The following is a 57,671-nucleotide window of genomic DNA, read 5'->3' as shown; positions in this document are numbered from 1 at the left end:
TGCAATCTACGTGATTACGGGCAGGGGGCGCCGCCTCGTTTCGAGGGGCGGACGTGCGGCGGGTACACAGCGGGCAGGAGCCGGGCGCGTGACGTACGCCCCAGGAGTTCACCGTGGTTTCATCCGATATCCAGCGATAGCTCCTGCGGAAGATTGCTTGGCGGGCCGCACAAGTCATACGGTCAGGGATCGGCCTCGCAGTGTTCGGCCGACCGAACCCGTTGCCCCCTCATCCGCCGTAACCCTCCGCAGGAGCCCAGCCCGTGCCTTCCGCAGGCCTGTCCCCCCGCCGCTTCACGCAGCTTGCCGCGCTGCTGTCGATATTCGCGCTCTTCACGGCCCAGATCGTCTCCGCGCTGCTGCCGAACGTCCCGGTGTTCATCGCCGCGAGCGCGGCGGGCCTCGCCCTCGACGTATACCTGCAGTACCGCAATCCCGGGCTGCTCGCGCTGCTGGGCAAGGTCCGCTTCGATGTCACGGTCCGTCAGTTGCTGCGCGACATGCTGGTCCTGGTGGGGCTCCTGCGGATCGACGGCATCGACGCGGGGAGCGAGCAGGCGCCGCTGCTGGTCGCCGTATGCGCCTTCTACGCCCTGAACTTCGCCTGCCAGGCCGCCGCGGTCCTGGTCCGCCGCACCCGTACGCTGCCGATCGTCACCCGCAACATCGACGCGTCGGCCCTGCACCTGACCGCGGCACCGCCGCGCATTCTGGCCCGCCGTCAGGGCCACCGGCTGCTGACCTTCTCCATTCCGACGACGGCCGGCCTGTTGCTCACGGCGGCCACCGCGGACGGGTACTGGGGCGGTATCGGCGTCGGCGTCGCCCTGGCGCTGATCGGCGGCGGCACGGCGTACCTCGCCACCTGGCTGCTCCCCAAGAAGCGCGCCAAGAGCGAGCAGAAGGTCACGGAGTGGGTGGACAAGTGGCTGGCCGACTACCGGCCGACGGTCGGCATGTACTTCTCGGGCGGTACGACCTCCGCGTACCAGGCGAACATGTGGCTGTCGACGCTCTCGTCGATCTCCTCGACCGACACGAGGCCGCTGATCGTGCTGCGTGAGCGGTTCATGGTGCAGAAGATCGACGCGACGGACGTACCGGTCATCTGCTTCCCGAAGGTGTCGACGATGTTCTCGCTGGAGAACTCGACGCTCAAGATGATGCTGCACCCGGCCAACGCCGCGAAGACCTCGCAGGTGCTGCGCATCCCCACCATCAAGCACGCGTTCATCAACCACGGCGAGAGCGACAAGCTGTCCTCCTGCAACCCGTACGCGAAGGCGTACGACGAGGTGTGGGTGGCAGGTCCCGCGGCCCGCGAGCGGTACGCGCTGGCAGAGGTCGGCGTCGAGGACAAGGACATCGTGGAGGTGGGCCGCCCGCAGCTCGCGCCGATCCGGCCGTACGCGGGCCCGCCGACCGGCCCGTACACGACGGTGCTGTACGCGCCCACGTGGGAGGGCTGGGACGGGAACCCCGGCAACACCTCGGTGGTGCTGGCCGGCGAGAACATCGTGCGGCAGCTGCTCGCAGACGACGGTGTACGGCTCCTCTACAAGCCGCACCCGATGACGGGTTCCGTCGATCCGCGTGCAGGGGCTGCGAACGAGCGCATCATGGCGATGATCCGCGAGGCCAACGCCAAGCGGTCGGGTGCCCGGCCGGATGCGGAGGCCGCGGCCGAACTGGTGCGCCGCTCGGCCGAGTTGGACCATCTGACGAAGACGGCCTTCCGTCCTGATGCGGACGAAATGGAGCGCATGCTGCTCCAGGGGCCCCCGCGCGGTGACCGTGAGGCGGCGATCGCCGAGGCCACGGTGGCCTGGGACAAGGCCTACTGGGCGTCCTTCCCGGAGTGGGAGCACCAGATCATCACGGACGCGCGTCCCGCGATCTTCGCCTGCTTCAACCAGGCTGACCTGTTGATCAGCGATGTGTCGTCGGTGGTGTCCGACTGGCTGTCGAGCGAGAAGCCGTACGCGGTCGCCAACACCTCCGGGATGCCGGAGGAGGCCTTCCGGGCCGGCTTCCCCACGGTGTCCGCGGGCGCCATCCTCGCGCCCTCGGCGGACGGCGTCCCGGCGTTGCTGGAATCGGTACGCCACCCGGAGAAGGACCTCTTCACGGCGGCCCGCGCCGAACTCAAGGAGCACCTGCTGGGGCCCTCGGAACCGCCGTCGTTGGCCCGGTTCAGCGCCGCGGTCGCCGCGCTGTGCAGGGCGGCCGACGAGCGCCGCGTGCGTATGGAGTCGCGCCTGTCCTCGGAGCTGCCCTCGCCGCGCGAGGAGGCGGCCGAGGAGACGGCCCAGGATCCGCACGAGTCGGAGGAGACCGCCGTCGGCTAAGAGGTGGGCGGGGGGTCTTTCCCCAGCCCCGCCCCTTCCCGAAACTGGGGCTGCGCCCCCAGGCCCCCCGCCAGGGGGTGAGGGTGACACTGCGTGTCGCGGCTGCGGGTGCGCTGTGGCTGGTCGCGCAGTTCCCCGCGCCCCTGGAAAAGCAAAGCCTGCGACTCCCGGCGCCCGGAGAGAGCACGCGCCCCGGGAAAGCCCGCACCCCCAACTACCCGCAGCTTTCCACCGGCGGGAGGGGCGTGGGCCGGTGCGTCGTATGCCCGTCGCTCAGGTTCTGCTCAGGTCACCCGCACCGTGTACCGACACCGGGCGTACGCCCCGCCTGCGACGGGCTGACGCACCGGCCCAAGGGGCGCGGGGCTGTGACATCAGCGGCTCCGCCGCGGGGCGCGACCAGCCACAACGAACCCCGCACCCGACAACGAACCCACCCGCTCAACCTCCGGAGGGGAACGGCTCGAAGTCGTCGTAGTCCCGCTCCGCCTCGTCCCGCTCCGCCTGCTTCTCGCGGCGCCGCGTAACGGCCGGCCGAGGAGCCTCGAAACGATGGTCCTCGCCCCGGCGGCCGAGCATCTCCGCCCCGGCCATGACCGTCGGCTCCCAGTCGAAGACGACAGCGTTCTCCTCGGGCCCGATGGCGACGCCATCACCCGTGCGGGCGCCCGCCTTCATCAACTCGTCCTCGACACCGAGCCGGTTGAGACGGTCGGCGAGATAGCCGACGGCCTCGTCGTTGTTGAAGTCGGTCTGGCGGACCCACCGTTCGGGCTTCTCGCCGCGTACGCGGAAGAGGCCGTCCTCCTCGCGCACGACCGTGAAGCCCGCATCGTCCACCGCCTTCGGGCGGATGACGATGCGGGTCGCCTCCTCCTGCGGCTTCGCCGCGCGAGCCTTCGCCACCAGGTCGGCAAGGGCGTACGACAGCTCCTTGAGACCGGTGTGCGCGACCGCCGACGCCTCGAAGACCCGGTAGCCCCGCGCCTCCAGATCCGGGCGGACCATCTCCGCCAGATCCTTGCCGTCGGGGACGTCGATCTTGTTGAGGAGGACGATGCGCGGGCGGTCGTCGAGGCCGCCGTACTGCCCCAGCTCCGCCTCGATCAGGTCGAGGTCGGACACCGGGTCACGGTCCGATTCGAGCGTGGCGGTGTCGAGCACGTGGACCAGGACCGAGCACCGCTCGACATGGCGCAGGAACTCGAGACCCAGCCCCTTGCCCTGGCTCGCCCCGGGAATCAGGCCCGGCACGTCCGCGATCGTGTAGACCGTGGCGCCCGCCGTCACCACCCCGAGGTTCGGGACGAGCGTCGTGAACGGGTAGTCCGCGATCTTCGGCCGGGCGGCGGACAGGGCCGAGATGAGGGACGACTTGCCCGCACTCGGGTAGCCGACGAGCGCCACGTCCGCGACCGTCTTGAGCTCCAGGACGATGTCCTGCACATCACCGGGCACGCCCAGCAGCGCGAACCCGGGCGCCTTGCGCCGGGCCGAGGCCAGCGCCGCGTTCCCGAGGCCGCCCCGCCCGCCCTGTGCGGCCACGTACGCCGTGCCGTGCCCGACCAGGTCCGCGAGCACATTGCCCGCCTTGTCCTGCACGACCGTGCCGTTCGGCACCGGCAGGATCAGGTCCTGACCGTCCTTGCCGGAACGGTTGCCGCCCTCACCGGGCTTGCCGTTGGTGGCCTTGCGGTGCGGCGAGTGGTGGTAGTCGAGGAGCGTGGTGACGGACTGGTCGACGACCAGGATCACATCGCCGCCACGGCCGCCGTTGCCGCCGTCCGGGCCGCCCAGCGGCTTGAACTTCTCGCGATGCACGGAGGCACAGCCGTGGCCTCCGCTACCCGCGGCGACATGCAGCTCGACGCGGTCCACGAAGGTGGTCATGGGATGTGCCTCCAGTACGTACGGGAATTTCTGCGTTCTCTGGCACAGAAATCTCCGCTGAGAAATCTCTGCTCAGGTGAAACACGCGAAAGGCGGACCCGCTTCCCGTACGGGAAGTGAGGTCCGCCTCGCGAAAGATCCGGTCAGGCGACCGGAACGATGTTCACGACCTTGCGGCCACGGTGCGTACCGAACTCGACCGCACCGGCGGCCAGCGCGAACAGCGTGTCGTCCTTGCCACGGCCGACGCTCGCGCCGGGGTGGAAGTGGGTGCCACGCTGGCGGACCAGGATCTCACCGGCGTTGACGACCTGACCGCCGAAGCGCTTCACGCCGAGCCGCTGAGCGTTGGAGTCGCGACCGTTCCGGGTGGACGATGCGCCCTTCTTGTGTGCCATCTCTCCTCAGTCCCTTACTTCGCAGCCGCGGGGATCTCAGTGACCTTGATCGCCGTGTACTGCTGGCGGTGGCCCTGACGACGGCGGTAGCCGGTCTTGTTCTTGTAGCGAAGGATGTCGATCTTCGCGCCCTTGTGGTGGTCCACGACCTCGGCCTGGACCTTGATGCCGGCGAGCACCCACGGGTCGCTGGTGACGGCGTCACCGTCGACAACGAGCAGAGTCGAGAGCTCGACCGTGTCGCCGACCTCGGCAGTGGAAATCTTGTCAACCTCAACGATGTCGCCGACAGCAACCTTGTGCTGGCGACCACCGCTGCGCACGATGGCGTACACGCGGATCTCTCTCTCGCTCGATTCGGAATCCCCGCAGTCCAGCCGCCGACAGAAGCAGGCGGCCTCTCCCGGGGCGCGAGCCACCGGGAGGAAGAGGTTTACGGGAATGCGGCGGGTCTGTGGACACGCCGAGGGTCAAGGTTACGGGGCCCTGACCAGCGGGGTCAAACCGGGTCCCGGGCCGTCCGCGCACCACCCTGCCAGTTGACCGGCTTCGGGTACGCCGACGCCCTCTGACCGGCGGGTTCTCCGACGGTCAGAGGGCACCGAGGCGGTTCAGACGGTTCGGTCCTCGGTTCAGTCCTCGGTCCGGTCCTCGTCGGTGGCGGCCGTGACGGTGGACGACGACGGCGTCTGCTCCGCCGCCGCGGTCTTCTTCGCCGCGGCCTTCTTGGTGGTCGCCTTCTTCGTGGTCGCCTTCTTGGCCGTGGCCTTCTTGACGGCCGTCTTCTTGACTGCCGTCTTCTTCGCGGCGGCCTTCTTCGCGGTCACCTTCTTGGCCGTCTTACGGGCCGCCTTCTTGACCGGCGCCTCGTCGGCGTCCGCAGCGGCCTCTGGGTACACGGCCGCCTCGGCTTCCGCGACCGGCGCCGGCGCCGGCGCCTCGGCAGGCTCCTCCGCCGGGGCCGACGGGACGACCACGACGGCCGTGTCCTCCGGCGCGGTGGGCGCGGCGGCCATCCGGACCGCACGGCGGCGCGGGCGGGCCGGGGCCGCGCTCTCGGCGGCCGGCTCGGGCTGCTGCTCGGCGACCGGCTCGGGCTCAGCGGCTGGGGCCGCGACCGGCTCGGTGACCGTCACCACGACCTCCTCGGCCGCGTTCGGCGAACCGGCCGGCGCCGAGACCTTGCGGGTCGCCCGACGACGCGTACGCCCCTTGGGCGCGGCCTCCTCGGCGGCCGGGGCCTCGACGACCGGGTCCTCGGCGGCCATGGGCTCCGCCTGAGCGACGGCAGCCGGCTCCGGGTGCACGGGACGCTCGGCCTCGTCCTCGGCGGTCACGGTCTGCGCCGTCGGAGCCTCGGCTTCTGCCCTGCGCTCGGGCCTACGGGACTCGGGGCGCGGCGCGCCCGCCGGTGCCGACGCACGTCGGCTGGCCCGCCGTCGCGAACGGCCACCCCGGGTGGCAGCGGCCTCCGCCTCGGCGGCGCTGCTGTACAGCTCCTCGTCCGGTACGAAGGCGGGCTCGGCCAGCGCGACGGGCGCGGCGGCCTCGGCGGCGATCTCCGCCTCGGTCTCGGCCTCCTCCTCGGCGGTCTCGACGGCCTGGACAGCCTCTATGGCCGGAGCGGGAACCTGCTCGGGCAGGGGCTCGGCACCGGCCCGCGCACGCTTCTTGCGCTTGCCGCCGCCGCCAACGGCGGTCGGCTGCTCCATGTGCACGATGACGCCGCGGCCGTTGCAGTGGACGCAGGTCTCGGAGAACGACTCGAGCAGACCCTGGCCCACGCGCTTCCGCGTCATCTGGACAAGGCCCAGCGAGGTCACCTCGGCGACCTGGTGCTTCGTACGGTCGCGTCCCAGGCACTCCAGGAGCCGCCGCAGCACCAGGTCCCGGTTGGACTCCAGGACCATGTCGATGAAGTCGATGACGACGATGCCGCCCAGGTCACGCAGCCGCAGCTGGCGCACGATCTCCTCGGCCGCCTCCAGGTTGTTCCTGGTCACGGTCTCTTCGAGGTTGCCGCCCTGACCGGTGAACTTGCCGGTGTTGACGTCGATCACGATCATCGCTTCGGTCTTGTCGATCACCAGCGAACCGCCGCTCGGCAGCCAGACCTTGCGGTCCAGCGCCTTGGCGAGCTGCTCGTCGATCCGGTACGACGCGAAGACGTCGACCTCGCTCGTCCACTTCTGCAGACGCTCGGCCAGGTCGGGGGCGACATGGGAGACGTATCCGTGGATGGTCTCCCAGGCCTCGCCGCCGCTGACGATGACCTTGGTGAAGTCCTCGTTGAAGATGTCGCGCACGACGCGGACGGTCATGTCCGGCTCGCCGTACAGCAGGCTCGGGGCGTTGCCGCCGCCCTTCGCCTTCTTCTGGATGTCCTCCCACTGCGCCTGCAGCCGCTCGACATCACGGCGCAGCTCGTCCTCGCTCGCGCCCTCGGCGGCGGTGCGCACGATGACGCCCGCGTCCTCGGGGACGATCTTCTTGAGGATGGTCTTCAGGCGGGCGCGCTCGGTGTCCGGGAGTTTGCGGCTGATCCCCGTCATCGAGCCCTCGGGGACGTACACGAGGTAGCGGCCCGGCAGCGAGACCTGACTGGTCAGGCGCGCGCCCTTGTGCCCGATCGGGTCCTTCGTGACCTGTACGAGGACCGACTGGCCGGACTTGAGGGCGGTCTCGATACGCCGCGGGCCATTCGCCATGCCCAGCGCCTCGAAGTTGACCTCACCGGCGTACAGGACGGCGTTGCGTCCCTTGCCGATGTCGATGAAGGCGGCCTCCATCGACGGCAGTACGTTCTGGACCTTGCCCAGGTAGACATTGCCGACGTACGAGGTCGACTGCTCCTTGTTGACGTAGTGCTCCACGAGCACGTTGTCCTCGAGTACGCCGATCTGCGTACGGTCGCCGTTCTGCCGGACCACCATCACGCGCTCGACGGCCTCGCGGCGGGCCAGGAACTCGGCCTCGGTGATGATCGGCACCCGGCGGCGGCCCTGCTCGCGGCCTTCACGGCGGCGCTGCTTCTTGGCCTCCAGACGGGTCGAGCCCTTGATGGACTGCACCTCGTCGGACGGCTCGGCACTCTTTTCCCGCAGGGGACGGGGCTCGCGGACCTTGACGACCGTGCGCTCAGGGTCGCCGTCGGTCGGCTCGGCCTCGACGGGCGCGTCCCCGGCACGACGCCGACGGCGCCGACGGCGACGGCTGCTGCTGGAACCGCCGGACTCCTCGCGCTCCTCGCGCTGCTCCTGAGCGTCGTCCTCGGCCCGCTCGTCGGTGTCCTCGGTGTCCTCGGTGTCCTGGGAGGCCTGCTCGGAGGCGGTCTCCTCGCTCTCCGAAGCCTCGCCGTCCTGCTCGGCGTTCTCGCCCCGGCGACGCCTGCGGCCACCGCGACGGCGCCGACGACGCGAGCCGGTCTCCTCGGTCTCGTCGCCCTCTTCCTCAGCGGACTCCTCGGCCTCGGGAGTCTCAGCGGGCTCCTCGGCCGCACCCTTGCGGCGACGGCGCCGACGCGGACCGGTCTCCTCCTCGACCGGCTCCGGGGACGCCGTCTCGGCAACGTCCTCGTCCTCGTCCTCCTCGGCCTCGGCAGCGGCGGCGGCTGCCGCGCGCTCCGGCGTCTGGAACATCGGCTCGGTGAACACGGGCGCCTGGAAGACGGCGACAGCGGGCCGCGCGGGCGGCTGCGCGGGCTCTTCTTCCTCGGCCTGCTTCTTCTCCGGGGCCGGCGCGGCAAAGCCTCCGGCCGCCTTACGGGTGGCACGACGCCGCGTACGACGCGGGGCGGCGTCCTCCGCCGGCTCGGGGGTGGCCTCCGGCTCGGGGACGGTGGTCTGGTCGGTCTCGGCAGCGGCCACAGGGGCCTCCCTGCGCTCGTCATGGACAGCGGCCTCGACGGTGGGCTCCGCCGCGGCGGCCTCGGGCGCACCGGCAGGCGCAACGGCACGCCGCGTGGCGCGACGGCGCGCACGGCGCGGGGCGATGTCCTCGGTCTCGGTGGTCTGATCCGGCTCGACTACGGCGGCGGGCTCGGGGGTGGTCTGTGAGGTGTCGGCGGCGGAGGCCGCACTGTCGCCGGCCTCGGCGACCTCGGACGCACCGGCGGGAGCCGAGACGCGACGCGTGGCGCGACGGCGCGTACGCCCGGCGGGCGCGGCCTCACCGACGGTGGGCTCCGCTGCGGCGTCTTCGGTGCCTTCGGCGGCGGTCGCGGCGGGGGCCGCTACCTCGGCAGCCGGGGCCTCGGCGGCAGGCGACTCAGGCGCACCGGCCGACGCGGAAGCGGCGGTCGCGGCGGCGGACTCGGCCGCGGGCTCCGCAGCAGCCGGGGACGAGGCCGGGGCCTCGGCATCGGCCGGCTCAGGCGCAGCGGCCGGTGCGGTGACACGACGCGTCGCGCGTCGGCGCGTACGCCCGGCAGGCGCGGCCTCACCGACGGCAGGCTCGGCGTCGGCAGCCGCGGAGGCGGCCGTCTCGGCAGCGGGCTCCTCGACAGCTGGCGCAGCGGCAGCGACGGCGCTTGCCTCGGGCGCCGCAAGGTCGTCACCCGACACGGAGACGGACGTGGTCACCACGGCCTCCGACGCCTCGGCGGCCTCGGATGCACCGGCGGGGGCGGAAGCACGACGTGTCGCACGACGGCGCGTACGCCCGGCGGGCTTCTCCACGGCAGGGACGGTCTCAGCGGGCACAGTGGTCTCGGTCGGCGCGGACTCCTCCGCGGCCGGAGCGACAGCAGACGCCGCAGCCGCGGCTGCTGTCTCGTCAGCGGTGCTCGCCTCGGGCGCCACCGCCGTCTCCTGAGCAGCCACCGTCTCAGAGGTCGCCGCGATCTCCTCCGGCTCCTCTGCCGCGAGATCGGCAGAACTCACCGGCGGTATGGCCGGTGCCGTGGTCTCGGCCACGGTCGCGGACTCGGACGTCGCCGCGGGCGGCCCCGCGGGGCGGGACGCGGCGCGACGGCGCCGACGCGGCGGCAAAGTGTCGCTGGGGGTGTTGTTCTCGGGACCCTCAGCGGGTTCGTTCGGCTCGAGCATGCGGGTGGATCTCCCGTCAGGCTCCCGGGCGCCGCACCTGGTCCGGCTGTACCGGTGACGTCCGCGGCTCGCGCGATGCGCGGTGCCGCCGTCCGGGGCGCGGGCGCCGCTCGGGAGCTCTCTGTGTTCTGTCTCGCCGGTTCCGTACGCCGTGTTGCGTACGGCCTGGCGAAAGTCTTGTGGTGGGTGCGCTGCCCGACCCAGGTGGCTCCCGAGTACGAGGGCGGCGCTACGACGTCCGTCCTTACGCGGGCCCTTCCTTACGCCGACGCCGTCGCGGCGGCGGTGGCTGCGGCCATGAGTGGGGCGGCTGCCACTGCCTCGCGGTCGGGCGCGAGCGGGTCGGTCACCGTGCCGGTCTCTTCATCGAAAAGCCCCTGCGCCAGCCTGGTCACCGCTGCGGGGACCGGCGGCGCCAGGTCGGCCACAGCTCGGAGACCGGACAGGACGTCGTCGGGTCGTACGGCAGGCGTCACGTGCCGAACAACCAGCCGCAGTATCGCACAAGGCTGGTCGGTCGGCCTATCAGGCTGTGGACTCTGCGTCTCAGGTCCGGCACCCTGCGCCTCCAGGCCCGCGACCGCGGCGCGGGCGTCGAAGGTGCGCATGCCGTTCTTCATCTTGCGCTGGACCTCGACGGTCTCGGCCTTCATGAAGGCGTCGACCGCGTGCTCGGCGTCCGCGAGTGCCACGCCGTCGAGGCGCAGCTCCCAGACGGAGGCCGTGAGCCGGTCGGCGAGACCCGACGTACGGGCCTCGACCGCGTCGACGATGTCGAGCCCGGCAGGCAACGACTCGTCGAGGAGGGCACGCAGCCGCTCGGGATCGCGCGCTTCGGTGAGCGCGATCTCCAGGTACTCGGCCTCGCTGCCCGTGCCGGTGGGTGCGGCATTGGCGTACGACACCTTCGGGTGCGGAGTGAACCCCGCCGAGTACGCCATCGGCACCTCGGCACGGCGCAGCGCACGCTCGAAGGCGCGCTGGAAGTCACGGTGGCTGGTGAACCGGAGGCGGCCGCGCTTGGTGTAGCGCAGGCGTACGCGCTGCACCGCGGGTGCGGGCGGCGGGCCTTCGGGCTGTCGCTTGCCCAGTGGTTCTTCTCCTCGCTGTGAGGCGGTACGTGCTGCATCGCCTCGTGGACGTGCGGTGGACCTCGTCGCCCCCGCGTGAGCGGGAACGGTGGCGGATGACGCCTTCCGGCGTCGCCCCGTCCGGATCATCCCCGCGTCGGCGGGGACAGGTCGTCGCGTCCGGACCTACCCTCCAGAGTACGCGCAGGGAGCACCGTGGGTTCCCGGAGTCCCTTGGACAAGGGCACCGGCTCGGGTTGCGGGGGCGCTCCGAAGAGCATTCGCCGGATGTCGGCCCGGGTCTGCCGCGCGGTCTCGCGAGCGCTGGTCAGGGCCTGTCGGACACTGCGCCCAACGCTGCGCGCGGCCTCGGCGGCGGGCCGCCAGATCGCGTCCCGTACGACGTGTCCGACGGGCGTGAGCACGCTCTTGTACACCCACCGCACCGGCTCCACGAAGATCCACCGGCAGAGCCGCCCCAGGAACCGCCCGACGGCTAGCGACACATACCCGGCGACCCGCCACGCGTGCCCGATCGCCGTGCCGATCTCGCGCGCGACGACGGCGATCGCCCGCCCGACCGGCACGAACACCCAACGCCACAGGGCAACGGCCGGGACGACGAACACCCACCGCAGCAAGGTCCCGACGACCATCGCAACCCAGATCACCCCCGCCCAGACCCCACGCCCAACCCACGTCACACCGGCCCACAGCCCGCCCCCGACCCACGCCAGACCGGTCCACACACCACGAGCGACCCACGTGACACCGGCCCAGACGCCGCGGCACACCCATGTCACGCCCGCCCACACCCCGCGGCACACCCACGTCACACCGGCCCACACCCCCAGGCCGACCCAGGCGATCCCCGCCCACAACCTCAGGGCCACCCACGCCACCCCGGCCGCGACAGCCCGCACCACCCAGGCGATCCCCCGCCCGCTCGGCGCCAGCACCCGCGCGTACAGCCAGCCCGCCGGAACGACCACCAGCACCCGCCACAGCCAGACGCACCCGGCCCCGACCCCCTGCAGCGCCGCCACGATCCCGTGCCCGAGGGGCGTCAGCACCCGTGCGTACAACCACACGCCCGGCACGACGAGCAGCACGTGCCCGAGCCACCCCAGCCCCCGCCCGACGGGCACGACGACGTACCGCCACAGCCCCACCCAAGGCCACACGAACACCAGCTTGGCCAGCCACCCGAGAACGATCACAACCGCCCGCCCGACAGGCGCGAGCACCCACATGACCGCCCGCCCCAGCGGCCGGAACACCGTGTCCCTCAAGAACCGCCCGCTCACCACAAGCGCGTCCCACACCATCCGCACCGGCACAACCAGCACGAGCACCACGATCCGCACGGGTATCCGGATCGCGACCGCGAGACACCCCTCCGGCGCCGCGTCCTGCTGCTGCCCGGTCGCGGGCTTCATCTCGTACTGCCGCGGTGCGGGCGTCACGGCCGGCGGCTTTTCCAGGTCCATGCCGACGAAGACGCATCAGCGCCCCGTACGGATCCAGAACCTCAACTTCCCGCCCCGCTCGTCCTCGAACTCTCCACCATTGGCCTCGATGACCTTCCGGGAACCGACGTTGGTGGTGTCGCAGGTGACGAGGACTCGCTCGAGCCCCAGGGCGCGCGCGTACGGCAGGAGATCGCGCAGCATGGCGGTGGCGTATCCCTTCCGCCGCGCGGTCGGCCGTACCCCGTAGCCGATGTGGCCGCCGTGGTCGCGAAGGTGGGGCGTCAGCCGGTGACGCAGCTGGATACGCCCGAGATAGGTCTCACCGTCCACGTACCAGTACCAGCTGCCGGGCACGAACCCGTCGGGCCGGCGCCCCTCCTCCAGTTCCTCCTCGCGGACGGCGGCGACATAGCGCGCGAACCCGTCCGGCTCGTGCCAGCTGTCGCCGTACACGGCGAGTTCCCGCTTGAGCGTGTCACCGAAGTACTCGTCCTCGGCGAGGTTCTCCTGGACCGCTGCCAGGAAGGAGACACGGAAACGCGGATCAGGGCTGATGAGATGCGGCATTACCGCAGTGTGCCGCGACGCACGAGGACCCGGCCACGGCGTTTCCGCCGGCGGCCGGGCCCTCGCCCCGTCCTACTTGACCACCGTCAGCGGCAGCAGCTTCTTGCCCGTCGGGCCGACCTGGATTGTCGTGTCCATGGCTGGGCGAGCAACTACGTACAACCACCTCGCCAAGGCATGGCGCCAGACGTTGCCTCGATCAGCGAAGCCGCCGGACCCAGACCCCTTCCTCGCGAGCTATCAGCCGGGCCATTGAGGGCCGTAGGGCTGTGCACTCGGTCACTGAGTGTGGTTGACGGTTGGCGGTGGGCGCGCGGTTGCTGTGCTCCGCGGTCTCCAAGACTCGTCCAGGTCGGTCGGGGCAAGGCCCGATTCGTACGGGTCAGGGCGCCCATCTCGGCGCCCGAGACGAGGCGGTGGGCGCTCCACCATGGCCCACCTGTGCCGCGCGTTCAGCGACCGGCATGGTCCTGGCGGAGGAACGCATTCGCATGCCCCGGCCGACGCGGTCTGCCGGGTGGGGTGTCTAGCGCAAGATCCGGAAAGTCAACTAGCATGCGCACGATCCGGCCACAGTCGGGTCGGTCAGGCGATCTTCCCTGGAAGAGCGGGGGCACACTCCGCTGCGAGAACCCCGTTCACCTCTGGGAGGGAATGGTGTCGCAGTCCCGTAGGCTCTCAAGTCGTCCCACTGGCTGGTTTCCATCGGCCACCCACCACAGTGCGTGGCCCATCCGGTTGAGAACCGTTAGCCCCTCGGAGGGCAGTAGTTCACGCCGCGGCAGGGAGATCTAGTGAAAGACGTCGGGTCGGTGCGTACTGCCGTATTCCGGGAAGACGAGTCCAATCCCGGCGACTTCCAGGCCAGCGCGAGCATCGTGCAGGCGGGATTCTTCTCCTGGGAGATCGCCACAGGCGAGGTGAGCTGCGATCCGATCACCCTCGCGCTGCACGGCATGCCCGAGAACGGCCCCTCGGACATCTCGCGCTTCCTGGCCGCGGTACACGAGTCCGATCTGGCCGATGTGCGCGATGCCTTGGGACAGATAGCGCAATCCTGCGGCAACTACCAGATCGAGTACCGCGTCACCTCCGACGGCGGCCAGCTCCGGTCCCTGGAAGCCCGGGGCCGCGTCCTGCCCGGCGCCGACGGGCTGCCGGCCCGTATGGTCGGAGTGGTCATGGACACCACGGCCGTCCATGAACGCCACGAGGCGGAGAAGCGGCGGTTGTACGAGCGCGCCACCCGTGACCGCTGGATGCGGGAGCTGACCGCGGCCCTGGCCGCCGCGGTGACGGTCAAGGACATCATGGCCGCTGCACAGGCAGGATTGCGTACCTTCGGAGCGGAGGCGCTGGCGGTGATCGCCCCGGAGGGGAACCGGTTGACCGTCGTCGCCTCGTGCGCCGAGGACGAGCAGGGTGAGGACTCCCTGCGAGTCCTCGACGCCACGGCCCGCACACTCGTGGAGGAGTCACTCGACCGCAGGGGGCCCGTTCTCATCGGCTCCGCGGACGCACTGATCACCGCTTATCCGCATCTGGCACCGCTCGCGCAGTCGACTGCACAGGCGTGGGCGGCACTGCCGCTCACGGACTCACATGGCCGTGTCAGTTCCTGCCTCGCCAGTTTCCCCGAGCCTCAGGAATTCCTGCCCGAGGAGCGGGCCCTCCTGGTCGCCACCATGGGACTGCTCGCCCAGTCACTGGAGCGGGCCGGCATGTACGAGTCGGAACACGCACTCGCCACCGAGCTCCAGCGTGGCATGCTGCCGCGCGGGCCGCTCACGGCGCCGGGTGTCACCATCGCCGCCCGCTACCAGGCCGCCACCTCCGGCATGTGGATCGGTGGCGACTGGTACGACGCCATCAGCCTGCCCGACGGCGGCGTGGCTCTGGTCATAGGAGATGTGCAGGGACACAGCGTGCACGCCGCGTCTCTCATGGGGCGGCTGCGTACCGCCGTGCATGCCTACGCGAACGAAGGGCACCCGCCCGCGGCCGTCCTGGAACGCACCAACCGCCTGCTGGCCGAGCTGAACACCGACCCGGACAGGGCCCTGTTCGCCACATGCTGTTACCTGGCACTCAACCCCTCCGACGGAACGCTCCAGGTCTGCCGGGCGGGTCATCCGGCCCCAGCGCTGATCACGCCCCGCAAGCCGCCGCGCCTCCTGGAGGTCCCCGGCGGTCTCCCCCTGGGGATCGACCGAGAGCAGCGGTACCCGACCACCCGCCTGCGCATCGCTCCCGGCAGCGTGCTCGCGCTGACCACCGACGGCCTGCTCGAGGCCGTGAACAAGGACATCGACCAGGGCTACGAGAGGTTTCTCCGGGGTCTGCGAGGCGCTCCCACGGCGGACCTGGAGACCGTTGTCGACGACCTCCTCGCCGGTACGCAGAAGGCTCACGGCCTGGGCGACGACGTCGCTCTGCTCCTGGCTCGTCTGAACCGGCCCGTCCGCCGCCGCTGACCCGGTCCTGACCCGGCCTGTTCACAACAGGCTTGGATCGCTGGGTACTTGCATCAGCGGCCGACCGAATTCGCCCGGTCTGTGATGCTGCCCCGCGCAGGGCAATGAGCACCGAAGAAACGAGACCTCTGTCGAACGCCGTCTGCAGGCAGGGTAATTTACGTCGGTGGCTGGAACTGTCCGGTCATACTCCATGCGTGCCTTGGGCATGCCGCATCGGCAATGTCGCTGGATGTCGCGAATGGCAGAGATTTACCGAGAAGCGAGCTGACGTATGGACAATTTCCGGATTCCGGACCTCTACATACCCGTACCGGCAGCGCTCAATCCGGAACTCCAGGAGGCCACGGCGGCCGCTGACGCGTGGCTGGACGAGTTCGGTCTGGTGCCCACCGAGGAGGCACGTCAGCATGTGCAACGCACTCGTGTGGACCGGCTCACCGCGTGGTTGTGCCCGAACGCCTCACGGGAAGCGCTGACGCTGATCACCCAGTGGAACGCATGGCTGTTCCAGTTGGACGACCAGTTCGACGACGACCCGGTGCGCGGTTACCAGCCAGCGCGGTGGCGGGAGGCGTTCGGGCCGCTGTTCGCCGTCTTCGACGGAACCGTTACGGCTGGGCGACTGGCGCGTTCCCTGGCCGATCTGTGGCGCCGTACGACGGCTGTCCGTTCTTCCATATGGCAGCGAAGATTTGTCCCGCACCTGTTGTGGTATTTCGACAGCTATCGGGCCGAGATGATTCATCGAGAGGAAGGGCGCGTACCTGGCCTGCAGCAATATCTCACCCACCGCCGCGCATCGTTCGCGTTCGACGCCGTCCTGGACCTGATGGAAATCGGTACCGGTGTGGACCTGTCCGACCAACTGCACGCGAACCCGGCCTTCGCGGACATGCGGGAGGCGGTGATCTACGCGAATGCCTGCATCAACGACCTCTACTCGCTGCCCAAGGAACTCGCGCATGACTATGCGTTCAATGCCGTCACGGTGATCGGCCATCATCACCGGTGCAGCCTCCAGGAGGCGGCGGAGCGAGTGGCCGTAATGCAGGCCGGATACGTCCAGCGCATCCTCGATCTCGAGCAGGTCCTGCCCGGGCGGCTGACGCGTTCCGGCCTCGCCGACGTCGTCGTCGACGACGCGCTGCGCTGTGTCAGAGACTTCCACGCGCTCACCGCTGGGAACATCGCTTGGTCGAAGGAGACCGGGCGCTATGCGGAGATCGAGGCCAAACCGACCTATCTGGCGGATCTGTTCACTCCGTAGGCCCCGGCCATCGCCCAAGTGCGCCGCAGCCCGCGGCCGTGGCCGGGAAACGCCCCAGCGCTGCCCTGTGTCAGAACGCGCCGACGAACGCCATCCCGACTCCCGCACGGGAGGCTGCCGCCGCCTGGTCGGTGCGTCCACCCGCTCCAGCGCGGCGACAACCTCGTCCTCGGTCACCCCGCCGGCGCACCGACGACGCGCCGCAACGCCTCACTCACGTCAGTGAGCGTGTCCGCTGGTCGCAGCCGCACCGTTCTTGACCGTCAGCGGCAGCAGCTTCCTGCCCGTCGGGCCGATCTGAATGGTCGTGTCCATGGCCGGTCGGACCAGCACCGCGAAAGCCGTCGAGCGTGGGCCGCCGCATGCACATGCCAACGGTGCTCCCGTCATGGGGCGGGTCAGACGTGCTACGGGCGACGCTTGGACCAATCGGGAGACACGTTCACCGTGCCGCCATCCCCCGGACTTCGGGCGCCGCCGCCCTGAACAGCACCGCAAGGAGCAGCCAGGTCAGCAGTCCGAATACGAGCGCTCCGCTCGCCCCGAAGTTCGGGAATCGCTCATCGACGTTTGTCGTGATCACGTACGACGTCACGAGCCAGCCAAGCGCCCAGGCAGGCGGGTTCGCAATCCCCCACCACAACGCGCCAGGGATTCGGCGTCGTGCGAGCACCAGCGCCTGCAACGCCCCTACACCGACGCCGGTCACGGCACCGATGAGGACGACGTCTCCTCGATCGATTCCATAGTCGGCCAGAGCCGCTCCTGCGGCCAGGCCCACGGCCATTCCCACACTCGTCGCCGGGATCCAGAGCCAGGAGACCCACTGCCGCAAAGCGAACCACTCCGCCGCTCCGATGATTGCGCCCGCGATGAGACCAGCAGCGAGCGCAGCTCCCACGGAATCGACTCCGCCAACGACGAGGTCTGCGACAAGTCCCCCGATTGGGAAGCCGACCAGGATCGCCACCGGCCAAAGCCACATACCGCGCGCGGTACTCGTCCAGTCGCCCTGAGCATCCATGATCCTGCCTCCTCTCTCTGTAATCAGTCTCCGCCTTCGGGGCGGAACGCACTCCCGGTTCGTATGGCCAGCCCAAGTGGACAGCGCGGATCGCGCGCACGACCCTGATATTGGGCGATCTCGATGCGGCCGTGCTGGCGCAGGGACTTCTCGCCAGGGAGGCGGCTCGCATCGCGGCATCAGCGGGGCGCCCGCTTGCCGCTCGATCGCGGCTAGCTGGCAGGTCAGCGCAGCTGCCTCCCCTGCCGCCACCGCGGGGAAAAAACCGCCTTCTCGCTGACGGCGTGCGGACTGCGCCAGAGTTCTTTCGGGACTCAGGCGACAACCACCGAGTACAGCTCTCTCCCAGGCCGCCAAGCCTCAGACCCACTTCCACCTCGGAATGGACAGTCGTCGAGCCCCCAGGAGGCGGCAGAGGCGTTCTCGGCGCCTCCTGCACGATCCGCTCCCGCCCGCGCTGGGCCCCGAGCGCCTTGAGGACGGCAGCCGCCTCTTCCTCGCTGCCGTCCCCCAGGACCTCCACCATGCGCAGCAACGCCTCACTCACGTCAGTGAGTGTGTCCGCTGGTCGTGGCGTCCTTCTTGACCGTCAGCGGCAGCAGCTTCTTCCCGCTGTTACTTACTTGTGGCCAAGTGTCCATCTGCGGGCACACCCCGCAGTCAAAGCACGGCGTCCAGCGGCAGTCCTCGACCTCCGTCTCGTCGAGGGCGTCCTGCCAGTCCTCCCAGAGCCAGTCCTTGTCGAGGCCGGAGTCGAGGTGGTCCCAGGGGAGGACCTCCTCGTACGTACGCTCGCGGGTGGTGTACCAGTCGACGTCCACGCCGTACGCGGGCAGCGTTTTGTCTGCGCACTGCATCCAGCGGTCGTACGAGAAGTGCTCACGCCAGCCGTCGAAGCGGCCGCCGTCCTCGTAGACGGCGCGGATGACGGCGCCGATGCGGCGGTCGCCGCGCGAGAGCAGGCCTTCGACGATGCCCGGCTTGCCGTCGTGGTAGCGGAAGCCGATGGAACGGCCGTACTTCTTGTCGCCGCGGATCTTGTCGCGGAGCTTTTCCAGACGGGCGTCCGTCTCCTCGGCCGACAGTTGCGGGGCCCACTGGAAGGGGGTGTGGGGCTTGGGGACGAAGCCGCCGATCGACACCGTACAGCGGATGTCGTTCTGGCCCGAGACCTCGCGGCCCTTCTGGATCACGCGGGTCGCCATGTCGGCGATCTGGAGGACGTCGTCGTCGGTCTCCGTCGGCAGGCCGCACATGAAGTAGAGCTTCACCTGGCGCCAGCCGTTGCCATAGGCGGTGGCGACCGTGCGGATCAGGTCCTCCTCCGAGACCATCTTGTTGATGACCTTGCGGATGCGTTCCGAACCGCCTTCGGGCGCGAAGGTCAGGCCCGACCTGCGGCCGTTGCGCGTCAACTCGTTCGCCAGGTCGATGTTGAAGGCGTCGACCCGGGTGGACGGCAGCGACAGGCCGACCTTGTCCTCCTCGTACCGGTCGGCCAGGCCCTTGGCGATGTCGCCGATCTCGCTGTGGTCCGCCGACGACAACGACAGGAGACCGACCTCCTCGAAGCCGGTCGCCTTCAGGCCCTTGTCGACCATCTCGCCGATACCCGTGATCGAGCGCTCGCGCACCGGGCGCGTGATCATGCCCGCCTGGCAGAAGCGGCAGCCGCGCGTACAGCCGCGGAAGATCTCCACCGACATACGCTCATGGACCGTCTCCGCGAGCGGGACAAGCGGCTGCTTCGGGTACGGCCACTCGTCCAGGTCCATGACCGTGTGCTTGGACACCCGCCACGGGACACCGGACTTGTTCGGTACGACCCGTCCGATACGGCCGTCCGGCAGGTACTCCACGTCGTAGAACGCCGGGATGTAGACGTTGCCGGTCTTAGCGAGGCGGAACAGGACCTCCTCGCGGCCGCCCGGCCGCCCCTCCGCCTTCCACGCGCGAATGATCTCCGTCATGTCGAGCACGGCCTGCTCGCCGTCGCCGATGATCGCCGCGTCGAGGAAGTCGGCGATCGGCTCGGGGTTGAAGGCGGCGTGACCTCCGGCGAGCACGATCGGGTCGTCGAGGCCCCGGTCCTTCGATTCCAGCGGGATGCCCGCGAGGTCCAGGGCAGTCAGCATGTTCGTGTAGCCGAGCTCCGTGGAGAAGCTGAGCCCGAGCACGTCGAAGGCGCGAACCGGGCGGTGGCTGTCCACCGTGAACTGCGGGACGCCGTGCTCCCGCATCAGCTCCTCGAGGTCCGGCCACACGCTGTACGTGCGCTCGGCGAGTACGCCCTCGCGCTCGTTGAGCACCTCGTAGAGGATCTGCACGCCCTGGTTGGGGAGTCCGACCTCGTACGCGTCGGGGTACATGAGCGCCCAGCGGACGTCGGAGCTGTCCCAGTCCTTGACGGTGGAGTTGAGCTCACCGCCTACGTACTGGATCGGCTTCTGCACGTGCGGCAGCAGGGCCTCGAGCTGTGGGAAGACCGACTCGACAGACATCGTGGTGGGGACCTTCGTGAGCTGACAGGGGGGACCCTCAAGACTAACGCGTCCCCACGAGCCCCCGGGCCGCCGCGAAGATCGCCTCCCAGGCCTCCGGCAGCGCCCGCTCGACGTCCGCCGCGCGCTGCTCCTCCCTGCCGTAGAGCACCCCGTACGTGAAGGAACTCTCGCCCGCCGCGTGCGCCTGGGTGGCGAGGTCGCGCAGGCAGAGGCGGGTCATCACGCTGTCCTGGTGGTCGCCGAGGAGGCCCTGGAGGGACTTCATCGATCTGACCAGGTCGACGGCGGTCTCGCCGAGCGCCTTGGTGGCTGCCTCCGCCGCGTACCGCGTGCGCTTGGCCTTCTTGCGGGCCTCGTGGATCGCCAGGTCGCGGTCCGTGCCGGGGGGTGCGTCGACGGCATCGACGACCAGGGCGGACAGCTTCGCGAAGTCGCTGCGGACGGCCTTGCCGATCACCCTGTCGGGCGGGCCCGCGGCGGCCTTGAGGAGCGGCGGTCCGGCGACCAGGGAGTCGAGGGTGGCAAGCAGGTCCAGGTACCGCTTTCCGTCCAGTACCGCGATCAGCCGGCGGCGCGAACCGCCGCGCCGGGCGTGCGACCAGGTGCGCAGGCGAGTGCGGACGGGGCCCGCGAACAGGGGGCGCGGCAGCTCGTCGAGAGCCGCCGTCAGCCGCTCGGTCAGCACCTCCTGGTCGCGGTCGACGCCCAACTCCCCGGCCAGCCACTTGAGTTCATCACCGATCGGGTCGGTGACGGCCCGGTCCAGGACCTTCCCGTACGAGCGGAAGCTGCTGCGCAGCCGGCGGGTGGCGACGCGCATCCGGTGCACGGAGTCGAATACGTCGCGCCGTACGGCCGGGTCGAGTTCGACGATCGCGTCCCGCTGGGCGCGTATGTACGCGAGGACGTGATCGCCCGCGGTGGGCGGCTCGGGTTCCTGGATGACGACGGGCTCGGTGACGGCGGCCTTGGACTTCTTGCGACCGGCCTGCTTGGCCTGCTTGGTCTGCTTGGTCTGCTTGGCAGACCCGGCCTTCCCAGCCGTCCCGGCCTTCCCGGCCTCGACCGGTTCCCCGGTCTCCACCAGCGCTCTGGCCAGTTTGGAGGCGGACTTGGAGCGGCTGATCCCGGCCTTGCGGAGCTTCTTCTCGACCTTGTCGAGGAAGGCGGGGTCGCCGTCGTCGGCCAGCTCCACCTCGATCTCGGTCCAGTCGGTGCTCCCGTCGCCGCCGCTGAGCCGCTCGGCGTGTACGCGGTCGACGCTGACCTCGGCGAGCAGACCGCCGGAGGCGTCGACGAGGTGGCTGACGTCGCGCGCGGACTGGAGCCGTACGAGGGGGAGCAGTTCGGCGTCGCGTACTCGGGAGCGGACGAGTCCGGCGAGGCTGCGGGGCAGGGCGTCGGACAGCGGGGCGCGGATCTCGTCGCGTACGCCGTCGGAGACCGGCAGCTTCAGATGCCAGCCCGCGTCATCGCCTCCCGTACGGCGGCGCAGTGTGATGGACGCCGCGGCGAGCCGCTGGTCGGCCGTGTCGTAGTACGTCGCGTCGAGTTCGGCGAGGCCCTTGTCCATGACGCTCGCGACACCGCTCACGCCGCTCAGATCGGGAAGCCCCGCACGGTCACCGGCTTCGTACTTGCGCTCGATCTCCCGCTTTGTGTCCGCCATGGACTGAATCTAGTCACGATTCCGCATCGCGGGCAGCCCTCAAAGGGCATGTACTCGCCATCTGAGAAACATTTAACGTTCTCATGGACGTTACCTGCCTAGTCGGGTGCGCTACCGCGCCCCTGAGGAGGCCGCAGGCCTCTTAGGGGCGCGGGGCTGTGACAATTGCGGCTCCGCCGCGATGGGGGTACCCCCGCTCATGGGGTCCCCCGCTCGAGCGAAGCCGAGAGTGGGGAGAAGCCGGGAGTGGGGGGAGCGACCAGCCACAACGAACCCGCAGCTTCGAACCGCCCCTCCCAGCGGAGCGCCTACGCCGACATGGGCCGCTGCACCCGGATCGACTGCAGCAACCCCACAGCCACCCACACCGCGAACATCGACGACCCCCCGTACGACACGAAGGGCAGCGGCAGTCCGGCCACCGGCATGATCCCCAGCGTCATGCCCACGTTCTCGAAGGACTGGAACCCGAACCAGGCGATGATCCCGGCGGCGACGATCGTGCCGTACAGCTCGGTCGTCTCGCGGGCGATACGGCAGGCGCGCCACAGGACGATGCCCAGCAACAGGATGATCAAGCCGGCGCCGATGAAGCCCAACTCCTCGCCCGCGACCGTGAAGACGAAGTCGGTCTGCTGTTCGGGGACGAACTGGCCGGTGGTCTGCGAGCCGTTGCCCAGCCCGGTGCCGAACAGTCCGCCCGAACCGATCGCGATGCGGGCCTGGTTGGTGTTGTAGCCGACGCCGGCCGGGTCGAGTTCGGGGTTGGCGAAGGCGGCGAAGCGGTTGATCTGGTACTCGTCGAGGATCCCGAGCTGCCAGACCGCGATCGCGCCCGCGGCACCCGTGCCCATGAGGCCGAACACCCAGCGGTTGGAGGCGCCGGAGGCGAGCAGTACGCCGAGCACGACCATGACCATGACCATGACCGAGCCGAGGTCGGGCATGAGCAGGACGATCAGTATCGGTACGGTGGCCAGGCCCAGGGACTGCAGGACCGTGCGATGGTCGGGGTAGGGCTTGTCACCTGCGTCGACCCGCGCGGCCAGCAGCATCGCCATACCGAGGATGATCGTGATCTTCACGAACTCGGAGGGCTGCAGCGAGAATCCGCCGGGCAGCTTGATCCACGCGTGCGAGCCGTTGATCGTGGCGCCGAGCGGGGTCAGCACCAGCAGGATCAGGAACACCGAGATGCCGTACAGGATCGGCACGGCCCCACGCAGCGTGCGATGGCCGAGCCAGACGGTGCCAATCATCAGGGCGAAGCCGATGCCCGTGTTGAGCAGGTGGCGGAACAGGAAGTAGTACGGGTCGCCCTGGTTGAGCTCGGTGCGGTTGCGGGTCGCCGAGTGGACGAGGGCCGCGCCGATCACGGAGAGGGCGATGGCCGAGAGCAGTATCGGCCAGTCGAGGCGGCGCGCCAGCGAGTCGCGGGCGAACAGGCGTGCCCAGGTGGAGCGTTGGGGCCCGTAGCCGGAGACGGAGAAGCCGTTGGCGCCGGTCATGTGGTGCTCCTCCGCCTCTTCCTGCGGCGGTCGGTGCCCGGTCGGGCATCGCGCCGTCGGGTGTCGCGGTTGGTGCCGGTGTTCGGCGAGGGCGCCGTGGCGGCCGGGTCGTCACCGGTCGCCGCCTGCTGGCTCTCGGCCGCCTGCTCCTCCTGCGGCACATACTTCTTGATCTTCGGGGCGTCGATCGAACCGTCCGGCTGGATCTTCGGCAGGCTCTTCTGCGGCTCGGGCAGCAGGGCCTTCTTCCTGTCGATCTTGCCGTCGTCGGAGACGCCGTACAGCGCGTCGTAGATGTTGCGCACGGCGGGGCCGGAGGCGCCGGAGCCCGTACCACCCTGGGAGATGGTCATGATGACGGTGTAGTCCTCGGTGTACGTGGTGAACCACGAGGTGGTCTGCTTGCCATAGACCTCGGCGGTACCCGTCTTGGCGTGCATCGGGATCTTGTCCTGCGGCCAGCCGACATCGGCGAAGCGCCAGGCGGCCGTACCGCGGGTGGCGACTCCCTCGAGGGCTTGGTCTATCTCGCTGAGCGTCTGCTTCGACATCGGCAGCTTGCCGTGCGGCTTCGGGGCGATCTCCTGGACGCTCTTGCCGTCGGCGCTGACGATCGCCTTGCCGACGGTCGGGTCGTACAAGGTGCCGCCGTTGGAGATCGCCGAGTAGATGGTGGCCATCTGGATCGGGGTGACGAGGGTGTCGCCCTGGCCGATGGAGTAGTTGACGGAGTCACCGGCGCGCAGCCTGTTGCCTTCGAGGCAGTTCTCGTACGCGATGCGCTCGGCGTAGTCGCCGTTCTTCTTGCCGGTCTTGCACCAGGAGTCCTTGTTGGCCTTCCAGTAGGCCTGCTTCCACTGGCGGTCGGGGACACGCCCTGTGACCTCGTTCGGCAGGTCGATGCCGGTCTCCTTGCCGAGGCCGAACTGGTGCGCCGTCTTGTAGAACCAGTCCTTGGCGTTCTTCTTCGGCTTGTTGCCGCCGTCCCGCTTCCACTCCTCGTGGGAGAGCCGGTAGAAGACGGTGTCGCAGGAGACCTCGAGCGCGCGGCCCAGCGAGATCGGGCCGTACCCCTTGGACTCGAAGTTCTTGAAGACCTGGCTGCCGATGTTGTACGAGCTGGAGCACTGGTACGGGCCGTCGAAGGAGTAGCCGGCCTTGATCGCGGCGGCCGTCGGGATGACCTTGAAGACGGAGCCGGGGGCGGACTGGCCCTGGATCGCCCGGTTCAGCAGCGGGTAGTTGGACTTCTTGCCGGTGAGGCGCGCGTAGTCCTTGGCGGAGATGCCGCCGACCCAGGCGTTCGGGTCGTACGCCGGGTTGGACGCCATGGAGACGATGCGGCCCGTCTTGGACTCCATCACCACGACGGCGCCGGAGTCCGCCTTGTAGTTTTCGCCGGTGTTCTTGTCGAACTCCTTGCGGGCGTCCTTCATCGCCTTGTTCAGCTCGTACTCGGCGACGCGCTGGACGCGGGCGTCGATGCTGGTGACGAGGTTGGCGCCGGGCTCGGCCGGGTCGCTCTGGGCCTCGCCCATGACGCGGCCGAGGTTGTCGACCTCGTAGCGGGTGACGCCGGCCTTGCCGCGCAGCTGCCGGTCGTACTGGCGCTCCAGGCCCGAGCGGCCGACCATGTCGGAGCGCAGGTACGGGGAGTTGGTGTCCTCGGCTTTGGTGATCTCCTCGTCCGTGACGGGCGAGAGATAGCCGAGCACCTGCGCGGTGTTGGCGTCGCCGGGGCTCGCGTAGCGGCGTACGGCCTGGGGTTCGGCGGTGATGCCGGGGAAGTCCTCGGAGCGTTCACGGATCTGGAGGGCCTGCTTGGCGGTGGCCTCGTCGGTGATGGGGATCGGCTGGTAGGGCGAGCCGTTCCAGCAGGGCTGCGGCGTCTTGGAGTCGCACAGCCGCACCTTGTCCATGACGTCCTTGGGCTTCATGCCGAGGACACCGGCGAGCTTGGTGAGCACCGCCTCGCCGTCGTCGTTCATCTTCAGCAGATCGGTACGCGAGGCGGAGACCACGAGCCGCGTCTCGTTGTCGGCGATCGGCACGCCGCGCGCGTCGAGAATCGACCCGCGCACGGCCGGGCTCACGACCTGCTGAACGTGGTTCCCGGACGCTTCCTTGGCGTAGGCGTCGCCTTCGCGGATCTGGAGGTACCAGAGGCGTCCGCCGAGGGTGGCGAGGAGGGAGAAGACGAGAATCTGGATGACAACGAGCCGAATCTGGACGCGTGGGGTCCGCCCGGTCTCGGGGATGTTGGTCACTGCTGCTTCCCCCTCTCAGTGCGTGTATGTGTCATATACGACGGACCTGTGAGACCACCGAGGTGAGACGGACCCGCCAACTTCCGCTGCGCTCACAGCCGCTTGACCCCCTTGATGCGTCCGGCCCGGGCCACCCGGTTCTTCACGGACTTCATCCGGAGCCCGCCCGCGGACTTCATCCGGAGCCCGCCCGCGGACTTCGTACGGAGCCCGCCCTGGGACTTCGTACGGAGCCCACCACGCTGACCGCCGAGGCGCAGCCCCGTGCCGCCGGAGGAGGACAGCCAGCCGGAGGAGACGTCGCTCGCCTTGGCGGAGGTGGCCTCGGCGAGTGGGTCGTTGTCGGCGCGGCGCGCCAGCGCCATGATCCCGGGCACCACGAAGGGCGCGAGCAGCAGGTCGTACAACGCGGCCGTGAACAGCAGACTGCCCAGGCCCACATGACGCGCGGCGGTGTCACCGACGAGGGCCCCGACTCCCGCGTACAGGAGCGTGGATCCGATCGCCGAGGCGACGACCACGACCATCGGGCCGGTCGCGGATCTGATCTGGCCGTTGTCGGGCTTGGCGAGCCCCGCGAGGTAGCCGATGACGCACAGCACGAGCGCGTAGCGCCCGGCGGCGTGGTCGGCGGGTGGCGCGAGGTCGACGAGCAGTCCGGCGCCGAAGCCGACGAGGGCGCCGCCGACATGGCCGTACACCAGGGCGAGGCCGAGGACGGTGAGCAGCAGCAAGTCCGGTACTGCGCCCGGGAGTTGGAGGCGGGCGAGGATGGTCACCTGGACCACCAGGGCGACGATCACCAAGGTGGCGGAGAGCAGCATTCGGTTGAAGCGCATACGGTTCAGCTCCTACTGCTCTTGCTGCTGTTGGGGCAGGCCGTCGGCGGGCGCTCCGGCCGAGGGGGTGACCGTCACGGTCACCGTCGGCCTGGGGGTCGGCTTGGGTTTGGGCGGCAGCACCTGGTCGCGCGGGTCCCTGGGCGGGGCCTGGGTGACCACGCCGACGACATCGAGCTTGCTGAAACCGACGTACGGCTCGACGTAGATGGTGCGGGTCAGATCGCCGCCGGAGGGGTCGACGCGGGAGACGACACCGACGGGGACACCGGGAACGAACGGCTTGTCGGCCTGGGACCCGAAGGTGACGAGACGGTCCCCCTTCTTGATCTTGGCCTTGCCGTTGAGCATCTCCACACGCAGCGGCCGGTCGCCCTGGCCGGAGGCGAAGCCGAGTTCGTCGGTGGACTCCATGCGCGCACCGACCGTGAAGTCCGGGTCGCTGGCGAGGAGCACGGTGGCGGTGTTGGGCCCGACAGTCGTCACCCGCCCGACGAGCCCATCCCCGTTCAGGACGGTCATGTCGCGCTGGATGCCGTCGTTCGCGCCGACGTCGATGGTGACGGTCCAGGAGAAGCCCTGGGCCGCTCCTATCGCGATGACCTCGGCTCCCTTGATGCCGTACTGCCCGGCGCCCGCCGTCTTGAGGATCTTGTCGAGCTGCTTCAGCCGGCTGCGGTTACGGTCGTCGCTGCCCAGCTTCGCCTTCAACGCGGCGTTGTCCCGCTCCAGTTGGGCGATACGGTCGTGCCGGTCGCCGGAGTCGCGGACCGCTGCGATCGCGTTGCCGACGGGGTCGACCGCGGAGGACACCCCGTTCTCGATCGGGCCGAAGACCGTGGCGGCGGCCGAGCGGGCCCCGTCGACGGGCGAGTCCTCACCGCCGCGGATGTCCACCGTGATCAAAGCGAACGCGATGGCGATCAGCAGCACCAGGAGCAGCCGGCTCTCTCGTGTGTCCCTCACGTGCGGCGGCCGTGCCTTCCTCGTCGGATTCGTGTGGGGCTCCCCTCGGCCGGGGCGCTATGGGGGAGCTTATGCCTCTATATCAACGCTCCGCCGCACGAGAAGAGATCGTCTCGTACGGCGGAATCGAAGAGTTGCGTCATCTGCGGGGCTGGGCGTCGAGCACCTGCTGGAGCGCCTCGAACTCCTCCACGCACTTGCCGGAACCGAGCGCCACACTGTCCAGCGGGTCCTCGGCGATATGGATCGGCATGCCGGTCTCGCGCCGCAGCCGCTCGTCGAGCCCTCGCAGCAACGCGCCGCCGCCGGTGAGAACGATCCCGCGGTCCATGACGTCACCGGACAACTCCGGAGGACACTTGTCGAGCGTGGTCTTGACCGCGTCGACGATCGCGTTGACCGGCTCCTCGATCGCCTTGCGCACTTCGGCGGCGGAGATGACGACGGTCTTCGGCAGACCGGAGACCAGGTCCCGGCCGCGGATTTCGGTGTGCTCGTCAGCGTCGAGGTCGTACGCCGAGCCGATGGTGATCTTGATCTGCTCGGCCGTCCGTTCACCAAGAAGCAGGCTGTACTCCTTCTTGATGTGCTGGATGATCGCGTTGTCCAGTTCGTCGCCCGCGACGCGGATGGACTGCGCCGTGACGATTCCGCCGAGCGAGATGACCGCGACCTCGGTGGTGCCGCCGCCGATGTCCACCACCATGTTGCCCGTGGCCTCGTGGACCGGCAGTCCGGAGCCGATGGCCGCAGCCATCGGCTCCTCGATGATGTGCACCTGGCGGGCGCCGGCCTGCGAGGAAGCCTCGATGACGGCGCGCCGCTCAACGCCCGTGATCCCGGAGGGCACACAGACGACAACACGAGGACGGGCGAGATACCGCCGCTTGTGGATCTTCAGAATGAAGTAGCGGAGCATCCGCTCGGTGATCTCGAAGTCTGCGATGACACCGTCCTTCAGCGGACGCACGGCGACGATGTTGCCGGGAGTCCGGCCGATCATCTTCTTCGCTTCGGCACCCACCGCGAGGATGCCACCGGTGTTGGTGTTGATCGCGACGACGGACGGCTCGTTGAGTACGATCCCTCGACCCCTGACGTACACCAGCGTGTTGGCGGTCCCGAGGTCGACAGCCATGTCACGGCCGATGAACGACATTGAGTTCCCCATCAGGATTCGTCTGGCCTTCCCAAGTGGAGCTTTTGATGGCTTGTTAGGTCGGCGAGGGTGAGCGCTGTGACGTGAAGGCTTCCATCGTAGTCTCGCCTGCACCGAACACCGCGCGAGGGTCTTCGCCATTGTCAGCAGATGATGTGCCGCCTCGCTTGTGGAGACGAGCCAATGGAGGCATGCGTTCCCCCGATCGCCACGCATATGCCAGGCCCCGCCGCTTTTCTGCGGCAGGACCTGGTCAGATACGGCTCAGGGTTGACGCATCGTCAGAAAATCTTCGCGTACGCCGGGTGGGTGTGCCGTGTCGCGAGCAGACGCGGTCGGGTGTCGGCGATCAAGCCAGACCGGGGAAGAAGATCTTCATCTCGCGCTCGGCGGACTCCTCGGAGTCCGAGGCGTGGATCAGGTTCTCGCGGACGATCACACCGAAGTCGCCGCGAATGGAACCAGGAGCCGCAGCGATGGGGTCCGTAGGCCCCGCGAGCGCACGCACACCCTCGATGACCCGCTCCCCCTCGACGACCAGAGCGACAACGGGCCCGGAGGCCATAAAGTCGACCAGAGGCTCGTAGAAGGGCTTGCCCTTGTGCTCGCCGTAATGGAGCTCCAGCGTCTCCTGATCCAGGTTCCGCAACTCCAGCGCGGTGATCTGCCAGCCGGCCTTGCGCTCAATACGGCTGATGATCTCGCCGGTCAGGCCACGACGAACAGCATCGGGCTTGAGAAGGACGAGGGTGCGCTGGCTCACGTGGGATCTCCTTCGGCAACAGGTGTACGGATTCACAGAGATTACAGGGAGCCGGGCCCCTTTAGGGGCGCGGGGAACTGCGCGACCAGCCACGACGGATCCGCACCCGACATACGACCCTGCTTCTGCTTGCGCGGGCCTGGGGGCGCAGCCTCTCAGTCGGGAAGGGGCGGGGGTGGGAAAGCCCGCCGCAGGCGCCTACGCCGCTTTACTCTCCGCATCAGCCTGCGCAGCAAACCGCGCCTTGGCCTCATCCACCTTCCGCCCATAGTGCACCGAAGCCCACCACAGCGCAGCGAAGATCGCCCCCATGAAGAACATCGTCGGCACGACAAACCCGGACGCGATCAACGCAATCTGCAGCGCCCACCCCAGCTGAACACCCCCCGGCCGCGTCACCACACCACACAGCAGCAGACACAGCAGCATCGCAACGCCACTCACCGTCCACACCGTGGTCATGGACAGATCGGGATCCTTCATCGCGACAAGCCCGGCAAAGCCGATCACGAAGAACTCACCGATCAGCGTCGAAGCACAGAGCGTACGCACAGCTCAGCCCCTCCCCAACAGCAGCCGGGCCTCACCCACGGTGATCACGGAACCGGTGACGAGAACGCCCCCACCCGCATACTCACCCTCCTCCTCGGCCAGGGTGATCGCGGCCTCCAGAGCGTCATCGAGCCGCGGCTCCACCTGAACCCGCTCCTCACCGAACACCTCCACGGCCAGCGCGGCCAGCGCATCCGCGTCCATCGCCCGATGGCTGGAGTTCTGCGTGATCACCACCTCGGCGAAGATCGGCTCGAAGGCCTCCAGCAGACCTCGTACGTTCTTGTCGCCGCTCATACCGACGACCCCGATCAGCCGGCTGAAGTCGAACACCTCGCTGACACCCTCGGCGGTCGCCCTGGCACCCGCCGGATTGTGCGCGGCATCCAGCACCACGGTCGGCGACCGCCGCACGACCTCCATCCGCCCCGGCGCGGCAACCGCCGCGAAGGCCTTGCGCACCGTGTCGATATCGAGCCGATCGGCCCGCGCCGCGCCCACACCGAAGAACGCCTCCACCGCGGCGAGCGCGACGGCCGCGTTGTGCGCCTGGTACGCGCCGTGCACCGGCAGGAACACCTCTTCGTACTCCCCGCCGAGCCCGCGCAAGGTCAACAGCTGCCCGCCGACAGCCAGTTGACGCGATACGACGCCGAACTCCAGCCCCTCGCGGGCGACCGTCGCATCGACCTCGACGGCCTTCTTCAACATCACCTGCGCCGCGTCGACCGGCTGCTGCGCCAGAATCACGGTCGCGCCCTGCTTGACGATGCCCGCCTTCTCGATGGCGATCTCGCCGGGCGTGGTGCCCAGCCGGTCCGTGTGGTCCAGATCGATGGGGGTCACCACGGCGACATCACCGTCGATCACATTCGTGGCGTCCCAGCTGCCGCCCATGCCCACCTCGACGACGGCCACATCGACCGGCGCGTCGGCGAACGCCGCGTACGCCATCCCCGTCAGCACCTCGAAGAAGGACAGCCGGAACTCCTGCTGTCCGTCCACCATCTCGACGTACGGCTGAATGTCCCGGTACGTCTCCACGAACCGCTCGGCGTCCATCGGCGCGCCGTCCAGGCTGATCCGCTCGGTGATCGACTGGACGTGCGGCGAGGTGTACCGCCCGGTGCGCAGTTCGAAGGCGCCGAGCAGCGCCTCGATCATGCGGGCCGTGGACGTCTTGCCGTTCGTCCCCGTGATGTGGATCGAGGGGTACGAGCGCTGCGGCTCCCCCAGTACGTCCATCAGCGCGGCGATCCGCGTGATCGACGGCTCCAGCTTCGTCTCACCCCACCGCGTGGCCAACTCGGCCTCGACCTCACGCAACGCCTTGTCGACCTCGGGATCGGCCGGCCGCACGGGAATGTCCGCCTCCGGCGGCCCGCCCTGCGCGCGCAGGGTACGGCTGCCGGCCTCGATCACCGCGAGATCGGGATCGCGCTCCGTCTCCGCGTCGACGATCTCGTCGAAGGGGTCGGGCTCGCTGCTGTGGTCTGGGGGGAGCTCACTCACGGGGCCAGTCTACGGAGCCCGACCGACATGGGCCCGGGTGCCCGCCGCCGGGCCTGCAAAAGGCGCCCGAATCCTGCCGGCTCCGGGCGCCCTCCACCACGTAACACCGCCTAGCCCTGCGGCAACCGCTCAAGCTGAGCCTGAATCCGCGCGATGTCCTCGCCCGCTTTGGCAAGCCGCGTACGGATCTTGTCCACCACCTGCTCCGGAGCCTTCGCGAGGAACGCCTCGTTGCCCAGCTTCGCCTCGGCCTGCTGGCGTTCCTTCTGTGCGGCGGCGAGATCCTTCGCGAGCCGCTTCCGCTCCGCGGCCACGTCGATCGTGCCGGAGAGATCCAGCGCGACCTGCGCGCCCGCTACCGGCAGCGTCGCCGTGGCCGCGAAGCCCTCGCCCTCCGGCTGGAGGCGCAGCAGCTGGCGGATGGCCGCCTCGTGCGGCGCCAGGGCGGTCCCGTCGAGCGTGAGCCTGGCCGGGACGCGCTGGCCGGGCTGCAGCCCCTGGTCGGCACGGAACCGGCGAACCTCCGTGATGACCTGCTGGAGCGTCTCGATCTCGCGCTCGGCCGCCGTGTCACGGAAGCCGCCCGGGGCGTCAGCCCCAGGAACAAGCACAGCGGTCGGCCAGTCCGCGATCACGACGGACTCGCCGCCCGTGAGGGTGGTCCACAGGGTCTCCGTGACGAACGGAACGATCGGGTGCAGCAGCCGCAGCGTGACGTCCAGGACCTCACCGAGGACCCGCTTGCTGACGTCGGCCGCCGCGCCGCCCGCGTTGAACGTCGTCTTGGACAGCTCGACGTACCAGTCGAAGACCTCGTCCCAGGCGAAGTGGAAAAGGGCGTCCGACAGCTTGGCGAACTGGTAGTCCTCGTAGAGGGCGTCGACCTCCGCGACCGTCGCGTTCAGCCGGGACAGGATCCAGCGGTCGGTGGCCGACAACTGCTCGACTGGCGGCAGTTCGCCCTCGATCGTGGCGCCGTTCATCAGCGCGAAGCGCGTGGCGTTCCAGATCTTGTTGGCGAAGTTGCGCGAACCCTGGACCCAGTCCTCGCCGATCGGCACGTCCACACCCGGGTTGGCGCCGCGCGCAAGCGTGAAGCGCAGGGCGTCGGAGCCGTACTTGTCCATCCAGTCCAGCGGGTTGACCGCGTTGCCGAAGGACTTCGACATCTTCTTGCCGAACTGGTCGCGGACCATCCCATGCAGGGCGATGGTGTGGAACGGCGGGGTGCCGTCCATCGCGTACAGGCCGAACATCATCATCCGGGCGACCCAGAAGAAGAGGATGTCGTAGCCGGTGACCAGGACGGAGTTCGGGTAGAACTTCGCGAGGCTGTCGGTCTGTTCGGGCCAGCCGAGTGTGGAGAACGGCCACAGGCCGGAGGAGAACCAGGTGTCGAGGACGTCGGTGTCCTGCGTCCAGCCCTCGCCGGTCGGGGCCTCGTCGTCGGGACCGACGCACACGACCTCGCCGTTCGGGCCGTACCAGACCGGAATCCGGTGTCCCCACCACAACTGCCGTGAGATGCACCAGTCGTGGAGGTTGTCGACCCAGTCGAAGTACCGCTTCTCCATCTCCTGCGGGTGGATCTTGACCCGGCCGTCGCGGACCGCGTCACCGGCGGCCTTGGCGAGCGGGCCGACCTTGACCCACCACTGCATGGACAGGCGCGGCTCGATGGTGGTCTTGCAGCGCGAGCAGTGGCCCACGGAGTGGACGTACGGCCGCTTCTCGGCGACGATCCGGCCCTCGGCGCGCAGGGCGGCGACGATCGCGGAGCGTGCCTCCAGCCGGTCCTGGCCCTGGAAGGGGCCGTGTGCGGTGATGACGGCGTGCTCGTCCATGATCGTGATGGCCGGCAGGTCGTGCCGCTGGCCGATCTCGAAGTCGTTCGGGTCGTGTGCCGGGGTGACCTTGACGGCGCCCGTGCCGAACTCGGGGTCGACGTGCTCGTCCGCCACGACCGGGATGGAACGGTCGGTCAGCGGCAGCTTGATGAGCTTGCCGACTAGGTGCTTGTACCGCTCGTCGCCGGGGTGGACGGCAACCGCCGTGTCACCGAGCATCGTCTCGGCACGGGTGGTGGCGACGACGATCGTGTCCTCCCCCTCGCCGTACTTCATGGAGACGAGCTCGCCGTCGTCGTCCCGGTACTCGACCTCGATGTCCGAGATGGCGGTGAGGCACCGGGGACACCAGTTGATGATGCGCTCGGCGCGGTAGATCAATTCGTCGTCGTACAGCCTCTTGAAAATGGTCTGAACGGCCTCCGAGAGCCCCTCATCCATGGTGAAGCGCTCACGCGACCAGGCAACGCCGTCACCGAGCCGCTTCATCTGCCCGGAGATCTGCCCGCCGGACTCGGCCTTCCACTGCCAGACGCGCTCGACGAAGGCCTCGCGCCCCAGGTCGTGGCGGGACTTGCCCTCCTTGCCCAGCTCACGCTCGACGACGTTCTGCGTGGCGATACCGGCGTGGTCCATCCCGGGCTGCCACAGCGTCTCGTACCCCTGCATGCGCTTGCGGCGCGTGAGGGCGTCGATGAGCGTGTGCTCGAAGGCGTGCCCCAGGTGCAGGCTGCCTGTGACATTCGGCGGCGGGATGACCACGGTGTACGGCGGCTTCTCACTCTTCGCGTCCGCCTCGAAGTAACCCTGCTCCACCCAGCGCTCGTACAGCTTCCCCTCTACCTCGGCCGGCGCGTACTGGGTCGGCAGTTCGGGGGTGTTGGCTGGCGGCTGCTGCTGAGCGTTGTCGGTCACGGGGTCAGTTTAGAGGTGTTACGGGGCGGTCCTGAAACTCCATTGTTCGGTAACGGTCAGACCCCCAGCGCTCCCCGCGCACGCTCCTTACGACAGGATGTTCGGAACGCATAAGTATCTGGAGGGGAACCCAGAATGAGCTACAACCAGCCGGGCCCGTACGGCGGGCAGCCCCAGCAGCCGGGACCGTACGGTCAGCCCGGCGGTCAGCCCGGCCCCTACGGCCAGCAGCCGCAGGCCCCGCAGCCCGGCTATGGCTACCCGCAGCAGGCTCCTCCGCAGCAGCCCGGCTATGGGTACCCCCAGCAGACTCCTCCCGGTGCTCCGCCCCAGCAGCCCGGCTACGGCCAGCAGCCGCCGTACGGCCAGCAGCCCCCGCCCTACGGCATGCCGCAGCCGCCCGCTCCCGGCGGCGGCAAGAAGAAGACCGGGATCGTCATCGGCGCCGTGGCGGTCGTGGCCGCGATCGCGGTGGGCGCGTACTTCGTGATCGGCGGGGGCGGCGGTTCCTCGGACGTGGCGGACGACGGCCCGCACAAGCTGACTACGCCGGCGACGGTGCTCAGCGGTGAGTACAAGAAGGGCGGCGAAGGCGATGACAGCAGCAGCTTCAACGAGGACGACATCAAGACCGCCGAGGAAGCCGGCGTGAAGAACCCCACGGACGTGAACGCCGCGTACACGGCCGGGGACGAGAGCAACCCGCTGTCGCAGAAGCTCCTCCAGTTCCTGGGCGTCTACGGCGAGATCGAGGACCCGGAGAAGGTCGTCGACGCCATGTTCGCCGACATGAAGAAGGAGGCCGGAAAGGACGGCGACGGCGAGGTCGTCGGCAGCCCGAAGGCCTTCACGCCCGCAGGGCTCGACGGCGCGATCCTGAAGTGCCAGGAGACCAAGGTCCCGGGCGACGAGACCGGCGGGGCGGGGCCCAAGGAGATCAGGATGCCGGTGTGCATCTGGGGTGACCACAGCACGCTCGGTGTCACCATCAACGCGAACATCGCCGACGCACTGGCGGGCAAGGGCGCCGACCTCGAAGCGGCGGCCGAGCAGACGGCCAAGTTCCGCAAGGAAGTCCGCGTCAAGATCTGACCTACGTAGTAACGACGCTTCAACGACGAAGGGGCCCCGGCCAGTTGGCCGGGGCCCCTTCGCTACGCGTACGAGCGGCTACGCCGTCTTCTGCTCCCCCGAGCCCCGGCCCCGCGCATCGCGTGGGATGAGCGTCGGGTTGACGTTCGAGAGGACGACGTCCGCTGTGATGACGACGCGGCCGACGTCCTTGCGGGACGGGACCTCGTACATCACCGACTGGAGGACCTCTTCCATGATGGCGCGCAGGCCGCGGGCGCCGGTCTGCCTCAAGATGGCCTGGTCGGCGATGGCTTCGAGGGCCTCGCGCTCGAAGTCCAGCTCTACGCCGTCGAGTTCGAAGAGGCGCTGGTACTGCTTCACGAGGGCGTTGCGCGGCTCGACGAGGATCTGGAGGAGCGCCTCGCGGTCGAGGTTGTGTACGGAGGTGATGACCGGGAGGCGGCCGATGAACTCGGGGATCATGCCGAACTTGACCAGGTCCTCGGGCATGACGTCCTCGAACTGGTCCTTCTCCTCCAGCTCGCGCTTCGAGCGGATCGTCGCGCCGAAGCCGATGCCCTTCGCGCCCGCGCGGGACTCGATGAGCTTCTCCAGGCCGGCGAAGGCGCCGCCCACGATGAACAGGACGTTCGTCGTGTCGATCTGGATGAACTCCTGGTGGGGATGCTTGCGTCCACCCTGGGGCGGCACGGAGGCGGTCGTGCCCTCAAGGATCTTGAGCAGCGCCTGCTGGACGCCCTCGCCGCTCACGTCCCTCGTGATCGACGGGTTCTCGCTCTTGCGGGCCACCTTGTCGATCTCGTCGATGTAGATGATCCCGGTCTCGGCCTTCTTGACGTCGTAGTCCGCAGCCTGGATGAGCTTCAGCAGGATGTTCTCGACGTCCTCGCCGACATATCCCGCTTCCGTCAGTGCCGTCGCGTCGGCGATGGCGAACGGGACGTTCAGCATGCGCGCCAGAGTCTGGGCGAGCAGCGTCTTGCCGGAGCCCGTGGGGCCGAGGAGCAGGATGTTCGACTTCGCCAGCTCGATGGCGTCGTCGCGGTTCTGGCTCCCGCCGTTCTCACCGGCCTGGACCCGCTTGTAGTGGTTGTACACCGCCACGGAGAGGGCCTTCTTCGCCGACTCCTGGCCGACGACGTACCCCTCGAGGAACTCGTAGATCTCCCGGGGTTTGGGGAGCTCCTCCCACCTCACCTCGCTCGTTTCGGCGAGCTCTTCCTCGATGATCTCGTTGCAGAGATCGATGCACTCGTCGCAGATGTACACACCGGGGCCTGCGATGAGCTTCTTGACCTGCTTCTGGCTCTTGCCACAGAACGAGCACTTGAGCAGATCGCCGCCGTCACCGATGCGTGCCACGGTGTGCTTCCCCTTCGCCTGGGAGACGCCTAGGTCCAGCGGCTCCTGGTGCTGCCTTATGTCCGACGGTACCTTGCCGAGCCCCCCGTTCGGGCCCCCCTTGGCGCGGTTCACTTTGACGCGTACGGCGCCAAACCGTGCCAAGGGGCGGCTGACGATACAGCGCTACGTCACGCGACCGCGGCGTTGTTCATCTTCCGGGTCGAGATGATCTGGTCGATCAGGCCGTACGAGAGCGCGTCCTCGGCGGTGAGGATCTTGTCGCGCTCGATGTCCTCGCGGATCTTCTCGATCGGCGTGGTGGAGTGCTTGGCCAGCAGTTCCTCCAGCTGGGCACGCATCCGGAGGATCTCGTTCGCCGCGATCTCCAGGTCGGAGACCTGGCCGCGGCCCGTCTCGCTGTAGGGCTGGTGGATCAGCACACGGGCGTTGGGAAGTGCCATGCGCTTGCCGGGCGTACCGGCGGCGAGCAGGATCGCGGCGGCGGAGGCCGCCTGGCCCATGCAGACCGTCTGGACGTCCGGCTTCACGAACTGCATTGTGTCGTAAATCGCGGTGAGCGCCGTGAAGGAGCCGCCGGGGCTGTTGATGTAGACCGAGATGTCACGGTCGGGGTCCATCGACTCCAGGCACAGCAGCTGCGCCATGACGTCGTTGGCGGAGGCGTCGTCGATCTGCACGCCGAGGAAGATCACGCGCTCCTCGAAGAGCTTTGCGTACGGGTCGTACTCGCGCACGCCCTGCGAGGTGCGCTCGACGAAGCGCGGGATGACGTAGCGGGACTCCGCGCGGGGGCCGGTGTACTCGGCCTCCGTGCGGGCGTAGAGGCCGCTGCCGGGGAAGTCGTTCACTGTGTCTCCTGGGAGCCTGAAAAGAGCTGAGGCGGTCGGCTGGGGGCTCGGAAGGCTTATTTACGTCAGCTGCGCTCGGGCTGCGTGTACAGGCTGCCCGTGAGCGCGAGCGTGACTAGGCCGCTCCGGTGCCGCCGCCGCCCGGCATACCGGCAGCGGTGGGCATGATGTCGTCGATCAGGCCGTACTCCTTGGCCTCGATCGGGTCGAACCAGCGGTCACGGTCCGAGTCGCGGGTGATCTGCTCCACGGTCTGGCCGGTGTGGAAGGCGGTCAGCTCCGCCATCCGCTTCTTGGTGTGCAGCAGCCGCTCGGCGTGGATCTTGATGTCCGACGCGGAACCGGCGAGGCCGGCCGAGGGCTGGTGGATCAGGATCTCGGCGTTCGGCAGGGCGAAGCGCTTGCCCGGGGTGCCCGCGCTCAGCAGGAACTGGCCCATGGAGGCCGCCATGCCCATGGCGATGGTCACCACGTCGTTCTGGATGTACTGCATGGTGTCGTAGATCGCCATACCGGCCGTGATCGATCCGCCGGGGCTGTTGATGTACAGGAAGATGTCCTTGTCCGGGTCGGCGGCAAGGAGCAGCAACTGTGCGGTGATCTTGTTCGCAATGTCGTCGTCGACCGGCTGGCCGAGGAAGATGATCCGCTCACCGAGCAGCCGGTTGTAGACCTGGTCGCCGAGGCCACCACCGATGGAGGGCTCGCCGGCGGCTGAAGGCATCAGATTCGTCACGTATCCACCTGCTCGTCTTAACGACGGCGCCGGGGCCGTCTCACGTGTTCTGCCGGGGCGGGGGGCCGTCCGGCGGTGTTTCGGGACTCCCCTGCCCTCGTACTCATGGACCCTAACGCGCGGGTCCCTTCGGGGAATCCCGAGGAGGGAACTGTTCGCTGTGAGCGCATGCGCTCCGCTGGTTGCGCAGGGATTTTGGCGGGGCCCGCCCCGCAGGGGCGCGGGGAACCGCGCGAGCAACCCCCACAAAGCCGCAGACGCGTCTGCCACGGGCTGTGTATCGGCGGGTGCGGCTTGTTGTGGGCTGGCCGCGCAGTTCCCCGCGCCCCTTTGGGACGCTTCCCTGGGCGTAGCGCAGCAGGCCCCGGACCGCTCGTGCGGTCCGGGGCCTGCTGGAGGTACAGCGAGGCGTCAGGCCTCGGGCTTCTCCTCGGAGGCCTCAGCGGAAGCGTCCGCCGCCTCCGTACCCTCGGCGGCAGCCGATTCGGCCTCGTCCTCCTCGTCGTCCAGGTCCACGATCTCGCCGTTCGTGTCCTTGACCGTGGCGGCCTCGACGACGACCGCGAGGGCCTTGCCGCGGGCGACCTCGCCGACCAGCATCGGGACCTGGCCGCCCTCTACGACGGCCTGGGCGAACTGGTCGGGGGACATGCCGGAGGAAGCGGCGCGGCGCATGAGGTGCTCGGTGAGCTCCTCCTGGTTGACGTTCAGCTTCTCCTTGTTGACCAGCTCGTCGAGGACGAACTGGGTCTTGATGCCCTTGACCGCGGCCTCGCGCGTCTCGGTGTCGAACTCCTCGGCCGTCTTGCCCTGGATCTCCAGGTACTGCGGCAGGTCCAGGCCCATCTGACCGAGCTGGTGGTGCTCGAGGTTGTGCTTACGGGTGTTGATCTCGTCCTCGAGGAGCTTCTCGGGGACGGGCACCTCGACCAGCTCCAGCAGCTTCTCCAGGACGCGCTCCTGGGCCTGCGTGGCCTGGTCGTACTGCTTCATGTTCTCGAGGCGCTTACGGCTGTCCGTGCGCAGCTCCTCCAGGGTGTCGAACTCGGAGGCGAGCTGCGCGAAGTCGTCGTCCAGCTCGGGAAGCTCACGCGCGGCGACCTGGGTGACCTTGACGGAGACCTCGGCCTCCTTGCCGGCCGCCGAGCCGCCCTTGAGCTCGGAGGTGAAGGTGGCCTCGCCACCGGCCTCCAGGCCCTTCACGGCGTCGTCGATGCCCTCCAGCAGCTCACCGGAGCCGATGGTGTAGGAGACGCCGTTCGCGACGCCGTCCTCCAGGACCTCGCCGTCGACCTTGGCCTCCAGGTCGATCGTCACGACGTCGCCGTCCTCGGCGGCGCGCTCGACCGGCGTGGTGGACGCGAAGCGCTCACGCAGCTCCTCGACGGCCTTGTCGACGTCCTCCTCGCTGACCTCGACGGCGTCGACCTCGACCTCGATGCCGGAGTAGTCCGGGATCTCGATGGCCGGGCGGATGTCGACCTCGGCGGTGAAGTTCAGCGTCTCGCCGTCCTTCAGCTCCGTGATGTCGACCTCGGGCTGGCCGAGCACGTTCAGCTCGGCGTTGTTGACCGCGTCGGTGTAGAACTTCGGAAGCGCGTCGTTGACCGCCTCCTCCAGAACCGCACCGCGGCCGAACCGCTGGTCGATGACGCGCGCCGGAATCTTGCCCTTCCGGAAACCCTTCACCGTGACCTGCTGGTTGATCTTCTTGTACGCCGCGTCGAGGCTGTCCTTGAGCTCCTCGAAGGGCACCTCGACAGTGAGCCGAACCCGGGTCGGGTTCAGGGTCTCCACGGCGCTCTTCACGGTTCGGTCTCCTTGATGGCTGACTTCTTGGGGTTCTGCTGTCGACCTCTGCCGGATGCGGCGGGTGCCTCAGCGGATTCGCGGCCCTTGTGAGATGTAACAGTGCAGACATACGGGCGCGCAGTTTGCATAGTAGCCGCAGGCGGTACACGCCCCAAAAGGCGAGCTTCCGGTGCCGCGGGCCCCGGGAGCCCGGTCGGGTTCCGGACCGGGTCCCCGTCGGCGGTCACCGGGTCCCTGCTGATGGTCGGGGTGGCGGGATTTGAACCCACGGCCTTCCGCTCCCAAAGCGGACGCGCTACCAAGCTGCGCCACACCCCGTCGGTGCGACACGTAGGGTACATGCCCGCCGACACCGCGGCTCCCGCATTTCGCGGGCGCCTGAGTGGGCGCCTGAACGGACGCGGAACGGGATGTGCGGCCAAGGGCGCCACCCGCTACGATGCTCCAGTGCCGCGCGTCCACTGACCTGCGGCGCGTCCTGTGCGGGCGTAGCTCAATGGTAGAGCCCCAGTCTTCCAAACTGGCTACGCGGGTTCGATTCCCGTCGCCCGCTCCACACGGCTCAGGGCCAGGTCAGAGGTCACATCCTCTGCCTGGCCCTGAGGCGTTTCCGGGCTGGTCATTCCCTGAGGATGGCTCGCGGAGCCGACGTACTCGCGGACCAGGGCCTCGTGGCAGGGGAGCCGGGAGCTGCTCGAAGACCTCGGCCTGGGCATTCAGCGAGACGTCCTGGCCCGCGCACTTCTACGAGCTGCCGTAGCCGGGCATGTCCCGGACGTGGACCCGGTGGTCCTGCACGGCGAGCGTCGGCGCGATCTCGTGCCGGGCGTACCAGGAGAGCCGGGCGTACGAGGAGAGCCGGGCGTACGAGGAGAACGGGGTGCCGTGCAGCAGCACGGGCCGGCCGTCGGCGGGGACGATGCGGTCCCGGCGGACGGTTCCGATCGGGCCGGGCCGGCTCTCGCGGAGCTGCCAGGTCTTCGTCATCCCGGATCCGATCCCGTACCTGACGAAGTGCCGTACCTGCTCAACTCGCTCAGAATTGGATCTCGTTGAGGGTCTCCGCTATCGAGTTGAGGAACCGCTGGATGTCATCGGCCATGCCCGTCGAGGCAAGGAAGAAGCCGAACAGCACGGCGACGATCGCCGGACCCGCCTTGATCGATCCTCCTCTGATCAACACCACGAGGACGATCGCCAACAGCAGCACAACTGATAGCGAAATGGCCACAACTGATCACACCCTACGGTCGGTCCGCTCTCCCGGCCCGAGGGTGCCGCCCAGCACACCCCCGCAGAACCATCGTGCCACCAACAGGCCCGGCCTATGCGGAAGGTGGAGCATCATCGGCCATCGTTCTCGCCGAACCTGCACAATCCGTACCTGTGCGGCGCTCCTCGGCGGCCATGAACGGCGGTGCCGCGTACGGCAATTCGCGGAGCCTCCCGCACGTCGAATTCAGGATGGTCATTGCCGTGCCCACACATCCTGTTCGCGGATAATTCGAATTGTTGCCGCAGGCACAGCGAGGGACCGGCGAGCGCTTCGGAGAGGGTGTCAACAAACGCCAATCAATGGACATTTCACCAGAGTCGCCCGCGAGTGTTATGCACCATTTAGTCGGGATGAAGAGGGACGTAACAGGCGTACGTGTCACATCAGTCGACCTCTGCATCACCAAGCCGGCTTCGTCGCCTGCTTATCTCTCGCTCGTCTCTCGCTTGTCACCCGCTTCTTCAAATCCCCCATACTCCCCGCGATAAGCGAGGGTTAAGCAGGAATGACGTCCAGGGTTTTACGAAATCGCGTCGGCGACGCTAGGGTGCCTCAGATGTTCACCGCTGCCTCGTCCCCCGCACGCGCAGTGAGGTCCCGGATCGTCTCCCCCAGTTCCTGGTGGGAGGGTCTGTGACGAACTCGCTCCGCCCACACGGCCAACAGAGGGCTCCGCTCCCGCCGACGGAGGAGTCGTCGGTGTCCGCGATGCCGAGCCCGCGAACCCGCGACACCGCGCAGGCCAACACCGCTCCCGCCGCGCCTCAGGCCAGGCCGGCCAAGCAACGCGACGCGTTCTTCGACAACGCCAAGTACCTGGCCATCGTGCTCGTCGCGATGGGTCACACCTGGCAACCGCTGACCGACCACAGCCGCAGCGCCGAGGCGCTCTACATGGTCGTCTACGCCTTCCACATGCCGGCGTTCATCCTCATCTCCGGCTATTTCTCGCGCAGTTTCGACATGCGTGCCGACCGGCTCCAGCGGCTCGTGACGGGCATCGCCGTGCCGTACATCCTCTTCGAAGCGGCGTACTCCGTCTTCAAGAAGGTGGCGGACGACGATCCGGGCCATCCGGTCAGCCTGCTCGACCCCTGGTACCTCACGTGGTTCCTGGTCGCGCTGTTCGTGTGGCGGCTGACGACGCCGATGTGGAAGGTCGTTCGCTGGCCGGTGCCGCTCGCGCTCGCCATCGCGGTTCTCGCCTCCGTGTCGCCCGACATCGGCGACGACCTGGATCTGCAACGTGTGCTGCAGTTCCTGCCGTTCTTTGTCATCGGCCTGTTCATGAAGCCCGAGCACTTCCAGCTGATGCGGCGCCGTGAGGTCCGGATCCTGTCGGTGCCGGTGTTCGCGGCGGCGCTAGTCGTGGCGTACTGGGCGGCTCCGCGGATGACCTCGGCCTGGTTCTACCACCGGGACAGCGCGCAGGAGTTGGGCACGCCGTGGTGGGCCGGCGTCGTGATGACGCTCGCGCTGTTCGGCTGCTCGATGGTCCTCACGGCCTGCTTCTTCTCCTGGGTGCCGGGTCGCAAGATGTGGTTCACGGTGCTCGGCGCGGGGACGCTGTACGGCTATCTGCTGCACGGTTTCCTGGTCAAGGGCGGCCGTTTCTGGGGCTGGTTCGACTACACGTGGCTGCATGAGCCGCTCGGCGAGATCTTCGTCACCCTGGTCGCCGCCGCCGTGGTCACCCTGCTGTGCACCCCGCCCGTCCAGCGCATGTTCCGCTTCGCGATGGAGCCGAAGATGGAGTGGGCGTTCAAGCGGGATGCGGCCGAGCTGGCGCGGGGGCGGGCCAGGTCCTAGGCCCGTCCAAGGGGATCAGCTCAAAACGAGGCTCAAGTCCTAAGCCAGGCCCAGGAGTTCGCGCATCCTCGCGTACTTCTGGGCCAGTCGCTTCCGCGTGGGCTCGTCCAGGGCCGCGAGCCTCGCCGGATTCGCGTTGTGAGCCAGGTCGGATTCCTTGACCAGCAGGGCCCCCGGCGTCGCCAGGATGCGTTCGGCGTACGACTCCGGGGGCTCGCCGGGGCGCCTGGTGAGGGCCAGGACGATGTCCTTCGTACGCCGGGTCAGCGCGGCCTTGTGCAGGAGCCAGTCCTCCGAGACGGCATCGTCCTCGACGGCGTCGTGGAGCCAGGCGGCGGCGATCTGTTCGTCGTCGCCTCCACGGGCACGTACCCCCTCGGCCACCGCCTGAAGGTGCTCGGCGTACGGCCGGCCCGCCTTGTCGGTCTGGGCGGCGTGTGCGTTACGGGCGATGGCTTCGACTTCGGTGAGGCTCAGCAGGGCATTGTCGTTCATGCGTCGAGTGTGCCGCGAAGCGCCGGCCGTTGGCGCTTCCGACCTGCGTCCAGAGTCCGGTGACGAAGGCGGAGCTGACGTGGCGCGTCAAGTCCGCGTGATTCAGGCCACTCGGGTCAGGCACATACCGTGGCCGTCCCCGGAGGGGCCGGTACGGAAGACCGCCGGTGCCGGCTGACCCCGCACAGGTCACACGGTGACCGACGCCGTCGCACCCTCACGGCAGATCAGCAGCAGCGCCCGGTCGTCGTTCACGTCCTTCGCCACCGCCTCGATGAGGTGCCAGGCAGCGCCATGGAAGCCGCCCGCCACATACCGGTCGGCCTCTCCCGTGAGGCGGTCGATGCCTTCGACGATGTCCCGGTCGGAGGTCTCGACCAGGCCGTCCGTGAACAGCATCAGAACGTCGCCCGGGCGCAACGTACCCTTCACGGGATCGAACTGAGCCCCGTCGTACACCCCGAGCAACGGCCCCTCAGCGGACTTCTCCTCCCAGCGCCCGTTCCCCGCGCTGAGCTGCAGCCCCGGTGGATGCCCGGCCGAGAAGAGCTCGTAGTCACCGGAGTCCAGGTCCAGGACGAGGTGGATCGATGTGGCGAAGCCCTCGTCCCAGTCCTGCCGGAGCAGGTAACCGTTCGCCGCGGGCAGGAACGCGTGCGGCGGCAGCGAGCCGAGCAGTCCCCCGAACGCCCCGGACAGCAGCAGCGCACGCGACCCCGCGTCCATGCCCTTGCCGGACACGTCCGTCAGTACGACCTCGAGCGTGCGCCCTCCGTTCGTACGGGCGGCCACCACGAAGTCCCCCGAGAACGACTGACCACCGGCCGGCCGCAAGGCCATCTCGCGATGCCAACCCGCCGGCAGCTTCGGCAACTTGCTCTGGACCCGGATCCGTTCCCGCAGGTCGAACAGCATGGTGCCGCCGCGTCGCCACGGCACCCCCACCCGGCTGCGGAACTGCGCGATGAGCAGGCCGAAGAAGCCGCAGGCGGCGACCACCAGCACGGTCCCCGGCGTCACCCGGGACGGCCCCTCCGTGTAGGGGCCGAGTTTCAGGGACTCGATGATCAGCGCGGTGGCGGCGGCCGCGTACAGGCCGAGCAGGCTGGCCGGCCGCAGCACCAGCCCGCCGGCGACGATCGGGAGGACCAGCGCGGCCGGCGAAAACCACACGGAGTTGACGAGTGTGGCCCCCGTGATCACGGGAATGGTCAGTAGCAGACCGGCCAGCGCGACCCAGTCCGAGCCGTCCCCGCGGAAGTAGTCGACAGCGGATCTGCGCAGCCCTGTGCGGACCCGGTGCAGTTGCTTCTTCAACCGGGCCGTGAACGTCTCGGCTTCCGCGCGCCGCTCTCGTCCTGCTGCCATTGTTCGGGACCCTATCCATCGGACCTGGTACTTGGCACGGGAGGTCCCACTTGTCCCCCGTCCGAGAACCGAAGTCACAGAAACGTCCGATCCCCGAGGATCGCATGCCGCAGTGGGCGGCCCGCCCCGAGCTGACATAAATCCACTCGCTGATCCCGGATTGCCCTGGTAGGCATGGCATATGACGACTGACGTGCGCGTGCTCCGGCCGGAAGAATGGGACGAGTGGTACGGAAAGCTCGTGCTCGCCTTCGGCGGAGTCGACGAGTCGCCCGAGGAGCGATCCCTGTGGCACGGCCTCACGGAGTTCGACCGCTTCATCGGGGCCTGGGACGGCGACGAGTGCGTGGGCACGGCGGGTGCGTTCAGCTTCCGTATGACCGTGCCCGGCGGCGCCCCGGTGAAGGCGGCCGGCATCACGATGGTGAGCGTCGCCGCGACGCACCGCCGCCGCGGTGTGCTGACGTCCATGAAGCGCAGGCAGCTGGACGACATCCACTCCTGGGGCGAGCCGCTGGCCGTACTGACCGCCTCCGAACCGGTGATATACGGCCGCTTCGGCTACGGCGCGGCGACCCAGCAGCTGCGCGCGGAGATCGACACGTCCCGGGTACGGCTGATGGCGCCGGCCGGCACCGACGACGTACGACTGCGCCTCGCCGAACCTGATGCGGACGCCGTACGCGATGCGTGCGAAGCCGTCTACGCACGGCAGGTGCCGACCCGGCCCGGGATGATGGCACGGCTGCCCGGCTGGGAGCGGCTGCCGTTGCTCGACCCGGAGAGCGAGCGGAAGGGCTCGTCGCCGTTGCAGTGTGTGCTCGCCGAGCGGGAAGGCGAGGTGGTCGGCTACGCCCGGTACTTCATCAAGCCGGAGTGGGACGCGGCCGGGCCCAAGGGCACGATCGAGCTGCGCGATCTGGAGGCGCTGGACCCGGCTGCGTACGCGGCGCTGTGGCGGTTCCTGTTCGACATCGACCTGACGTCGACGGTGAAGTCCCGTAACCGTCCCGTCGACGACGCCTGGCAGCACCTCGTCTCCGACATCCGGCGGTGCGGGCTCGGCCTGCGGGACGCGCTGCACGTACGGCTCGTCGATGTGGGGGCCGCGCTCGAGGCGCGTACGTACCAGGCGCCCGTGGACGTCGTGTTCGAGGTCGAGGACGCCTTCTGCCCCTGGAACGGGGGGCGTTGGCGGCTCTCCGGTGACGCGAAGGGGGCGTCCTGCGAGCGGACCACCGACTCGGCGGATCTCGCCCTGTCCGTACGGGAGTTGGGGTCGGCCTATCTCGGTGGCGTGTCCCTTGCCTCACTCGCAGCGGCGGGGCTTGTGCGGGAGCTGCGCCAAGGCGCGGTCGCGGAGGCCTCGCTCGGCTTCTCCGGTGCCGTCGCACCGTGGCTGCCGCACGGCTTCTGAGCGGCTTCAGGCCCTCTGGCAGGTAGGGCACCAGAAGAGGTTGCGGGCGGCGAGACCGGCGGTGCGGATCTCGCCGCCACAGATGTGGCAGGGCAGGTTGGCCCTGCGGTACACGTAGACCTCGCCGCCGTGGTCGTCCTTGCGCGGCGGGCGGCCCATCGCGTCCGGCTCGTGTTCCGGGCGGACCGTGTCGATGCGGTTGTTGCTCACGCCCTGGCGCATGAGCGTGACGAGGTCCGTCCACAGCGCGTTCCACTCGGCCGGGGTGATGTCCCTTCCCGGCCGGTACGGGTCGATGCCGTGCCGGAAGAGGACTTCCGCACGGTAGACGTTTCCTACTCCTGCGATGACCTTCTGGTCCATGAGGAGGGCGGCGATCGTCGTACGGCTGCGGGAGATGCGGGCGTACGCCTGTGCCGGGTCGGCGTCCTCGCGCAGGGGGTCCGGGCCCAGGCGGTCGTGTACCGCCTGCTTTTCCGTGTCCGTGATCAGGGTGCAGGTGGTGGGGCCGCGGAGGTCTGCGTACGCGGTGTCGTTGGTGAGGCGTAGGCGGATGGTTTCGGTGGGTGGGGGTACGGGGGCGTCGCCGAGGGTGACCTTGCCGAAGAGGCCGAGGTGGATGTGGGTCCAGGCCTCGGTTTCGAACCGTAGGAAGAGGTGTTTGCCGTGGGCTTCGGCGGTTGTCAGCGCTGTCCTGTCCAGGAGGGCTGCGGCGTCGGCGAATTTGCCTTGCGGGCTTGTGACGTGGGCCGTCCGGCCGCCGAACCGTCCGAGGTAGTCCTCGGCGAGCCGGTGAATGGTGTGCCCTTCGGGCACGGGGGCCTCCTGGTCGTGTTCGTCCTGCGGTCCGAGCGGGATTCTTTCCCCAGCCCCGCCCCTTCCCGAAACTGGGGGCTGCGCCCCCAGGCCCCCTTGGGAGGCAGTGTGTCGGCTGCGGGTCCGATGTGGCTGGTCGCGCAGCTCCCCGCGCCCCTGAAGGGGCGCGCCCGGCGAACTCAGCTGCTCAGGCCAAAGCCCTTCAAACCCAGGCCAGGCACAATTCAGCCCGTCCGGCGTTTGAGGACGAGGCCGCTGGGCCGATGCGGGGGTCTGGGGGCGCAGCCCCCATTGGGGTTCCGGGGGCGGAGCCGCTTGGTTTCGGGAAGGGACGGGGTTGTGGAAGGAAAGCCCCCTACCCCTGCGGGTGGTGCGCCGGGATGTCCGGCATGACCCCGGCCGTCTCGTACGCCGACAGCATGTCGATGCGACGGACGTGACGGTCGTCGCCGGAGAACGGCGTGTTCAGGAACGTCTCGACAAACTTGGTCGCCTCGTCCCGCGAGTGCATACGCGCCCCGACAGCCACAACGTTCGCATCGTTGTGCTGACGCCCCAACGCCGCAGTCTCCTCGCTCCAAGCGAGCGCAGCCCGAACCCCGGCCACCTTGTTCGCCGCGATCTGCTCCCCGTTCCCCGATCCCCCGATCACAATGCCGAGCGACCCGGGGTCCCCCGCGGTGCGCGAGGCCGCGCGGAGGCAGAACGGCGGGTAGTCGTCCTGGGCGTCGTAGATGAGGGGCCCGCAGTCGACGGGCTCATGCCCGGCGGCTTTGAGCCACTCGACGAGGTGGTTCTTGAGTTCGAAACCGGCATGATCGGAGCCGAGGTACACGCGCATGGTCCGAGTGTGACACGCGTGTTTCGGCCCGGCCTCCTCGGGTCGGACCGGTCAAGCGCGCCGCTGCGTCAGGGCGACGGGGTCTGACTCCCGCCTGGTGTGGGCGGCGGACGCGAGGTGCCCGCGACCGTGGGCGGCGGGGTGGTGTCGGGCAGCTTCGTCTCACCGCCGGGACGGATCGCCGTGATGATCATGACGATCCCCACAGCGGTGGCGGCCACCAGGACGAGAACAGTGAGCAGCCGCGGCAGCCACTCGGGGCTCTCGCTCTTCTCACTCGTCTCGGTCTCCCGCTCCCTGACTGCGGGCGGCGCCGTGAGCACCCGGCTCAAGAACCGCACCACTTCCCCCACATCCGGCCGACCGCCCGGATCCCGGGCCAGCAGCCTCCGCAGCAGCGGAGTCAATGGCTCGTCCTCGGGCGGCAGTCGAGGCTCCTCGTACATCACCGCAGCCAGCGTGGCGAGCGTCCCGGCGCGTTCGAACGGGGAGTGTCCGGTGAGGGCGGTGCAGAACGTGGCGCCGAGGGACCACAGGTCGGAGGGCGGGCCCTGTGGGCGGCCGGAGATACGTTCCGGCGGGATGTACTCCGGGGAGCCGACGATGACTCCGGCCTGCGTCAGCCCCTGCGCGTCCTGGAGGGCGGCGATCCCGAAGTCGGTGAGGACGACCCTGCCGCCCGGCCCCAGCAGGACGTTGCCGGGCTTGATGTCGCGGTGCAGCACTCCGGCCGCGTGCACCCGGCGCAGCGCCTCGGCGAGTGCGAGGCCGATCCTGGCCGTCTCACGTGCGTCGAGGGGGCCGTGTTCGACGACGGTCCGGGCCAGTGAGGGGGCCTCGACCAGTTCCATGACGATCCAGAGCCGGTCGTTCTCCTCGGCCACGTCATAGACCCGTACGACATTGGGGTGGTCGATACGGGCACTAGCGCGGGCCTCGCGCAGCGCGCGCTCGCGCCGGACCTCGATTTCCTCGGCTCCGGCGGCGTCGAGCCGGAGTTCCTTCACGGCGACCGGACGGCCGAGCAGTTCGTCGGACGCGCGCCAGACTCGGCCCATGCCGCCCTGCCCGATGGGTTCGAGGAGCCGGTACCGGTCCACGACACACCTCATGCGGCTACACCCCCAACCTCCTTTCATGACAGCACAAACCGGGCCAATGACACGAGACCGGAAATCAAGCGGCCCCCGCACCCGTTACGGGGCGCGAGGGCTGGGGCTGTGGCTGGGGGCTGCGACGTCGCTCTCAGCGCTTCACGCTCAGCGCTTCACGAGCTTCCAGACGGTGGGCAGCAGGCCCATTGCCAGGGCCGCCTTGAAGGCGTCGCCGACGAGGAAGGGCGTGAACCCGGCGGCAACAGCCTCCGTGGGGCTCAACTGCGTGGCGGCGGAGAGGTAGGGGACGCCGATCGCGTAGATGACGGCCTCGCCGAGGAGCATCGTGCCGGCCATGCGCAACACCGAACGGTCGGCGCCCCGGCGGGCCAGGGCGCCGACGAGCGTGGCCGCCAGCATCATGCCGATGATGTAACCGAAGGTCGGGGAGACACCGTGGCTGCCCTCCGCGAACCACGGAACACCGGCCAGGCCGACCAGCGCGTACAGAGCGAGCGAGAGGAAGCCGCGCCCGGCGCCGAGCGCCGTGCCGACGAGCAGGGCCGCGAAGGTCTGCCCGGTCACCGGCACCGGCGAGCCCGGCACGGGCACGGCGAGCTGGGCGGCGAACCCGGTGAGCGCGGCACCACCGGCCACGAGCGCGATGTCGCGGACGCGGGACGCGGGAAGCAGATCGGCGAGGACCTTGCCCGGGAGGGCGGTGGCGGCAGCGGTGCTCATGGAAACTCCGGCAGTGTGGGAGCGGGCGGTTCGGGACACCGCGACGCTATCCCAGGCCCCTGGACCCGATCACCAGCAGCGCTCGACAAACCGCGGATCGCGCGCTTGGTGCGCTCCCTACAAAGACTGGTGAGTATACCTGGGGCGGCGTGACCCTGCTCACTGAGGAATGGCGGCTTTACCCACAAGGGCGGGACCGGCGAGGACTGTCGGATCTCGCCAAACCCTCTCAAGAAAGCCCCCGCGAGGACGTGACTCGCGGGGGCTTCCCTTGCGCCCCATGCCTGGCAGGAGGCTCAGTCGTCGGCGTCGCTCAGTCGTCGGTTCCCAGCCTGAAGTGGAAGACGCCCCAGGTGAGATGCCCCTCGCGGCCGCCGTCGATCCAGTGGCCGAGCCCCTTCTTCATCTGGGCGAGGTAGTCGTGGCTGATCTTTCTGGCCAGCCCTTCGGCCTCTTGGCGGCCGGTCTCCTCGAGGACCCGGGTGTAGTGGTTCACCAACTGTTCGCGGTGCTCTTCGAAACCACCGTCGACGGCGGTGAATCCGAGCCGGTCCAGCTCGCGTGTGTAGAAGCCGGGCGAGCCCATGTCGTCCAGATGGATCCGGTCGAGAATCGGCTGCAGCACGTCGGCGGAGCCGCCGTCCGCCGTCGCCATCGGGTCGGTGAAGATGACATGGCCGCCGGGGCGCAGCACCCGTGCGATCTCCTCCAGGACCTTGACGCGGTTCCCGCTGTGCAGGAAGGCGTCCTGGGACCAGACGACGTCGACCTGGTCGTCGGGAAGCGGGATGTCCTCGAAGGACCCGTCCACGACCTCGATCCGGTCGGTGAGCGCGCGTGCCGAGTTCAGCTCCTTGTGGCGCTGGTTCTCCACCTCGCTGAGGTTGAGTGCGACCACCCGGCAGCCGTACGTCCCGGCCAGGTACCGTGCCGAGCCGCCGTACCCCGAGCCGAGGTCGAGCACCACGGAGTCCCGGGTCAGCTCCAGCTTCGACGCCATCCGCTCGACGGTGCGCCGGCTGGCGTCGGCGATGGGCTCCGCGGGGCTTTCGTAGAGGCCGATGTGGATGTCCTCGCCGCCCCACACGGTGGCGTAGAAGGTGTCGGCGTCGGGTGAGTTGTAGTAGCTGCGGGCGGTGCTGACCGCGCCCGTGTACCGGCCTTCCTTCTCCTGCTGGTCGTCCATCCGGTACTCCTTCTGCGCCACATGCACGAAGAAGTCCGGCTGCTCACCCCGGTAGGTGTGCTGGAAGTCGCCGTAGGTCTCGACCCGCTGAAAACCCACCTCGGACATCAGGCGACGGGTGTAGTCCTTGCGCAGCGGGAACATGTTGAGGTGGTACACGGAGTCGTCCGGGAAGTGGTACCGCATGCGGCACAGGCCCTCGTCGACGTACTCCGGTTCCACGGTGACGTCCTCACCGCAGTAGTAGTACGTGTGCTTGCTCGTGTAGCCGTCGTCCAGGATCGCGTCGTAATTGCGCTGGTCGAGGACGAGAATTCCGTCGTGTTTGAGCATCGCGTAGAACTCGGCGAGCGCCTTGCGCCGGTCGCGCTCCGAGAAGAGATGCGTGAAGGAGTTGCCGAGGCAGACGATGGCGTCGTACTCCCCGTGGACGTCTCTGTTGAGCCACCGCCAGTCCGCCTGTACGACGCGCAGGATGTGCCCGCCCTGCTTGGTGCCGTTCTCGAAGGCCATCGCCAGCATGTCCGCGCTGCCGTCGGCGCTCACGGTGTCGAATCCGGCGGCCAGCAGCCGTACGGAGTGAAATCCTGTGCCCGTCGCTACGTCGAGCACACTCTTCACGCCCCACTTGCGCAGCAGGTCGATGAAGAAATTGCCTTCGCTGTCCGCCCGTTTCTCCCAGTCGATGAGCGAGTCCCACTTCTCGACAAAGCTGGGAACGTACTCCTCCGTGTAGTGACCGGTTTCGCGTACTTCGACAGGGTTGTCGCCGAACTCTTGAGCCGGTTGCACGATGATGGGGAACTCCTTCAGTCATCGGGAGGCATGCTCAGCAGATCGCTATCCGATGTCGGGGACCTCATGCCTCCAAAGTTCGTATACAGCCGCGTAGTTGACGCCGATAGCGGCATTGGCCAGCACCTTTGCCTCTTCAAGATTCTTTGAGACCGGGGCGGGCCGGCCGGTCCGGGGGCTACCCCCAGTTCTCGCGTCCACCGATCAGTGGACGGCAAGTTCCACCAAGCACCTCTGTCCGCCAACTGCCCTGCTCAGCAACGCTTTTGGGCATGAACTCATTCACTGTGCGCATGGCTCGCTGGAGTGCCCTGCACCCATGGCGGGCGATCATCGGATGGCTGGTGTTCGTGGTGTTGTGCCTGGGCATCGGCGGTGCTGTCGGCCTCAACAGTGCGAAGACCGCGGACTACCGGGTCGGCGAGGCCGGACGGGCCGAGGCCATGGCCTCCGAGGGGCAGTTGGAGCGCAGGTCCACCGAGCAGGTGCTGATCTCCGCCCGGTCCGGCGCCGGTCTCGACCGGGGCGCCGCCGAAACCTCCGCGAAGGCCGCCGCGGCTGATCTCACCGCCCGGATGGAGCGGCTGCCCGAGGTCGAGAGCGTGGCCGATCCGCTGCTGTCCGAGGACGGCCGGATCCTCATGGTCGAAGTGGCCGTGAAGGGCGAGGAGCGGGATGCGAAGGCCAAGGTCGACGCGCTGGTCGCGCAGACCGAGGCCGTACAGAAGGCGAACCCCGGACTGCTCCTGGAGGAGACCGGAAGTCCCTCCATCAGCAAGGGAGTCGACAAGCAGCGCGGCGACGATCTGGCGCTCTCCGAGGCGATCACCCTGCCGGTCACATTGATCACGCTGCTGATCGTGTTCGGTTCGGTGACGATGGCCGGGGTGCCGCTGCTGCTCGCGCTGTCGTCGATCGCAGCGGCCGTCGGGCTGTCGATGGTGGTCTCGCACCTCTCCCCCGACACCGGCGTCGGGACCAACATCATCCTGATGATCGGCCTCGCGGTCGGCGTCGACTACACGCTCTTCCATCTCAAGCGGGAGCGGGAGGAACGGGCCCGCACCGGCGGACGGCTGAGTTCCGAGGCGCTGGTGGAGCTGGCCGCGGCGACCTCGGGCCGGGCGGTCGTGGTGTCCGGGCTGGCGGTCGTGGTGTCCACGGCGACGCTGTTCCTGGCCTCCGACGTGATCTTCTCCTCGCTGGCCACCGGCACCATCGTGGTCGTCCTGGTGGCGGTGCTCAGCTCCCTGACCGTACTGCCCGCGCTGCTGGTCAAACTCGGCAAGCGGGCCGAGCGCAGGGCGCTCCGCCGTGCCGAGCGGGGCAGGCCCGCGCCACGGCGGATGCGGGGCGAGGGCGGCGGCCGGGTGTGGTCCGCGCTGCTGCGGCCCGCGACCAGGCATCCGGTGGCCACGCTGTGCGTCTCGGTGCTCGCCATGCTGGCGCTCGCCGCTCCACTGGGTGGGCTGAAGATCACGGAGATGAGCCGGGACACCCACTCACGTGAGATCCCCGCCATGCAGGTGTACGACCGGCTCAACGAGGCCTTCCCCGAGCAGCGGGTGACCCACGACGTCGTCGTACGCGCCGATGCCGCACGCTCAGGCGAGGTCACCGCAGCCCTGGAGGAGCTGGCTCGACTCGCCGAAGCGGACCCGCTGTTCACCGGCGAGTCCCGGCTGCGGACCTCTGACGACCGGCGGATCAGCGTGCTGGAGCTGAACGTTCCGCACCTCGGCAACTCGGACGAGGCGTACGACTCCCTCGACCATCTGCGGGACGAGTACGTGCCAGGGACGGTCGGCCGGATCCCGGGCGCCGACTCCGGTGTGAGCGGCGACGTCGCCCGTTACGCCGACTATCCCGCGCACCAGAACAGCAAACTGCCCCTGGTCCTCGGCGCGTTGCTCCTGGTGACCTTCGCGATGACCCTGTACGCGTTCCGTTCGGTGGTGCTCGGCCTGATCGGTGTCGTACTGAACCTGCTGTCCGCGGCGGCGGCGCTCGGGCTGCTCGTCCTCGTCTTCCAGGGCAGTTGGGCCGAGGGGCTGCTGAACTTCGAGTCCACCGGATCGATCGGCTCGCGGGTGCCGCTGTTCCTGTTCGTGATCCTCTTCGGGCTGTCCATGGACTACCAGGTGTTCGTGGTGAGCCGGATCAGGGAGGCCGTGCTCGGCGGCGTGCCGACACGGCAGGCGGTCCTGGACGGGATCCGCAGCTCGGCGGGGGTCGTGACCAGTGCGGCGGTGGTCATGATGACGGTCTTCGTGAGCTTCGTCTTCCTGCACATCATCGAGATGAAGCAGATCGGCTTCGTCCTCGCGGCCGCCGTGCTGCTCGACGCCGTCGTCATCCGGGTGCTGATCCTGCCGGCGGCGATGCTGCTGCTCGGTGAGGCGAGCTGGTGGCCCTCGCGCCGAGTGCGGCGGCCCGTCCTCGAACGCCGAGAGACCGCCAGGATGCCGGTGGCGGACGTACGTTGATCCGTATGACCACTTCCGTCGGGCAGGCCACCGACCCCTTCTGGGCCGCCACGATCCGTCGCTGGAACGCGGTGTGCTGGGTGCTGTTCGCCGCGATGGCGGTCGGGCTCGCCGCGATGGACCGGCCCGGCGGGAGCAAGTACTGGGCGCTCGGGATTCTCGGGTTCCTGATGCTCTGCTATGCGGTGGTCGACCTGTTCCCGGACAACCCGGTGCTGCGCCCGCACGCGTATCTGCTGGTGCTCGTCACGGTGCTCGGGGTGTTCGCGTACATGCGCAATTCCTTCGGGTCGCTGTTCATGGTGACGCTGCCGCACTTCTGGATGTTCAGCCGTACGCCGCGGGCCTCGCTCCTCTTTCTGGGGCTGGCCACCGGGTCGACGCTGACCGGGAGCTGGCTTCGGCTCGGCAACTCGCCGAAGTTCTTCGGGGAGACGCTGGTCCCGGTCGTGATCGTGGTGGCCGTCGGGATGCTGATCGGCCTGTGGGTGCACGCGGTCGTCGCCCAAAGTCATGAACGGGCACGGCTGATCGTCGAGTTGGAGCAGGCACAGGCCGAGCTGTCCGAGGCGCACCAGCGTCAGGGGGCGGCCGACGAGAGGGAACGGATGGCACGCGACATCCATGACACACTCGCGCAGGGCTTCGCCTCGATCATCGCGCTCGCGGAGGCGGCGCGGGCAGGCCTCGACAGCGATCCGGCGCGCAGCGCACAGCAGTTGCGGTCGATCGAGTCGACGGCACGTGAAAACCTGGCTGAGGCACGGGAGTTGGTGAGTTCGGCCCAGCAGCAGGGGCAGCCGGCCGCGGGTTCGGTGACGGTGACACTGCGCCGGATCCTGGACCGTTTCGCGGAGGACACCGGGCTTGTGGTCGACGCGGACCTCGAGTACATCGAGTGCGACCAGCCGACCAGGATCGCGCTGCTGCGCTGCACGCAGGAGTCGCTCGCCAATGTGCGCAAGCACGCGCGGGCGTCCACGGTCGGGGTCGTACTGGCCCGGCAGCCGTACGGGGTGGAGCTGGAGATCACGGACGACGGGGCCGGGTTCGTCGTGGGGGAATCGGCGGGGTTCGGACTCGACGGGATGCGCAAACGGCTCGCGGAGCTGGGCGGGGAGCTCGGGGTGACGAGTTCGGTGGGGGACGGTACGCGCGTACTGGCGACGATCCCGATGGACGGAGACGCCGGCGAGGTCGGTGAGTCCGAGCCCGGTACGGCTCAGACCGGTGAGGAGTTGACATGACCGGCGGTGGAAAACTGCGGATCATCGTGGTGGACGATCACACGGTGATGCGGGCGGGTGTGGTGGCCCTGCTGGCCGCCGAGCCCAGCATCGAGATCGTCGGCGAGGCGGGTGACGGCCGGGCGGCGCTCGAACTCGTCGCCGCGTACGAGCCCGATGTGGCCCTGATGGATCTGCGGATGCCCGTACTGGACGGGGTCGCGACGACCACGGAGATCGTGGCCGCACACCCGCACACCCGGGTCCTGATCCTCACCACCTATGACACCGACGCGGAGATCGAGCGCGGGGTAGAGGCGGGCGCCATCGGCTACCTCCTGAAGGACGCCACCCGCGAGCAGCTGGTCGACGCCATCCACGCGGCGTCGCGCGGCGAAACGGTCCTCGCTCCCCGGGTCGCGGAGAAACTGGTCGCCCGTATGCGCCGCCCCGCCCATCCTCCGCTCACCGCCCGTGAGAGAGACGTCCTCAACGCCGTCGCCGACGGCCTCACCAACGCCGAGATCGGCTCCCGGCTGGTCATAGCCGAGGCCACGGTCAAAACCCATCTCCTGCGCCTCTTCGCCAAGCTGAACGTGAACGACCGGACCCGGGCGGTGGTGGTGGCGATGGAGCGGGGGTTGTTGCGGCGGCCCTCGTAACACCGGACACAGGCGACTTCCCGCGAGGACGTGACTCGCGGGGGTCGCCTCGCCCGGGTGAGACCTCAGGCCTCAGAGGTTGCTGAAGTCCGGGCCCTTTGTGCGCGTGCGCTTGATCTCGTAGAAGCCGGGGACCGAGGCCACCGCGAGGGCGCCGTCCCAGAGGCGGGCGGCCTCTTCGCCCTTGGGGGCGGGGGTGACGACCGGGCCGAAGAACGCGATCTGCTCACCGTCGGAGCCGGGGACGGCGATGACGGGGGTGCCGACCTCCTGGCCGACCTTGTCGATGCCCTCCTTGTGGGAGGCGCGCAGCTCGGCGTCGAACTCGAAGTCCTCCTGGTCGGCGTAGTCGATGAGGTCGGCGGGCAGGCCGACGTCGGCGAGGGCGCCGGCTATCGCCTCGATGGTCGGTCCCTCATCGTTGTTGTGGATGCGGGTACCGAGCGCGGTGTAGAGCGGGCCGAGGACGTCCGCGCCGTGCTTCTGCCAGGCCGCGGTCACCACGCGCACCGGCTTCCACGCCTTGGTGGCCAGCATCTCCCGGTACTCCTCGGGCAGCTGGTCGATCTTGTCCTCGTTCAGCACCGCGAGGCTCATGATGTGCCAGCTGACCTCGATGTCGCGGACCTTCTCCACCTCGAGGACCCAGCGCGAGGTCATCCACGCCCAGGGACACAGGGGGTCGAACCAGAAGTCGACGGGGGTCTTGGCGGAGCTCGTTGCGGCCTCGGACATGGTTCTCCTCTAAAACGGGGTCAGCACATGCGACAGACGGGGCTGTCTTTGAATGCGCAACCACCCCCTTCCCCACCCTATTCCCTGCTGCTCGCCACGGGACCGCATGGCAGGATCGGCCCTGTCCAGATGCTGAACAGCACCCGAGGGAGTACCGCCCGTGCCCGGTGAGAATCTGTCCCGCGACGAGGCCCGGGAGCGGGCCGCACTGCTGTCCGTCGACGGCTACGACGTGTCCCTCGACCTGCGCTCGGCGGTCGGTGACGGGGCCGGGGACGGTGTGCGGACGTTCCGTTCCGTGACCACGATCCGTTTCCGCTGCGCCGAGCCGGGCACCACGAGCTTCGCGGACCTGATCGCGCCGAGCGTCACCGCCGTCTCCCTCAACGGCAAGGATCTCGACCCGGGCGCCGTCTTCGACGGCTCCCGCATCCTCCTGGAGGACCTCGGCGACGACAACGAACTCGTGGTCGACGCCCAGTGCGCCTACAGCCGCACCGGCGAAGGCCTGCACCGCTTCGTCGACCCCGAGGACGGCGAGGTCTACCTCTACACCCAGTACGAACCGGCCGACTCCCGCCGCGTCTTCGCGAACTTCGAGCAGCCCGACCTCAAGGCCCCCTTCCGCTTCGAGGTCCGGGCCCCCGAGGGCTGGGTCGCATGGAGCAACGGCGTGGGTGAACTGCACGACGGGGTATGGCAGTTCGCCGAGACGCGGCCCATCTCGACGTACATCACGGCGATCGTCGCGGGCCCGTACCACTATGTGACGGACAGCTACTCCCGCACCTTCGACGACGGTACGACGC

Annotated in this window: 43 protein-coding genes and 2 tRNA genes (1 of these 45 running past the window's edge); 11 read left to right on the top strand and 34 right to left on the bottom strand. The window is 68.9% G+C overall.

Annotated elements, in window-relative coordinates:
• The first annotated feature begins 263 nt into the window (after positions 1-263).
• Positions 264-2,348 carry a hypothetical protein gene (locus ABD357_RS42020; protein WP_344396846.1) on the top strand — a complete coding sequence of 695 codons (2,085 nt, stop codon included), beginning with the start codon at positions 264-266 and terminating at the stop codon, positions 2,346-2,348.
• Positions 2,349-2,789: 441 nt separating this feature from the next.
• Here the strand turns inward: ABD357_RS42020 and obgE are convergent, their stop codons facing one another.
• The 7 genes from obgE to ABD357_RS41985 all read right to left on the bottom strand — a co-directional run bounded on the left by obgE (position 2,790) and on the right by ABD357_RS41985 (position 12,790).
• Positions 2,790-4,238 carry a GTPase ObgE gene (obgE, locus tag ABD357_RS42015; RefSeq protein WP_344396844.1) on the bottom strand — a complete coding sequence of 483 codons (1,449 nt, stop codon included), beginning with the start codon at positions 4,236-4,238 and terminating at the stop codon, positions 2,790-2,792.
• Positions 4,239-4,381: 143 nt separating this feature from the next.
• Positions 4,382-4,636, bottom strand: a complete 255-nt coding sequence (gene rpmA / locus ABD357_RS42010; protein WP_006374707.1) for a 50S ribosomal protein L27 — start codon at positions 4,634-4,636, stop codon at positions 4,382-4,384.
• 14 nt (positions 4,637-4,650) lie between these two features.
• On the bottom strand, positions 4,651-4,971 hold the full coding sequence (gene rplU / locus ABD357_RS42005) for a 50S ribosomal protein L21 (RefSeq protein ID WP_344396843.1): 321 nt from the start codon (positions 4,969-4,971) through the stop codon (positions 4,651-4,653).
• A 297-nt stretch (positions 4,972-5,268) separates the two neighbouring features.
• Entirely contained in the window at positions 5,269-9,681 is a 4,413-nt protein-coding gene (locus ABD357_RS42000; RefSeq protein WP_344396842.1) for an Rne/Rng family ribonuclease, read from the bottom strand.
• A 260-nt stretch (positions 9,682-9,941) separates the two neighbouring features.
• Complete coding sequence (locus tag ABD357_RS41995) at positions 9,942-10,730, bottom strand: TIGR03936 family radical SAM-associated protein (RefSeq protein ID WP_344396841.1); 789 nt, start codon at positions 10,728-10,730, stop codon at positions 9,942-9,944.
• A 167-nt stretch (positions 10,731-10,897) separates the two neighbouring features.
• Positions 10,898-12,241, bottom strand: coding sequence for a hypothetical protein (locus tag ABD357_RS41990; RefSeq protein ID WP_344396840.1), 1,344 nt, complete (start codon positions 12,239-12,241; stop codon positions 10,898-10,900).
• Positions 12,242-12,256: 15 nt separating this feature from the next.
• Positions 12,257-12,790, bottom strand: coding sequence for a GNAT family N-acetyltransferase (locus tag ABD357_RS41985; RefSeq protein WP_344396838.1), 534 nt, complete (start codon positions 12,788-12,790; stop codon positions 12,257-12,259).
• A gap of 812 nt (positions 12,791-13,602) precedes the next feature.
• Here ABD357_RS41985 and ABD357_RS41980 point away from each other — a divergent pair.
• Entirely contained in the window at positions 13,603-15,264 is a 1,662-nt protein-coding gene (locus tag ABD357_RS41980; RefSeq protein ID WP_344396837.1) for a PP2C family protein-serine/threonine phosphatase, read from the top strand.
• A 385-nt stretch (positions 15,265-15,649) separates the two neighbouring features.
• Positions 15,650-16,534 (top strand): terpene synthase family protein, encoded by an 885-nt coding sequence (locus ABD357_RS41975; protein WP_344396836.1) that lies wholly within the window; start codon positions 15,650-15,652, stop codon positions 16,532-16,534.
• 442 nt (positions 16,535-16,976) lie between these two features.
• Here ABD357_RS41975 and ABD357_RS41970 read toward each other — a convergent pair whose 3' ends face one another.
• The 12 genes from ABD357_RS41970 to ABD357_RS41915 form a co-directional block, all read right to left on the bottom strand.
• Positions 16,977-17,558, bottom strand: a complete 582-nt coding sequence (locus ABD357_RS41970; RefSeq protein ID WP_344396835.1) for a hypothetical protein — start codon at positions 17,556-17,558, stop codon at positions 16,977-16,979.
• A 548-nt stretch (positions 17,559-18,106) separates the two neighbouring features.
• Positions 18,107-20,059, bottom strand: coding sequence for a TIGR03960 family B12-binding radical SAM protein (locus tag ABD357_RS41965; protein WP_344396834.1), 1,953 nt, complete (start codon positions 20,057-20,059; stop codon positions 18,107-18,109).
• A 43-nt stretch (positions 20,060-20,102) separates the two neighbouring features.
• Positions 20,103-21,731, bottom strand: coding sequence for a CYTH and CHAD domain-containing protein (locus ABD357_RS41960; protein ID WP_344396833.1), 1,629 nt, complete (start codon positions 21,729-21,731; stop codon positions 20,103-20,105).
• Between the two features lie 308 nt (positions 21,732-22,039).
• Positions 22,040-23,239, bottom strand: a complete 1,200-nt coding sequence (gene rodA, locus ABD357_RS41955) for a rod shape-determining protein RodA (protein WP_344396832.1) — start codon at positions 23,237-23,239, stop codon at positions 22,040-22,042.
• Positions 23,236-25,506: a penicillin-binding protein 2 gene (mrdA, locus tag ABD357_RS41950; RefSeq protein WP_344396831.1), complete on the bottom strand. Its 2,271-nt coding sequence runs from the start codon at positions 25,504-25,506 to the stop codon at positions 23,236-23,238. The genes rodA and mrdA overlap by 4 nt, the downstream gene beginning before the upstream one ends.
• A gap of 92 nt (positions 25,507-25,598) precedes the next feature.
• Positions 25,599-26,345, bottom strand: a complete 747-nt coding sequence (gene mreD, locus ABD357_RS41945; protein ID WP_344396830.1) for a rod shape-determining protein MreD — start codon at positions 26,343-26,345, stop codon at positions 25,599-25,601.
• Between the two features lie 12 nt (positions 26,346-26,357).
• Positions 26,358-27,311, bottom strand: a complete 954-nt coding sequence (gene mreC, locus ABD357_RS41940) for a rod shape-determining protein MreC (protein WP_344396829.1) — start codon at positions 27,309-27,311, stop codon at positions 26,358-26,360.
• Between the two features lie 139 nt (positions 27,312-27,450).
• The gene (locus tag ABD357_RS41935) at positions 27,451-28,470 is read right to left on the bottom strand and encodes a rod shape-determining protein (protein WP_028802628.1); all 1,020 of its coding nucleotides are present in this window, start codon (positions 28,468-28,470) and stop codon (positions 27,451-27,453) included.
• Between the two features lie 349 nt (positions 28,471-28,819).
• Complete coding sequence (gene ndk / locus ABD357_RS41930; RefSeq protein WP_344396828.1) at positions 28,820-29,233, bottom strand: nucleoside-diphosphate kinase; 414 nt, start codon at positions 29,231-29,233, stop codon at positions 28,820-28,822.
• Between the two features lie 198 nt (positions 29,234-29,431).
• On the bottom strand, positions 29,432-29,785 hold the full coding sequence (locus ABD357_RS41925; protein WP_344396826.1) for a DUF4233 domain-containing protein: 354 nt from the start codon (positions 29,783-29,785) through the stop codon (positions 29,432-29,434).
• Positions 29,786-29,788: 3 nt separating this feature from the next.
• On the bottom strand, positions 29,789-31,297 hold the full coding sequence (gene folC / locus ABD357_RS41920; protein ID WP_344396824.1) for a bifunctional tetrahydrofolate synthase/dihydrofolate synthase: 1,509 nt from the start codon (positions 31,295-31,297) through the stop codon (positions 29,789-29,791).
• 110 nt (positions 31,298-31,407) lie between these two features.
• Positions 31,408-34,059, bottom strand: coding sequence for a valine--tRNA ligase (locus ABD357_RS41915; protein ID WP_344396822.1), 2,652 nt, complete (start codon positions 34,057-34,059; stop codon positions 31,408-31,410).
• A gap of 135 nt (positions 34,060-34,194) precedes the next feature.
• Between ABD357_RS41915 and ABD357_RS41910 the strand changes: the two genes are divergently transcribed.
• Positions 34,195-35,151 carry a hypothetical protein gene (locus ABD357_RS41910; protein WP_344396821.1) on the top strand — a complete coding sequence of 319 codons (957 nt, stop codon included), beginning with the start codon at positions 34,195-34,197 and terminating at the stop codon, positions 35,149-35,151.
• A 78-nt stretch (positions 35,152-35,229) separates the two neighbouring features.
• Here ABD357_RS41910 and clpX read toward each other — a convergent pair whose 3' ends face one another.
• The 5 genes from clpX to ABD357_RS41885 form a co-directional block, all read right to left on the bottom strand.
• Positions 35,230-36,516, bottom strand: coding sequence for an ATP-dependent Clp protease ATP-binding subunit ClpX (gene clpX, locus ABD357_RS41905; protein ID WP_344396820.1), 1,287 nt, complete (start codon positions 36,514-36,516; stop codon positions 35,230-35,232).
• Positions 36,517-36,686: 170 nt separating this feature from the next.
• The gene (locus tag ABD357_RS41900) at positions 36,687-37,367 is read right to left on the bottom strand and encodes an ATP-dependent Clp protease proteolytic subunit (RefSeq protein WP_033328039.1); all 681 of its coding nucleotides are present in this window, start codon (positions 37,365-37,367) and stop codon (positions 36,687-36,689) included.
• Positions 37,368-37,482: 115 nt separating this feature from the next.
• Complete coding sequence (locus tag ABD357_RS41895) at positions 37,483-38,091, bottom strand: ATP-dependent Clp protease proteolytic subunit (RefSeq protein WP_119103789.1); 609 nt, start codon at positions 38,089-38,091, stop codon at positions 37,483-37,485.
• 423 nt (positions 38,092-38,514) lie between these two features.
• Complete coding sequence (gene tig, locus ABD357_RS41890; protein ID WP_344396818.1) at positions 38,515-39,912, bottom strand: trigger factor; 1,398 nt, start codon at positions 39,910-39,912, stop codon at positions 38,515-38,517.
• A gap of 244 nt (positions 39,913-40,156) precedes the next feature.
• Positions 40,157-40,233, bottom strand: a tRNA-Pro gene (locus tag ABD357_RS41885).
• Positions 40,234-40,397: 164 nt separating this feature from the next.
• Here ABD357_RS41885 and ABD357_RS41880 point away from each other — a divergent pair.
• A tRNA-Gly gene (locus tag ABD357_RS41880) sits at positions 40,398-40,471 on the top strand.
• Between the two features lie 188 nt (positions 40,472-40,659).
• On the opposite strand, the gene ABD357_RS41875 is transcribed toward ABD357_RS41880, so the two are convergent.
• Together ABD357_RS41875 and ABD357_RS41870 are read right to left on the bottom strand one after the other, a co-directional pair.
• Positions 40,660-40,902, bottom strand: a complete 243-nt coding sequence (locus ABD357_RS41875) for an alpha/beta fold hydrolase family protein (protein WP_425585228.1) — start codon at positions 40,900-40,902, stop codon at positions 40,660-40,662.
• Between the two features lie 49 nt (positions 40,903-40,951).
• Entirely contained in the window at positions 40,952-41,146 is a 195-nt protein-coding gene (locus ABD357_RS41870) for a hypothetical protein (RefSeq protein WP_344396817.1), read from the bottom strand.
• A gap of 753 nt (positions 41,147-41,899) precedes the next feature.
• Here ABD357_RS41870 and ABD357_RS41865 point away from each other — a divergent pair.
• Positions 41,900-43,000 carry an acyltransferase family protein gene (locus ABD357_RS41865; protein ID WP_425585236.1) on the top strand — a complete coding sequence of 367 codons (1,101 nt, stop codon included), beginning with the start codon at positions 41,900-41,902 and terminating at the stop codon, positions 42,998-43,000.
• 39 nt (positions 43,001-43,039) lie between these two features.
• Here ABD357_RS41865 and ABD357_RS41860 read toward each other — a convergent pair whose 3' ends face one another.
• Both ABD357_RS41860 and ABD357_RS41855 read right to left on the bottom strand, forming a co-directional pair.
• Entirely contained in the window at positions 43,040-43,495 is a 456-nt protein-coding gene (locus ABD357_RS41860; RefSeq protein ID WP_344396815.1) for an HD domain-containing protein, read from the bottom strand.
• 189 nt (positions 43,496-43,684) lie between these two features.
• Positions 43,685-44,863 (bottom strand): SpoIIE family protein phosphatase, encoded by a 1,179-nt coding sequence (locus tag ABD357_RS41855; protein WP_344396814.1) that lies wholly within the window; start codon positions 44,861-44,863, stop codon positions 43,685-43,687.
• A 181-nt stretch (positions 44,864-45,044) separates the two neighbouring features.
• Between ABD357_RS41855 and ABD357_RS41850 the strand changes: the two genes are divergently transcribed.
• On the top strand, positions 45,045-46,280 hold the full coding sequence (locus ABD357_RS41850; protein WP_344396813.1) for a GNAT family N-acetyltransferase: 1,236 nt from the start codon (positions 45,045-45,047) through the stop codon (positions 46,278-46,280).
• 6 nt (positions 46,281-46,286) lie between these two features.
• Here the strand turns inward: ABD357_RS41850 and ABD357_RS41845 are convergent, their stop codons facing one another.
• From ABD357_RS41845 to ABD357_RS41825, 5 genes are all read right to left on the bottom strand, one after another.
• On the bottom strand, positions 46,287-47,096 hold the full coding sequence (locus tag ABD357_RS41845) for an Fpg/Nei family DNA glycosylase (RefSeq protein ID WP_344396812.1): 810 nt from the start codon (positions 47,094-47,096) through the stop codon (positions 46,287-46,289).
• 355 nt (positions 47,097-47,451) lie between these two features.
• Positions 47,452-47,937 carry a ribose-5-phosphate isomerase gene (locus ABD357_RS41840; protein ID WP_344396811.1) on the bottom strand — a complete coding sequence of 162 codons (486 nt, stop codon included), beginning with the start codon at positions 47,935-47,937 and terminating at the stop codon, positions 47,452-47,454.
• Between the two features lie 68 nt (positions 47,938-48,005).
• Positions 48,006-49,049, bottom strand: a complete 1,044-nt coding sequence (locus ABD357_RS41835; protein ID WP_344396810.1) for a serine/threonine-protein kinase — start codon at positions 49,047-49,049, stop codon at positions 48,006-48,008.
• 147 nt (positions 49,050-49,196) lie between these two features.
• Positions 49,197-49,772, bottom strand: a complete 576-nt coding sequence (locus tag ABD357_RS41830; protein ID WP_344396809.1) for a biotin transporter BioY — start codon at positions 49,770-49,772, stop codon at positions 49,197-49,199.
• Between the two features lie 313 nt (positions 49,773-50,085).
• The gene (locus tag ABD357_RS41825) at positions 50,086-51,750 is read right to left on the bottom strand and encodes a glycine/sarcosine N-methyltransferase (protein WP_344396808.1); all 1,665 of its coding nucleotides are present in this window, start codon (positions 51,748-51,750) and stop codon (positions 50,086-50,088) included.
• A 275-nt stretch (positions 51,751-52,025) separates the two neighbouring features.
• On the opposite strand from ABD357_RS41825, the gene ABD357_RS41820 reads away from it, so the two are divergent.
• From ABD357_RS41820 to ABD357_RS41810, 3 genes are read left to right on the top strand one after another with little or no spacing between them, the layout of a single operon-like run.
• The gene (locus ABD357_RS41820; RefSeq protein WP_344396807.1) at positions 52,026-54,239 is read left to right on the top strand and encodes an MMPL family transporter; all 2,214 of its coding nucleotides are present in this window, start codon (positions 52,026-52,028) and stop codon (positions 54,237-54,239) included.
• Positions 54,240-54,244: 5 nt separating this feature from the next.
• Positions 54,245-55,486 carry a sensor histidine kinase gene (locus ABD357_RS41815; RefSeq protein WP_344396805.1) on the top strand — a complete coding sequence of 414 codons (1,242 nt, stop codon included), beginning with the start codon at positions 54,245-54,247 and terminating at the stop codon, positions 55,484-55,486.
• Positions 55,483-56,127 carry a response regulator gene (locus tag ABD357_RS41810; RefSeq protein ID WP_344396803.1) on the top strand — a complete coding sequence of 215 codons (645 nt, stop codon included), beginning with the start codon at positions 55,483-55,485 and terminating at the stop codon, positions 56,125-56,127. Before ABD357_RS41815 ends, ABD357_RS41810 begins: the two co-directional genes overlap by 4 nt.
• Before the next feature lie 72 nt (positions 56,128-56,199).
• Here the strand turns inward: ABD357_RS41810 and ABD357_RS41805 are convergent, their stop codons facing one another.
• On the bottom strand, positions 56,200-56,862 hold the full coding sequence (locus ABD357_RS41805; RefSeq protein WP_344396802.1) for a mycothiol-dependent nitroreductase Rv2466c family protein: 663 nt from the start codon (positions 56,860-56,862) through the stop codon (positions 56,200-56,202).
• 160 nt (positions 56,863-57,022) lie between these two features.
• Here ABD357_RS41805 and pepN point away from each other — a divergent pair, with 160 nt between their 5' ends.
• A protein-coding gene (pepN, locus tag ABD357_RS41800) for an aminopeptidase N (RefSeq protein WP_344396801.1) crosses the window boundary here: on the top strand, positions 57,023-57,671 show its beginning. The gene runs 1,925 nt beyond the window's last position; only the first 649 of its 2,574 coding nucleotides appear in the window; it begins with the start codon at positions 57,023-57,025; its stop codon lies off the right edge, out of view.

The sequence above is a fragment of the Streptomyces vastus genome, assembly GCF_039532825.1.
GTDB lineage: Bacteria > Actinomycetota > Actinomycetes > Streptomycetales > Streptomycetaceae > Streptomyces > Streptomyces vastus.
This window is presented reverse-complemented; position numbering and strand designations above follow the sequence as displayed.

Bases quoted from the DNA above. Each gene is read 5' to 3' on its own strand.
- obgE (WP_344396844.1), bottom strand. From the start codon at position 4,238: ATGACCACCTTCGTGGACCGCGTCGAGCTGCATGTCGCCGCGGGTAGC.
- rpmA (WP_006374707.1), bottom strand. From the start codon at position 4,636: ATGGCACACAAGAAGGGCGCATCGTCCACCCGGAACGGTCGCGACTCC.
- ABD357_RS42000 (WP_344396842.1), bottom strand. From the start codon at position 9,681: ATGCTCGAGCCGAACGAACCCGCTGAGGGTCCCGAGAACAACACCCCC.
- ABD357_RS41990 (WP_344396840.1), bottom strand. From the start codon at position 12,241: ATGGACCTGGAAAAGCCGCCGGCCGTGACGCCCGCACCGCGGCAGTAC.
- ABD357_RS41985 (WP_344396838.1), bottom strand. From the start codon at position 12,790: ATGCCGCATCTCATCAGCCCTGATCCGCGTTTCCGTGTCTCCTTCCTG.
- ABD357_RS41970 (WP_344396835.1), bottom strand. From the start codon at position 17,558: ATGGATGCTCAGGGCGACTGGACGAGTACCGCGCGCGGTATGTGGCTT.
- ABD357_RS41965 (WP_344396834.1), bottom strand. From the start codon at position 20,059: ATGTCTGTCGAGTCGGTCTTCCCACAGCTCGAGGCCCTGCTGCCGCAC.
- ABD357_RS41960 (WP_344396833.1), bottom strand. From the start codon at position 21,731: ATGGCGGACACAAAGCGGGAGATCGAGCGCAAGTACGAAGCCGGTGAC.
- rodA (WP_344396832.1), bottom strand. From the start codon at position 23,239: ATGACCGGCGCCAACGGCTTCTCCGTCTCCGGCTACGGGCCCCAACGC.
- mreD (WP_344396830.1), bottom strand. From the start codon at position 26,345: ATGCGCTTCAACCGAATGCTGCTCTCCGCCACCTTGGTGATCGTCGCC.
- ABD357_RS41935 (WP_028802628.1), bottom strand. From the start codon at position 28,470: ATGTCGTTCATCGGCCGTGACATGGCTGTCGACCTCGGGACCGCCAAC.
- ABD357_RS41910 (WP_344396821.1), top strand. From the start codon at position 34,195: ATGAGCTACAACCAGCCGGGCCCGTACGGCGGGCAGCCCCAGCAGCCG.
- ABD357_RS41895 (WP_119103789.1), bottom strand. From the start codon at position 38,091: ATGCCTTCAGCCGCCGGCGAGCCCTCCATCGGTGGTGGCCTCGGCGAC.
- ABD357_RS41875 (WP_425585228.1), bottom strand. From the start codon at position 40,902: ATGACGAAGACCTGGCAGCTCCGCGAGAGCCGGCCCGGCCCGATCGGA.
- ABD357_RS41865 (WP_425585236.1), top strand. From the start codon at position 41,900: ATGCCGAGCCCGCGAACCCGCGACACCGCGCAGGCCAACACCGCTCCC.
- ABD357_RS41860 (WP_344396815.1), bottom strand. From the start codon at position 43,495: ATGAACGACAATGCCCTGCTGAGCCTCACCGAAGTCGAAGCCATCGCC.
- ABD357_RS41855 (WP_344396814.1), bottom strand. From the start codon at position 44,863: ATGGCAGCAGGACGAGAGCGGCGCGCGGAAGCCGAGACGTTCACGGCC.
- ABD357_RS41850 (WP_344396813.1), top strand. From the start codon at position 45,045: ATGACGACTGACGTGCGCGTGCTCCGGCCGGAAGAATGGGACGAGTGG.
- ABD357_RS41840 (WP_344396811.1), bottom strand. From the start codon at position 47,937: ATGCGCGTGTACCTCGGCTCCGATCATGCCGGTTTCGAACTCAAGAAC.
- ABD357_RS41835 (WP_344396810.1), bottom strand. From the start codon at position 49,049: ATGAGGTGTGTCGTGGACCGGTACCGGCTCCTCGAACCCATCGGGCAG.
- ABD357_RS41830 (WP_344396809.1), bottom strand. From the start codon at position 49,772: ATGAGCACCGCTGCCGCCACCGCCCTCCCGGGCAAGGTCCTCGCCGAT.
- ABD357_RS41820 (WP_344396807.1), top strand. From the start codon at position 52,026: ATGAACTCATTCACTGTGCGCATGGCTCGCTGGAGTGCCCTGCACCCA.
- ABD357_RS41815 (WP_344396805.1), top strand. From the start codon at position 54,245: ATGACCACTTCCGTCGGGCAGGCCACCGACCCCTTCTGGGCCGCCACG.
- ABD357_RS41810 (WP_344396803.1), top strand. From the start codon at position 55,483: ATGACCGGCGGTGGAAAACTGCGGATCATCGTGGTGGACGATCACACG.
- ABD357_RS41805 (WP_344396802.1), bottom strand. From the start codon at position 56,862: ATGTCCGAGGCCGCAACGAGCTCCGCCAAGACCCCCGTCGACTTCTGG.